The organism is uncultured Thiohalocapsa sp., assembly GCF_913062725.1.
Classification (GTDB): Bacteria; Pseudomonadota; Gammaproteobacteria; order Chromatiales; family Chromatiaceae; genus Thiohalocapsa.
In genome coordinates this window covers 56,562-112,589 of the sequence record NZ_CAJXWY010000003.1, presented here as the reverse complement: position 1 = coordinate 112,589, position 56,028 = coordinate 56,562, and the positions used below count along the sequence as shown (strand labels likewise).

53 protein-coding genes and 1 tRNA gene are annotated in these 56,028 nt (G+C 66.7%); 5 read left to right on the top strand and 49 right to left on the bottom strand.

Annotation, left to right across the window (positions count from 1 at the left end; all coding sequences use genetic code 11):
- The 26 genes from QZ588_RS01610 to tpiA all read right to left on the bottom strand — a co-directional run.
- A partial coding sequence (locus QZ588_RS01610) for a hypothetical protein (protein ID WP_295539005.1) occupies positions 1 to 816 on the bottom strand: 816 nt, incomplete at its 3' end.
- A gap of 3 nt (positions 817 to 819) precedes the next feature.
- The gene (locus QZ588_RS01605; RefSeq protein ID WP_295539003.1) at positions 820 to 1,896 is read right to left on the bottom strand and encodes a hypothetical protein; all 1,077 of its coding nucleotides are present in this window, start codon (positions 1,894 to 1,896) and stop codon (positions 820 to 822) included.
- Positions 1,897 to 1,969: 73 nt separating this feature from the next.
- A complete protein-coding gene (locus tag QZ588_RS01600) occupies positions 1,970 to 2,560 on the bottom strand; it encodes a PIN domain-containing protein (protein WP_295539000.1) in 591 nt (196 codons plus the stop codon).
- A gap of 13 nt (positions 2,561 to 2,573) precedes the next feature.
- Positions 2,574 to 3,026, bottom strand: a complete 453-nt coding sequence (locus QZ588_RS01595) for a helix-turn-helix domain-containing protein (protein WP_295538999.1) — start codon at positions 3,024 to 3,026, stop codon at positions 2,574 to 2,576.
- Between the two features lie 164 nt (positions 3,027 to 3,190).
- Complete coding sequence (locus QZ588_RS01590; RefSeq protein WP_295538996.1) at positions 3,191 to 4,141, bottom strand: hypothetical protein; 951 nt, start codon at positions 4,139 to 4,141, stop codon at positions 3,191 to 3,193.
- Between the two features lie 106 nt (positions 4,142 to 4,247).
- Positions 4,248 to 4,670, bottom strand: coding sequence for a type II toxin-antitoxin system VapC family toxin (locus QZ588_RS01585; protein ID WP_295538994.1), 423 nt, complete (start codon positions 4,668 to 4,670; stop codon positions 4,248 to 4,250).
- Positions 4,667 to 4,903: a hypothetical protein gene (locus tag QZ588_RS01580; RefSeq protein ID WP_295538992.1), complete on the bottom strand. Its 237-nt coding sequence runs from the start codon at positions 4,901 to 4,903 to the stop codon at positions 4,667 to 4,669. Before QZ588_RS01580 ends, QZ588_RS01585 begins: the two co-directional genes overlap by 4 nt.
- 92 nt (positions 4,904 to 4,995) lie before the next feature.
- Positions 4,996 to 5,694 (bottom strand): hypothetical protein, encoded by a 699-nt coding sequence (locus QZ588_RS01575; protein ID WP_295538990.1) that lies wholly within the window; start codon positions 5,692 to 5,694, stop codon positions 4,996 to 4,998.
- Positions 5,695 to 5,785: 91 nt separating this feature from the next.
- Positions 5,786 to 6,028, bottom strand: a complete 243-nt coding sequence (locus QZ588_RS01570; RefSeq protein WP_295538987.1) for a hypothetical protein — start codon at positions 6,026 to 6,028, stop codon at positions 5,786 to 5,788.
- A gap of 395 nt (positions 6,029 to 6,423) precedes the next feature.
- Positions 6,424 to 7,872, bottom strand: a complete 1,449-nt coding sequence (gene nuoN, locus QZ588_RS01565) for an NADH-quinone oxidoreductase subunit NuoN (protein WP_295538985.1) — start codon at positions 7,870 to 7,872, stop codon at positions 6,424 to 6,426.
- A 13-nt stretch (positions 7,873 to 7,885) separates the two neighbouring features.
- Complete coding sequence (locus tag QZ588_RS01560) at positions 7,886 to 9,487, bottom strand: NADH-quinone oxidoreductase subunit M (RefSeq protein ID WP_295538983.1); 1,602 nt, start codon at positions 9,485 to 9,487, stop codon at positions 7,886 to 7,888.
- Between the two features lie 27 nt (positions 9,488 to 9,514).
- The gene (nuoL, locus tag QZ588_RS01555; RefSeq protein ID WP_295538980.1) at positions 9,515 to 11,509 is read right to left on the bottom strand and encodes an NADH-quinone oxidoreductase subunit L; all 1,995 of its coding nucleotides are present in this window, start codon (positions 11,507 to 11,509) and stop codon (positions 9,515 to 9,517) included.
- A gap of 5 nt (positions 11,510 to 11,514) precedes the next feature.
- Complete coding sequence (nuoK, locus tag QZ588_RS01550; protein WP_058554643.1) at positions 11,515 to 11,820, bottom strand: NADH-quinone oxidoreductase subunit NuoK; 306 nt, start codon at positions 11,818 to 11,820, stop codon at positions 11,515 to 11,517.
- Positions 11,817 to 12,485: an NADH-quinone oxidoreductase subunit J gene (locus QZ588_RS01545; RefSeq protein WP_295538976.1), complete on the bottom strand. Its 669-nt coding sequence runs from the start codon at positions 12,483 to 12,485 to the stop codon at positions 11,817 to 11,819. The genes nuoK and QZ588_RS01545 overlap by 4 nt, the downstream gene beginning before the upstream one ends.
- Positions 12,486 to 12,693: 208 nt before the next feature.
- Entirely contained in the window at positions 12,694 to 13,185 is a 492-nt protein-coding gene (gene nuoI / locus QZ588_RS01540; protein WP_295538973.1) for an NADH-quinone oxidoreductase subunit NuoI, read from the bottom strand.
- Between the two features lie 119 nt (positions 13,186 to 13,304).
- On the bottom strand, positions 13,305 to 14,339 hold the full coding sequence (gene nuoH / locus QZ588_RS01535; protein WP_295538970.1) for an NADH-quinone oxidoreductase subunit NuoH: 1,035 nt from the start codon (positions 14,337 to 14,339) through the stop codon (positions 13,305 to 13,307).
- Complete coding sequence (gene nuoG / locus QZ588_RS01530; RefSeq protein WP_295538968.1) at positions 14,336 to 16,777, bottom strand: NADH-quinone oxidoreductase subunit NuoG; 2,442 nt, start codon at positions 16,775 to 16,777, stop codon at positions 14,336 to 14,338. The genes nuoH and nuoG overlap by 4 nt, the downstream gene beginning before the upstream one ends.
- A gap of 284 nt (positions 16,778 to 17,061) precedes the next feature.
- Complete coding sequence (nuoF, locus tag QZ588_RS01525) at positions 17,062 to 18,351, bottom strand: NADH-quinone oxidoreductase subunit NuoF (RefSeq protein ID WP_295538965.1); 1,290 nt, start codon at positions 18,349 to 18,351, stop codon at positions 17,062 to 17,064.
- A 63-nt stretch (positions 18,352 to 18,414) separates the two neighbouring features.
- Positions 18,415 to 18,942: an NADH-quinone oxidoreductase subunit NuoE gene (gene nuoE, locus QZ588_RS01520; protein WP_295538964.1), complete on the bottom strand. Its 528-nt coding sequence runs from the start codon at positions 18,940 to 18,942 to the stop codon at positions 18,415 to 18,417.
- Positions 18,942 to 20,201 (bottom strand): NADH-quinone oxidoreductase subunit D, encoded by a 1,260-nt coding sequence (locus tag QZ588_RS01515; RefSeq protein ID WP_295538961.1) that lies wholly within the window; start codon positions 20,199 to 20,201, stop codon positions 18,942 to 18,944. Before QZ588_RS01515 ends, nuoE begins: the two co-directional genes overlap by 1 nt.
- Positions 20,194 to 20,964, bottom strand: coding sequence for an NADH-quinone oxidoreductase subunit C (locus QZ588_RS01510; protein ID WP_295538960.1), 771 nt, complete (start codon positions 20,962 to 20,964; stop codon positions 20,194 to 20,196). Before QZ588_RS01510 ends, QZ588_RS01515 begins: the two co-directional genes overlap by 8 nt.
- Positions 20,965 to 20,989: 25 nt before the next feature.
- Positions 20,990 to 21,466 carry an NADH-quinone oxidoreductase subunit B family protein gene (locus QZ588_RS01505; protein ID WP_295538957.1) on the bottom strand — a complete coding sequence of 159 codons (477 nt, stop codon included), beginning with the start codon at positions 21,464 to 21,466 and terminating at the stop codon, positions 20,990 to 20,992.
- 63 nt (positions 21,467 to 21,529) lie between these two features.
- Positions 21,530 to 21,886, bottom strand: coding sequence for an NADH-quinone oxidoreductase subunit A (locus QZ588_RS01500; protein ID WP_295538954.1), 357 nt, complete (start codon positions 21,884 to 21,886; stop codon positions 21,530 to 21,532).
- Positions 21,887 to 22,262: 376 nt separating this feature from the next.
- Positions 22,263 to 22,347 (bottom strand) — tRNA-Leu (locus QZ588_RS01495).
- A gap of 45 nt (positions 22,348 to 22,392) precedes the next feature.
- A complete protein-coding gene (gene secG / locus QZ588_RS01490) occupies positions 22,393 to 22,854 on the bottom strand; it encodes a preprotein translocase subunit SecG (RefSeq protein ID WP_295538952.1) in 462 nt (153 codons plus the stop codon).
- Positions 22,855 to 22,895: 41 nt separating this feature from the next.
- Positions 22,896 to 23,657 carry a triose-phosphate isomerase gene (tpiA, locus tag QZ588_RS01485; RefSeq protein ID WP_295538950.1) on the bottom strand — a complete coding sequence of 254 codons (762 nt, stop codon included), beginning with the start codon at positions 23,655 to 23,657 and terminating at the stop codon, positions 22,896 to 22,898.
- A 113-nt stretch (positions 23,658 to 23,770) separates the two neighbouring features.
- Here tpiA and smpB point away from each other — a divergent pair, with 113 nt between their 5' ends.
- Positions 23,771 to 24,253: an SsrA-binding protein SmpB gene (gene smpB / locus QZ588_RS01480; protein ID WP_295538947.1), complete on the top strand. Its 483-nt coding sequence runs from the start codon at positions 23,771 to 23,773 to the stop codon at positions 24,251 to 24,253.
- Between the two features lie 117 nt (positions 24,254 to 24,370).
- Here the strand turns inward: smpB and QZ588_RS01475 are convergent, their stop codons facing one another.
- The 10 genes from QZ588_RS01475 to QZ588_RS01430 form a co-directional block, all read right to left on the bottom strand.
- Positions 24,371 to 24,955, bottom strand: coding sequence for a hypothetical protein (locus tag QZ588_RS01475; protein ID WP_295538946.1), 585 nt, complete (start codon positions 24,953 to 24,955; stop codon positions 24,371 to 24,373).
- 173 nt (positions 24,956 to 25,128) lie between these two features.
- Positions 25,129 to 26,952: a translational GTPase TypA gene (gene typA, locus QZ588_RS01470; protein ID WP_295538944.1), complete on the bottom strand. Its 1,824-nt coding sequence runs from the start codon at positions 26,950 to 26,952 to the stop codon at positions 25,129 to 25,131.
- 739 nt (positions 26,953 to 27,691) lie between these two features.
- Entirely contained in the window at positions 27,692 to 28,708 is a 1,017-nt protein-coding gene (locus QZ588_RS01465; protein WP_295538941.1) for a lysylphosphatidylglycerol synthase transmembrane domain-containing protein, read from the bottom strand.
- Between the two features lie 35 nt (positions 28,709 to 28,743).
- A complete protein-coding gene (locus QZ588_RS01460; RefSeq protein WP_366929524.1) occupies positions 28,744 to 29,700 on the bottom strand; it encodes a lysophospholipid acyltransferase family protein in 957 nt (318 codons plus the stop codon).
- Between the two features lie 37 nt (positions 29,701 to 29,737).
- Entirely contained in the window at positions 29,738 to 30,205 is a 468-nt protein-coding gene (locus tag QZ588_RS01455; protein WP_295538939.1) for a hypothetical protein, read from the bottom strand.
- 95 nt (positions 30,206 to 30,300) lie between these two features.
- Positions 30,301 to 34,587, bottom strand: coding sequence for a translocation/assembly module TamB domain-containing protein (locus QZ588_RS01450; protein ID WP_295538937.1), 4,287 nt, complete (start codon positions 34,585 to 34,587; stop codon positions 30,301 to 30,303).
- Positions 34,588 to 34,649: 62 nt separating this feature from the next.
- Positions 34,650 to 36,440: an autotransporter assembly complex family protein gene (locus QZ588_RS01445; protein ID WP_295538934.1), complete on the bottom strand. Its 1,791-nt coding sequence runs from the start codon at positions 36,438 to 36,440 to the stop codon at positions 34,650 to 34,652.
- A gap of 436 nt (positions 36,441 to 36,876) precedes the next feature.
- Entirely contained in the window at positions 36,877 to 37,701 is an 825-nt protein-coding gene (locus QZ588_RS01440; protein WP_295538932.1) for an ion transporter, read from the bottom strand.
- A gap of 254 nt (positions 37,702 to 37,955) precedes the next feature.
- Positions 37,956 to 38,945: a glucokinase gene (gene glk, locus QZ588_RS01435; RefSeq protein WP_295538929.1), complete on the bottom strand. Its 990-nt coding sequence runs from the start codon at positions 38,943 to 38,945 to the stop codon at positions 37,956 to 37,958.
- A 273-nt stretch (positions 38,946 to 39,218) separates the two neighbouring features.
- Positions 39,219 to 39,794: a hypothetical protein gene (locus tag QZ588_RS01430; RefSeq protein WP_295538925.1), complete on the bottom strand. Its 576-nt coding sequence runs from the start codon at positions 39,792 to 39,794 to the stop codon at positions 39,219 to 39,221.
- Positions 39,795 to 40,134: 340 nt separating this feature from the next.
- Here QZ588_RS01430 and ubiD point away from each other — a divergent pair, with 340 nt between their 5' ends.
- Positions 40,135 to 41,601 carry a 4-hydroxy-3-polyprenylbenzoate decarboxylase gene (gene ubiD, locus QZ588_RS01425; RefSeq protein ID WP_295538922.1) on the top strand — a complete coding sequence of 489 codons (1,467 nt, stop codon included), beginning with the start codon at positions 40,135 to 40,137 and terminating at the stop codon, positions 41,599 to 41,601.
- A 100-nt stretch (positions 41,602 to 41,701) separates the two neighbouring features.
- On the opposite strand, the gene QZ588_RS01420 is transcribed toward ubiD, so the two are convergent.
- The 6 genes from QZ588_RS01420 to QZ588_RS01395 form a co-directional block, all read right to left on the bottom strand.
- On the bottom strand, positions 41,702 to 41,971 hold the full coding sequence (locus tag QZ588_RS01420; protein WP_295538921.1) for an RNA-binding protein: 270 nt from the start codon (positions 41,969 to 41,971) through the stop codon (positions 41,702 to 41,704).
- A gap of 427 nt (positions 41,972 to 42,398) precedes the next feature.
- Positions 42,399 to 43,685, bottom strand: coding sequence for a permease (locus tag QZ588_RS01415; protein ID WP_295538918.1), 1,287 nt, complete (start codon positions 43,683 to 43,685; stop codon positions 42,399 to 42,401).
- Positions 43,686 to 43,826: 141 nt separating this feature from the next.
- A complete protein-coding gene (locus QZ588_RS01410; RefSeq protein ID WP_295538916.1) occupies positions 43,827 to 44,117 on the bottom strand; it encodes a glycine zipper domain-containing protein in 291 nt (96 codons plus the stop codon).
- Between the two features lie 160 nt (positions 44,118 to 44,277).
- The gene (locus QZ588_RS01405) at positions 44,278 to 44,505 is read right to left on the bottom strand and encodes a glycine zipper domain-containing protein (RefSeq protein WP_295539009.1); all 228 of its coding nucleotides are present in this window, start codon (positions 44,503 to 44,505) and stop codon (positions 44,278 to 44,280) included.
- 268 nt (positions 44,506 to 44,773) lie between these two features.
- Positions 44,774 to 45,250, bottom strand: a complete 477-nt coding sequence (locus QZ588_RS01400; protein ID WP_295538913.1) for a Rap1a/Tai family immunity protein — start codon at positions 45,248 to 45,250, stop codon at positions 44,774 to 44,776.
- 71 nt (positions 45,251 to 45,321) lie between these two features.
- Positions 45,322 to 46,185, bottom strand: coding sequence for an NAD-dependent epimerase/dehydratase family protein (locus QZ588_RS01395; RefSeq protein ID WP_366929523.1), 864 nt, complete (start codon positions 46,183 to 46,185; stop codon positions 45,322 to 45,324).
- 178 nt (positions 46,186 to 46,363) lie between these two features.
- Between QZ588_RS01395 and QZ588_RS01390 the strand changes: the two genes are divergently transcribed.
- Positions 46,364 to 47,383: a CDP-6-deoxy-delta-3,4-glucoseen reductase gene (locus QZ588_RS01390; protein WP_295538910.1), complete on the top strand. Its 1,020-nt coding sequence runs from the start codon at positions 46,364 to 46,366 to the stop codon at positions 47,381 to 47,383.
- Positions 47,384 to 47,434: 51 nt separating this feature from the next.
- On the opposite strand, the gene QZ588_RS01385 is transcribed toward QZ588_RS01390, so the two are convergent.
- From QZ588_RS01385 to QZ588_RS01365, 5 genes are all read right to left on the bottom strand, one after another.
- Positions 47,435 to 48,151: a hypothetical protein gene (locus tag QZ588_RS01385; RefSeq protein WP_295538908.1), complete on the bottom strand. Its 717-nt coding sequence runs from the start codon at positions 48,149 to 48,151 to the stop codon at positions 47,435 to 47,437.
- A complete protein-coding gene (locus tag QZ588_RS01380) occupies positions 48,148 to 48,993 on the bottom strand; it encodes a uroporphyrinogen-III synthase (protein ID WP_295538905.1) in 846 nt (281 codons plus the stop codon). Before QZ588_RS01380 ends, QZ588_RS01385 begins: the two co-directional genes overlap by 4 nt.
- Positions 48,994 to 49,003: 10 nt before the next feature.
- Positions 49,004 to 49,930 carry a hydroxymethylbilane synthase gene (hemC, locus tag QZ588_RS01375; RefSeq protein ID WP_295538903.1) on the bottom strand — a complete coding sequence of 309 codons (927 nt, stop codon included), beginning with the start codon at positions 49,928 to 49,930 and terminating at the stop codon, positions 49,004 to 49,006.
- A 174-nt stretch (positions 49,931 to 50,104) separates the two neighbouring features.
- Positions 50,105 to 50,836: a LytTR family DNA-binding domain-containing protein gene (locus QZ588_RS01370; protein WP_295538901.1), complete on the bottom strand. Its 732-nt coding sequence runs from the start codon at positions 50,834 to 50,836 to the stop codon at positions 50,105 to 50,107.
- Complete coding sequence (locus QZ588_RS01365) at positions 50,833 to 51,834, bottom strand: histidine kinase (protein WP_295538898.1); 1,002 nt, start codon at positions 51,832 to 51,834, stop codon at positions 50,833 to 50,835. Before QZ588_RS01365 ends, QZ588_RS01370 begins: the two co-directional genes overlap by 4 nt.
- Positions 51,835 to 52,032: 198 nt before the next feature.
- Here QZ588_RS01365 and argH point away from each other — a divergent pair, with 198 nt between their 5' ends.
- A complete protein-coding gene (gene argH / locus QZ588_RS01360; RefSeq protein ID WP_295538894.1) occupies positions 52,033 to 53,436 on the top strand; it encodes an argininosuccinate lyase in 1,404 nt (467 codons plus the stop codon).
- A gap of 154 nt (positions 53,437 to 53,590) precedes the next feature.
- Entirely contained in the window at positions 53,591 to 53,947 is a 357-nt protein-coding gene (locus tag QZ588_RS01355) for a nucleotide pyrophosphohydrolase (RefSeq protein WP_295538892.1), read from the top strand.
- A gap of 15 nt (positions 53,948 to 53,962) precedes the next feature.
- On the opposite strand, the gene QZ588_RS01350 is transcribed toward QZ588_RS01355, so the two are convergent.
- Positions 53,963 to 54,865 (bottom strand): LysM peptidoglycan-binding domain-containing protein, encoded by a 903-nt coding sequence (locus tag QZ588_RS01350; protein WP_295538889.1) that lies wholly within the window; start codon positions 54,863 to 54,865, stop codon positions 53,963 to 53,965.
- A gap of 140 nt (positions 54,866 to 55,005) precedes the next feature.
- Complete coding sequence (sohB, locus tag QZ588_RS01345; protein ID WP_295538887.1) at positions 55,006 to 56,028, bottom strand: protease SohB; 1,023 nt, start codon at positions 56,026 to 56,028, stop codon at positions 55,006 to 55,008.

The following is a 56,028-nucleotide window of genomic DNA, read 5'->3' as shown; positions in this document are numbered from 1 at the left end:
CCCCTTGCCGCGGTCGAAGTCACCGCCCACGGCCATCCCGGCACGGCCAACCTCGTCGCTACCTGCCATCAGCAGCATGCGCAGGGTCAACGGCTCGGTCGCGAGGAGGTCCCCCTGCACCACCAGCTTGAGCCCGAAGGTTCGGTTGGTCACCGCGACGGGGCAATCCTCGATGCGGACGCCGATCCCAGGCATCGCAGCCGATTTGCCTGAGGCCATCCGCAGGCTGATGACCGGCATCGCCAGATCCTGCAGGCTGAAGCCGCCGTGATGGAAGCTCAAGCCACCGCCGGCCTTGAGCACCCCGAGGCCGGTGGGAAAGATGAAGTCCAGATGTGTGTGATAGCCAAGCTCGGCGCCAGACACCCGGACGGTTCCTGCGGCGGTGATGGACGGCAGCGCCGAGACTGCGGCGCTCACGGTCAGGTCGGTCGCACCCTCGATCTGGTGCGCAAGCTCCACCCCCATCTCGAAGCGCATCGCATCGACGAGGAAGTAGGCGACGCGCCCGCCCATGGTCTCGACCACATCGGGATACACCTGGGTCTGATGCAGCGTGCTCGGCACCTGCCAGCCAGCCGCTTCCAGGGCATCGGAGAAACCCTCGGCCATGGCCCTCAACAACTGCTCGTGGGCATCGCGCACCACACCCAGGGCCTGCTCGGCCTCCGGCTCCTCGTCCATGTGGGCGACCCAGGTCTCCAGACGCCGTTGCAGACCATCTGCCGTGTGCCAGCCATCGTCTCTGGTGTAAGCGGCGAACCACTTGGCGGGGTCCTTACCCGTCTTGGACAGCTCCGGCCCGATGCGCTCCACCGCTTATCCCAGCTCGGCCATCAGCCGACAGGCCTCCCATTGGGGCTGGCGCCGGACATCCCGATCGACCCAGAAGCCGTGCTCCCGACCCCCGACGACATCGAGGGCCGTCGGATACCGTTTCTTGGCAACCAGGCGCGCGGCATGCTGCAACAATCGGTCTTCTTCGAAGCGAAAGGTATCCACCGCACCCAAGTACACCGGGTCCAGATTCGCACCCGCCAGACCAAGGTTCTGCTCGACCTGATCCGCCAGCGCGATGTAGGCGTCCGGATGACGTGACCTCAAACTCTGGGCGACGTCGCGAACGCGCGCGAGCTGCTCCTTGGTCTCCGCCGTCGGCACCATGCCGATCGACTGCGGCGGGTCACAGGACAGGTCATCCCGAAACTCGTTGACCAGGACATAGCGGGCCGTCTTGTTACGCGCATCGTCCAGGCTCGTGTCGCCCGGCAGCTTCAGCCCCACGCGGGCGTCGAGCAGCTTCAACAGCTCTGGAATGGCTGCCTTCTCTGCGATGGCCGCATCCTTCTCCTTCGATGCAAGCCACGTGATGATGAGCTGCTCGCCCTGAACGCCACCGAACAGGGTATGCAGCACCGACGCGACCTTGCCTGCCGAGCCCTGTTCGAGAAAGGACACGATGTCGTCGTAGGTCACCGACGCTGGGCGCAGCATCTCATCGATCTGACCGTCGGTGAAGCGCTGCCGGAGCACGTTCTGCACGAGACGACGCAGCTGGGGCTCATAACAGTCGCCCCCCATTTCCAGCTCCATCCGCACTGAGCCTGCCCGATCCCGCTGGACGCCTGGAAGGTACAGGACCACGGGCTCCGGCTTATGTGCGGACACGATGGGCTCCACCGCCACTCGCAGGGCAAACAGGCTGCCGCGGTGGCGCGCAAGGAATACCGACCGCCCGGCGATGGTCGTTCGGGGCAGCGGATCAGCGTCTTCCACCGCCAGTTCCTGCTCGAAGAACGGTCGAAACTCGTTGCGCGGATCGTAGAAGACCACGATCGAGCGCTTGCGTACCCGTTGTTCGAGGTGCTGGGCTAGATAGTCGTGGAATGGATGCATCGGCAGGTCGTGGCTCGGGTCGGCGAGGAATCTGGGACGGGCGCGAGGGCGCCCGCTCAGCGGCCGCCGGCCATCAGATCAAATCCAGTCGCGCGTTCAGGAAGTCCGCCACACCCGGCAACTCCTGACGGCGCAGCACCGAAACGAAGCCCTCCGGGTCCAGCGGCGGTCGCCGCAACGCCTGACGCTGCGCCTTAGCGACGCGCTCCAGCACCTGCGGCTCCAGGTCCGCCAGATCCAGGATGAAGTCATCCGGATGGATGGCGAGGATCTCGTACTCGCCGAGGACGGTGCTGGGGAGGTCTTTCATGTTCAGCGTGATGATCGCCGCCGCGCCGGCTCGGATCGCCGCCGCGCCGGCTCGGATCGCCGCCGCGAGCACGTGACGATCCTTCTCATCCGGCAGTTCCAGCTCCTGAACGATGTGCTCATAGCCTGTGATCAGACAATCCGGCACGGCCGCGTTGATCTGCTCCGCGACGGCCTCGAGCTTGCCGGGCTCGATGTCCGGACGCTTCGCGTACAGGCTGTTGATCCATTCCGAGTGGATCGCCTCCGTCCAGCGCGCCCGGAACCGGCGCGTTTGCGCCAGGCGTACCAGCAGGTCCCGCAGCGGCGCCGGGTAGAAGATGCAGGCGTCGTAGATGACCTTGAAGTTGGCCAATCGGCATCCCTGGTCAGTACCCGAGACCGAGCTCTTGCGCGCTCTGGGTCAGCGCATCCGCCGACGCGCGGCTCTGCGCGTCCATCTGCTCCATGTAGGCCATCAGATCCTGATACCTGATACGGCGGTGACGACCCACCTTCGTGAAAGGGATCTTGCCGGTTTCGAGCAGCTTCACCAGGAAGGGACGCGACACATTGAGCAAATCGGCCGCTTGCTGCGTCGTCAGCGTATGCCCGATGGGTACCACCGAGACCGCGTTGCCCTGGGCCATCTGGTTGAGGATGTCCGCCAGCAACGGGATCACGGACACCGGGACGACGAACTTCTCGTCGCTATCGAACACGCAGAGCTGTGCCTGATCGTCTTTGCCGATGATGGCGGCGAGCTTGCGGCTGCTCTCCGCGGCGAGGAGCGCTTCCTCGTCGCTGGGCGGGCTCGGGTGTCGGGCGTAGACGTGGGACATGGTCGATTGGGCTCCTGTGTTCACTGTTTGACGTCTTGTTGTTATCCAGCAGACAGTCCAATCATAGCTTTATTCGAAATATTCGAAATCGTTATCATGTATCATCAAAGAGATTTCGATCGATTACGAAAATGGAGACTGAACGGCTTCAGGCGCCATGCCGATCAACCCAGATCGCTCAGTCGGTACCGCGTCCCGCGGCCAGCACCACTCTTGGCGACCGACCCGTCCGCGGGCAGCGCAGCGATCGCGGCGTTCCACTGCGCATCGCTGAGACCCGTAGCGGCTCGGACGTCGGCCTTGCTCGCACCGTCGACTGTGGCTTCGATGGCTTGCTTGATGGAATCCATCACGGCGGGATCGGGGGCCGCCGATGCCCCGGAGCGCTGGCGGCCCGTTGTGCTTCGCGGGCGGCGCGCTGGCCCGCAGCCCGATCCGCGGCGTCCGCCGCCTCGGCCTGTGGCCGGCGGCGGGGCGTCGAGCAGGCTCTGGAGGGCATCCTTCACCGCGGCGGAGGTGCGCTCGGCGACGAGCTGGTCGATCTCCGCCTGCGGGACCTTCACCGGCTGCCATTTGCCGTCGTCGTCCTCTTCCCAGAAGACGTTCTCCAAGTCGTGGGCGATGGCCAGGCTGCGGTCTTTCGCGCACTTGGGGATGACCCGCTCAGGCCAAAGGTGCATGGTGAGGTGCGCCCAGTCGTACTTGCCCTCGCAGAGCGCGTCCCAGGTTTTCTTCAGCTCCTTCTGCCAGGGCTTGTGCTGCGGCACGAGTCGCCAGAGCGGGGCGAAGTTGATGATGACGCCGTCGTCCAGGTCGGGGTTCCAGAGCGGCACCACGCGCTTCACCTCGGCGAGGAAGGCGCGCAGCTCTTCGACCAGCGCCTCTTGCGCGGCAAGTTCCTTGCGTTGGGCGGCAGTCGCGCCGGCGCGCAGCTCCACGGTCAGCGCCCCGAGGCGCCGCTCCTCGTGGGCGAGCTTGGGTGCGACGAAGTCGTTCTGGACGCGGAAAAACGTGTCCTTGGTGAAGACATGGATGTAGAGCCAGGCCGAGTAATCGACCGACGCCGTCGCCAGCTGCCAGTAGATCGGCGCTTTGCGGCGGCTCTTCGAGTACATTTTGATATGAAGCGGGAAGAAGTCCCTCGCGAGCCAGTCGCGAAGGTTCTGGGGCCCTTGCCCCGCCCCCTGGGTTGCAGTAGGTCCTTCTCCACCAGGAGCCAGTTCACACATCGGGGCCGCGAGTGGTCTCGAGCACAACGACGGGGTGATCCAGCTGAAGCCGCTCCGCGAGCCGGCGAATACCTCGATCCAGGGTCACCAGCCCCTGCCCGCTGCCGGCAAGCGCCAGATGCAGGGCGTCGGCGACGTCCATGCCCGTCTCGTACCAGCGCAAGGCCACCGCAACCTGCGTCGCTTGCTCGACCCGAACATTGGGAAGGCCTGCCACGTGTCGCAGCCGTTCGGCGACCGTTGCGCGGTCCAACGCATAGCCGCGCTTGGAGCCCATGACCCAGGCGGCCTCCAGCACCACGGTCGGCAGTAGCAGGCACTCGTTGTCACGCAGGAAATCGGTCGCCAAACGGGTCTGCTCGGTGTCGTCCTTGAGGGCGTAGCGGAGGACGATATTGGTATCGAGGGCGATCACCGATGCTCCCCCGCCTCCCAATCCACCGCCTCGCGCATCGCCTCCAGGCTCAGAGGCTTGCCCTGATAGACCGATGGCGTCTCCGGGTCCTCGATACTGGTCTCTGAAAAAACCGCTGCATCGCCCCGCACCTGACCCCTGGCCAGCAGAAAATCGACAAACTCGGATAGGAGCCGTAGCCGGGCAGGATCGAGCCGTTGGGCCTTTTCGACAATCTCTTCAACGTCGGTCATTGTGACAGCCTCCGGGTCGTCGACTGTTTGCGCGCTTCGGGCTCGGGGTTCAGTCTGCCTAATCTCGCACCCTGCACCCTGCACCCTGGACCCTACTGAATCAACACCTTCTTGCCGGCGCCGATGAGCTCCAGACACTGCTCCTTCAGCCCATCTAAGGCCTGATCGAGCTGCTCCTCGGTCTCGACGCCCCCGGAAAAGTAGCTGGCGGCCGAGACCTTCACGACGCGGTTGCCGTCCAGCAGGCGCAGCAGTTCCTCGACGGCCTTGTTGCGGCGTACGGCGCTGGCATCCGCATCCGCACGCAGCTGCGGGATGGAGGGTGACTTAGCGGGCGCGGCGGTATAGTTGGCGAGGAGTTCGGCAATGCGATGACGTTGGTCGTCGTCGATCTGCTCCCAGCCCGGGGTCGCGTAGAGCTGCTCCAGTGCCGCCTCGTAGGCCCGGCTGCGGGCCTCGACGGCCGCCGTGAGCCGCGCGGCGTAGGCGTCTTCCAGCGCTTTAGTGTGCTGGTCGATCGCGGGCAGCTCGCGGAAGAAGGTCTCGCGGGCGATCAGGTCCCCGAGGGCGTTGGCGTGCTCGCGGTCGGCGTCGGTGACATCGGGCTCGCCTTCGAGGAAGGGCCAGGTTTGATCGAGCGCGGCGCGCGCGATGGTCGCGACGCGGCGCAGGGCCGACAGGCGTTCCGGCGCCAGTGTGCCCAGGGCGCGCCAAGCGCCCTTGAACTCGTCGATCTCGGCGACGAAGGCAAGTATCTCCGGGGTGATCTGCAAAGTGGATGCCTGGATCATCACCCACTTTTACACGCAAAAACAAACATTTATCAACCGACCGCACCCGATTCTGCACCCATTGACATCCAATCTCGGGAGGGCGTGAGGCTCACCGCTGCCAGTAGGCCATGTGTCCCTCGGGAAGCAGGGCCTGTTGCGCCTGGGCCGCCTCGACCGCCGCGTGACCGTGCTCGGCGCTGACGCGAAGCAGCAGCGCCCTCCCCGCCCGCCTGTCCTCGGGCGACGGACGCTTCATGGGGCGCCATGCCTCGGACACGTCTTCCAGCAACGAAGTCCGGTCTACCGCCACGTCATCACGCGCCGAGCCACCTTCTCGTTCGTGATCTCGCATGGTCATCGCTCTCCTCGGGAGGTTTTCCGGTCCCCTGGATGCCAGAGCCCGGTCCTTGATCCGTGGATCAGCGTTCTCTACCACCGGCGATCCTGGCTCGCCTCGGCGCCGGAGCCTTCCGCGCCACGTCCGGCGCTGATGGACGCTCGATCTGCGGCAGCTTCTCGACGAGTCCGCAGCGTTGCTTGTTGTGCTCGGCGAGCGAGGCGATCAGCTCATGCCCGAGGCCAACCTCGGACGTGACGCGAGGGCTCGCGGCATTGCGCAGCCAGGCCGACAGCGTGGTGCAGCCCCCGCATCAAGCTGCTCCGCCGCCTCGCCGTCATAGAATAAGGGGGTGGCGCGCAGGATCGTTTGCGGGGGCGCTGGCCATGGCCTTTGTCGCGGCGACGGTTTCAGCCGGTGAAGGCCGCCTCACAGAGTGCCAGCAGCGTCGCCGGAAACATGCCGAGCACCAGCATCGAGAGGCCATTGACGCTCACCGCAATGCGGGCGTCGCGCGCGCCGTCGACGGCGGCATCCAGCTCGGGCTTGTCGAAGTAGATCATCTTGACCACGCGCAGATAGTAGAACGCGCCGACGATGGAGAACGTCACCGCCACGATAGCGAGCCAAACGAGCCCGATGTCGATGACCGCCTGGAGCACCAGCAGCTTCGCCATGAAGCCCACCAGTGGCGGTACTCCGGCCATGGAGAACATCACCAAGGTCATCATCGCCGCCAGCCAGGCATCGCGCTCACCAAGACCCTTGAGGTCATCGAGATTCTCGGCCTCGAAGCCCTGGTGGGAGATCATCACGAGCACCCCAAAGGCCCCGGCCGACATCAGCGCATACACCACAGCGTAGAACATGGCCGCGGCATAGCCGTCCGGCGTACCGGCCAGTAGCCCCAGAAAGATGAATCCCACGTGCGAGATGGTGGAATAGCCGAGCATCCGCTTGATATTGCTCTGGGCGATGGCGACGACATTGCCGATGGCCAGGGACAACACCGACAACATCACCAGAATCTCGGACCATTCGCTGGCCAGGCCCGGCAGCCCGTCCACCAGGATGCGCACCGCCATGGCGAAGGCCGCCACCTTGGGCGCGCTGGACAGAAAGAGCGCCACAGGCGTCGGTGCCCCCTGGTAGACATCCGGAATCCACATGTGGAACGGCACGGCGCCAAACTTAAAGGCGACACCGATGATCACGAATACCAGCCCGAAGACCAGGATGCGATTCTCCATGCCCTGCGTGGCCACGGCTTCGGCCACAGCTGCAAACCCGAGCGCCCCGGTCGCGCCATACAGCATCGAGATCCCATAGAGCAGCATGCCGGAACCGAGCGCCCCGAGCACGAAATACTTCATCGCCGCCTCGGCCCCGGTGCTCGAATCCCGGTTGAAGGCGACCAGCGCATACAGACAGAGCGCCAGCAGTTCCAGGCCCAGATACATCACCAGGAAGCCGTTGGCAGAGATCATGATCAGGATACCGAGCAATGCAAACAGCATCAGCACATGGAACTCGCCAACCCACAGGCTGCGCTCGCGCATGTAGCGCGCCGAGTACGCGAAGGCGAGCGCGGTCACCACCAACACCACACCCTTGAGCAGATCGCTCATCGGGTCGCGCACGAAGGCTTCGCCAAACGCATGGGTTGGCGTCGGCCCCCAAGCAAAGCCGACGATGCCGACGACGGCGATGGCGACGCCCAGGCCGGCAAAACTGATGAGCTGATTGACGTCCTTACGCGCCTCCGGCAAGTAGAGGTCCGCGATCAGCACCGCGCAGGCCGTGATCAGCACCACCAGCTCCGGCAGGAGGGTAAAGAGGTCGATGGCTTGAAAGTTCATCGGCGATTTCCTGTCAGTCGGTCCGTGGCAGCAACTGCGCCAGATTCGCCGGCTCGCCGACGGCTTGGGGCACGGCCTGTACGCGAATGGCAGCCCTCTCGGGCAGCTTGCTCACCTGTATGTGGTCTACCAAATGCTGGATGGACGGCTCCATTACATCCACCAGCGGCTTGGGCCAGAGACCAATGGCGAGTGTCGCAACGGCAAGCGCACCCAGATTCAGCGTCTCGCGACGATCCAGATCTTTCAGGACCGCCACCTGTGCGTTGCCCACGGGTCCAAATACGACACGCTTCACCATCCAGAGGGTGAAGGCGGCCGCCAGAATCAGCGTCGTCGCCGCCAGCAGCGCGTACCAGAAGTCGGCCCGGAAGCTCGCGAGAATGACCATGAACTCCCCGACAAACCCCGAGGTGCCCGGTAGCCCGGCGTTGGCCATGGCGAAAAAGACCATAAAGGCCCCAAACCAGGGCATGGTATTGATGACACCGCCGTAGTCTGCGATCTTCCGGGAATGCATGCGGTCATACAGCACGCCGACGCAGAGGAACAGGGCGCCCGAGATAAAGCCGTGGGAAATCATCTGCACCATGCCGCCGGCAATGCCCATGGCGGCACCATCGGCGCTGCCGGTGTGGCGAACGATGCTGAATACGACAAAGAAGCCCAGGGTCACGAAGCCCATGTGCGCAATGGACGAGTAGGCGATGAGCTTTTTCATATCGTCCTGCACCAGCGCCACGAAGCCAATGTAGACCACGGCGATGAGGGATAAGGCGATGATCAGCCAGTCCAGTGATGCACTCGCGTCCGGCGTGACCGGCAAGCTGAAGCGCAGAAATCCATAGCCGCCGATCTTGAGCATGATCGCCGCCAGGATCACCGAGCCACCGGTGGGCGCCTCCACGTGCGCATCCGGCAGCCAGGTGTGCACGGGAAACATGGGTACCTTCACCGCAAAGGCGATGAGGAAGGCCAGGAAGATGAGCACCTGCGCCGTCATGCCGAGCTGCAGGCCGTGGAAGTCCGGGATGCTGAAGCTATCGGCCTGGAAGTACATGTAGATGAGCGCCACCAGCATGAACACCGAGCCGAAGAAGGTGTAAAGAAAGAACTTGATGGTGGCATAGACCCGGTTCGGCCCACCCCAGACCCCGATGATGATGAACATCGGGATCAGCATCGCCTCCCAGAAGAAATAGAACAGGATCGCATCCAGCGCGGAGAAGACACCCACCATGATCCCCGTCATGATCAGGAAGGCGCCCATGTAGTAGGAGGGCCGATAGGTGATCACCTCCCAACCGGCGATGATCACAAAAATGGTCACGAACGTGGTAAGCAGAATCAGCGGCATGGAAATACCGTCGACACCGAGGTAGTACTCGACGCTGATTGCCGGAATCCACTGTCCACGCTCGACGAATTGCATCGCCGCGGTGCCCGGCTCGAACAGCAGCCACAGCGGCAGGCTCGCGACGAAGGTCGCCACGGCGACGGCGAGGGCCATCCGCTTCGTCAGCTCAGCGTTCTTGTCGCCATTGGCGATCACCGCGAGGCCGCCGATGATGGGCAGCCAAATGACCAGTGACAGCCAGGGGAATTGGGGCAACATCCGGGTGTAACTCCTTGCTCGTTATGCTCAGAAGGCGACGAAGAGTGTCAGCAGCGCTACCAGGCCCACGATCATTGCGATGGCGTAGTGATACAGATAGCCGGTCTGGAGGTGGCGCATGACATCCGCCAGGTAGCCGACGACACGGGCCGAGCCATTGACCACGGCGCCGTCGATGAAGGTCCGGTCGCCGGCTTGCCACAGGAAACGGCCGAGATCGAGACCACCGCCGGCGAAGATTTTCTGATTGAAATCGTCGAAGCCGTATTTGTCCTGGAGCAACCGGGTTACCCAGCCGCCCTTGGCTTGCAGTTCGGTGTCGATGTTCGGATTGCTCTTGTGCATCACGAGCCACACCGCCGTCGCCAGCACCAGCCCGCCCATGGACAGCCAGAACGGCAGCGCACCCATGCCGTGCAGAATGAAAGCGATCTGGCCGTGCCAGTGCTCCGCGAGGTGGTGGAGGGAATCGTGCTCGGGCTTGACATAGATGGCATCGCCGAGCCAGTTGTTGACCAGCAGCGGCTCGACGGTCATCCAGCCGAGGGCGACGGATGGCACGGCGAGTGCGATCAGGGGGATGGTGACCACCCAGGGCGTTTCGTGCAGGTGCGAGCGGGTGTGCTCATCCATGCGCGGCGCGCCGTGGAAGACCAGGTAGTACATGCGGAAGCTGTAGAGCACGGTGATGAAAGCGCCGACGGTGAGCAGCAGCCAGGCGAGCCCGGCGCCGAAGATGTGGGCATCGCCGACGGCCTCGATGATGGCGTCCTTGGAGAAGAAGCCGGAAAAGCCCGGAAAGGCGATCAGCGCCAGGGAGCCGATCAGTGCCGTGGCCCAGGTGATGGGCATGTACTTGCGCAGCCCGCCCATGTTGCGCATGTCCTGGTCGTGGTGCATGGCAATGATCACCGAGCCCGCCGCCAGGAACAATAACGCCTTGAAAAAGGCGTGGGTCATGAGATGGAAGATGCCGGCGGCGTAGGCGGATGCGCCGAGCGCCGCGGTCATGTAGCCCAACTGCGATAGCGTCGAGTAGGCTACCACCCGCTTGATGTCGTTCTGCACCAGGCCGATGAGCCCCATGAAGAACGCGGTGGCGGCCCCCACCAGCAACACGAAGGAAAGCGCCGTGGCGGAGAGCTCGAACAGTGGCGACATCCGCGCCACCATGAAGATGCCGGCGGTCACCATGGTGGCGGCATGGATGAGCGCTGAGATCGGCGTCGGACCCTCCATGCTGTCGGGCAGCCAGACATGCAGCGGCACCTGCGCCGACTTGCCCATTGCGCCGATGAATAGCAGGATGCAGACCAGCGTCATCAAAGAAACGCCGCCGAAGACGGCCACTTCCGCGTCCGCCAGCGCCGGTGCCTTCGCGAACACCTCGGCGTAGTCCATGGAGCCGAAGTACATGCCAATGGCGGCGATGCCAAGGATGAAGCCGAAATCGCCGACCCGGTTCACCAGGAAGGCCTTGAGGTTGGCGAAAATGGCCGACTCGCGGACCGACCAGAAGCCGATCAGCAGGTAGGAGACGAGCCCGACCGCCTCCCAGCCGAAGAACAACTGCATGAAGTTGTTCGACATCACCAGCATCAGCATGGAGAAGGTGAACAGCGAGATGTATGCGAAGAAGCGCTGGTAGCTGTTACGGCCGGTGAGCGCGCCCTCAGGCCAGTTGTGCGCATCGTCCGCCATGTAGCCGATGGTGTAGACATGCACCATCAGCGATACGAAGGTCACCGTGGCCATCATCAGCGCCGTGAGCCGGTCCACCAGGAAACCGACCTCGAAGCGCATGCCATCGGACACCAGCCAGGTGTAGACGGCGCCGTTGAAGGTCTGGGCGTCCCCCCAGATGAAGCGCGCCAGCACCCACAACGACAGTACGGCTGAGACGCCGACGCCGGCGATGGTCGCCCGATGCGACCAAACCCGGCCGATGCGGCCGCCGAAGAAGCCGGCGACGATGGCGCCCGCGAGGGGCGCCAGCACGATCATGAGGTAAATGAGCTTCATCGCCGTCAGCCCTTCAGCAGGTCGAGGTCATCGACGTTGATGGTGCCACGGGCACGGAACAGCACCACCAGGATCGCGAGACCAATGGCGGCCTCGGCGGCGGCGACGGTGAGAATGAAGAAGACGAAGATCTGGCCAGCGCCGTCCTGCAGGAAATGCGAGAAGGCGACGAAGTTCATGTTCACCGCCAGCAGCATCAGCTCGATGCACATGAGCAGCACGATCACATTCTTGCGGTTCAAGAAGATGCCGGCCACCGAGATGGAGAAGAGCACGGCGCCGAGCAGCAAATAATCCGAGAGTGCGATCATGTGGCCATCTCCTTGTCCTCGTCGTTGTTGGTCTTGGGATCATCGCCGACTGACGGTCGCGGGATCTGCTCCGCCGGCATCGACACCATGCGAATGCGATCGGGCCCCTTGCGCACCTTCACCTGCACGCCCGGATCCAGATACTTGGTATCCGGACGTCGCCGCAGCGTCAGCCGGATGGCCGCCACGATGGCCACCAACAGGATGATCGCAGCGATCTCGAACTGATACAGGTAAACGGTGTACAGGTTCAGGCCCAGTTCTTCGGTGTTACTGAAGCCCGCCGGCTTCGGTGCCGGCTTGGGGAATACGTCGGGACCGAAGCTCGACGGCCCCAGCACCATGAAAAGGTTGAACACCATGAGTGCGGCGATGACCAGCCCCAACGGCAAGTGCTTGATGAATTGGGCGCGCATCGCCGCGATGTCGACGTCCAGCATCATGACAACGAACAGGAAGAGCACCATGACGGCGCCCACGTAGACCAGGACCAGTGCGATCCCAAGGAACTCGGCCTCGATGAGCAGCCACAACGCCGCGCTGCTGGCGAAGGCGAGCACCAGATAGAGCACCGCATGCACTGGATTACGCCGGGTCACGACCATCCCCGCTGCGAATACGGTTATGGCCGCGAACACGTAGAAGAGGAATTTCTCGAAACCCATGGGATATCCATTGCTGGGCCCGGGCGATCATCCATGATCACATCCGGACGGAGATAACGCTCGACAGCGACGTCGCTGACAATGGGGCTGTCGTGAGTGCGCGCCGGGCTAATCTGTGCTGCATTGGTGCGCAGCGTCAGCGGCTGCGCACCGGGGGATGTGCTGTGATCCGCGCCGCTGCGCCCCGGATCACCGCCCGCAATCGCGCTCAGCGATAGGGCGCATCGGCGGCGCGTGCCGCGGCGATCTCAGCCTCGTAGGTGTCCCCGACGGCGAGGAGCTTGTCCTTGGTCATAATATTCTCGCCGCGATTTTCGAAGTGATATTCGTAGATACCGGTCTCGACGATGGAGTCCACAGGACACGACTCCTCGCAGAAGCCACAGTAGATACACTTGAATAGATCGATATCATACCGCGTCGTACGGCGCGAGCCGTCGGCGCGTGGCTCCGCTTCGATGGTGATGGCGAGCGCTGGGCAAGTGGCCTCGCAGAGCTTGCAGGCGATGCACCGCTCCTCACCGTTGGGATAGCGGCGCAGCGCATGCAGACCGCGAAATCGCGGTGACATGGGCGCCTTTTCCTCCGGATACTGGACGGTAAACTTGCGCTTGAAGAGATAACGACCCGTAAGCCCCATGCCACGGAGCAGTTCCGTCAGCAGCAGGCTATCGACGTATCGGCGTGCGGTGTCGAGCATTGTGTTGCGTTATGAGTATCGGGTGACGGGGGCCGGGCGACGTCAGCGTCGGTCGAGGGGGCAGTGTTCCTGGCAGCAAGCATCGATTGCTGCCCGGCAGCCTGCCCCCTCGCGCCGCCTTAGCCCCACCACGGCGGCAGGCCCACCAGAACTGCCAGGGCGACCACCAGAATCCAGACGATCGTGATGGGGATGAATACCTTCCAGCCGAGGCGCATGATCTGATCGTAGCGGTAGCGCGGAAAGGTCGCCCGCAGCCACAAGAAGACGAACATGAAAAAGAAGGTCTTCAGCACCAGCCAGACGATACCGGGCACCCAGTCTGTGGCCGGGCCGAGCACCGGAATACCCTGCAGCGGCGATAGCCAGCCGCCGAAGAACAGCAGCGTCGTCAGCATGGCGATCAGCACCATGTTGGCGTACTCGGCGAGGAAGAAGATCGCGAAGGCCATGCCGGAGTACTCGACATGGAAACCGGCGACGATTTCGGACTCACCCTCGGCGACGTCGAAGGGGGCGCGGTTGGTCTCGGCGACCCCTGAAATGAAGTAGACGCCGAACAGCGGCAGCAGCGGCAGCCAAAACCAGGTCAGGAAGCTACCGGATTGGGCCTCGACGATGGCGCTCAGATTCAGACTGCCGGCCGCCACCAGAACGCCCACCAGCGCAAAGCCCATGGCGATCTCGTAGGCGACGATCTGCGCCGCCGCACGCATCGCCCCGAGCAAGGCGTACTTGGAGTTGGATGCCCAGCCGGCGATGATCACCCCGTAGACGCCCAGCGAAGTCAGCGCCAGCACGTACAGCAGCCCGGCGTTGATATCCGCCAGCACCACGCCGGCGTCGAAGGGCACGACGGCCCAGGCCGCCAGCGCCGGCACGATGGAGATCAGGGGCGCCAGCAGGAACAGGCCCTTGTTGGCCTTGCTCGGGACGATGATCTCCTTCACCAGTAGTTTCAGTGCGTCGGCGATGGGCTGCAGCAGTCCGCGCCAACCGACGCGGTTCGGGCCGATGCGCACCTGGATGTAGCCGATGACCTTGCGCTCGGCGTAGGTGTAGTAGGCCACCACACCGAGCAGTGGCAGGACGATTACGAGCGTTGCGACGATGCTCTGCAGCGGTAGTGGCAGCGCGTTCCACAGATCCGTCATGCCGGTTGCTCCCCGAGTGTCTGAGTGGCGGCGAGGCGCGACGACTCCGCTTTGGTCACCGCCAGCGGACCTGTTGCGGGACCGAGCACTTCGCTGCCGGGCACCGCCGACGGGAGCCGGGCCGCCCCCGGCGCCAGGGCATCGTCGATGACCACCGGCACCATCGTGCGACACTCACCCTGTGACACTTCGGCGGTGTCACCATCGGCGAGGCCGAGACGGGCGGCGGCCTCGGGGTGCAGATGCAGGGCCAACGGCTCGGCGAGCGGCGTATGCTGCAGCGCCGGCGCCGCCCGCACCATCTGATCCACGGCGTAAATGGGCACATTGCCCACCCGCATCAGACCCTCGGGCGCCGGTAGCGGTTGCTGCAGACCGTAGTCACCGCGGCGGGCGTTGTCCAGCAGGAGGCCACCACCCTGATCGCGGGCGCACAGCGCGGCCAGCTCGTCGTGTATCTGCTTGCCGCTGTTATAGGTAAAGCCGTCCAGTTCCAGGATGTTGCCCAGCACCCGCAGCACTTTCCAGCCGGGGCGGGCGTCACCCGCCGGCGCCACCGCACCCTGGAAACGCTGCCAGCGCCCTTCGGCGTTGACGAAGGTGCCCGAGGTCTCGGCGAAGGCGGCGATGGGCAGCAGGATGTCGCAGGCTGCTTCCAGGTCCGGCGTGCGGAAGGCCGTGCAGCCGATGACGTGCTCGGCCGCCGCCAGCGCGTCGCGGGCGCGCGACGGATCCACCAGGTCATGCGCCGGTGACAAGCCCCAGAGCACATAGGTCTGACGCGGCTCGGTGAGCATCGCAAGCGCATCGAGCCCGGACGCTTCCAGCGCCTGCGCGCCGGGCCCCAGGTGCGGCGCGGCACCGGCGATGGCGGTGCCGACGCTGTTGGCCGCCACCGGCAGGAAGCCGATACGGCAACCGGTGGCGTCGGCCACCAGGTAGGCGAGCGCCTTCACGAGTGTGTAGTCGGGATCCGCTTCGGCCAGGGCGCCCAGCAGCACCAGGCCGCGACCCTGCTGACCGGCGCTCCGGAGCTCGTCGGCGAGTTGCGCTTCGGCTTGACCCGGCTGCGCGGCGGCGATCAGCGCAGCCGCCGCGCCGTCGGCGCTGATGGACAGCGCACGGGCCACGGCGGCCAAGCGGGCGCTCAGACGGCCGGGCGCCGCCGTTAGTTGCCGCGCCGGGTGAGTCAGCTGTAGCTCATAGGGGTTCAGCACGGTGACGGCCGCATTATCAAGGGCCGCCTTGCGCAGGCGGTGCGCCAGCAGTGGCTGCTCTTGACGAATATCGCTGCCCACCAGGAGAACGGTTTGTTGCTGCTCCAGCTCGGCGATGGGCAGACCGAGCCAGGGTACAACGGGATCGGTGCGGTCGCCGCGGAAGTCCTGCCGGCGCAATCTGGTGTCGATGTGGCGCCCGCCGAGGCCACGCAACAGGCGCTGTGCCAGGTAGGCCTCCTCCAGGGTGGCACTGGGCGCCATCAACCAGCCGATCTGGTCGGGGTCGGACCCGCGCAGCGCGGCCGCCACCAAGTGCAGGGCTTCCTGCCAGTCCAGCGCTTCCCAGGTACCATCGGGACGTTTACGCCGTGGCTCGGTCAGGCGGCTGTCGCTGGCCAAAGCCTCGTAACTGAATCGGTCCCGGTCGGAAATCCAGGTCTCATTGACCGCTTCGTTGTCCCTGGGATGCACGCGCATCACCTGTCCATCGCGGATGTGCAGGACCACGTTGGCACCCACGGCGTCGTGCGGCGCGATACTCGCCTCGGACGTCAGCTCCCAGGCGCGGGCGGTGAACCGATAGGGCTTGGAGGTCAGGGCCCCCACCGGGCAGAGGTCGATGATGTTGCCGGAGAGCTCATGCGCCACCGTGTGTCCCACGAAGGTGCCGATGCGCATGTCCTCGCCGCGGCCCGTGGCCCCCAGCTCACGGACACCGGCGATCTCCGCGCCGAAACGCACGCAACGGGTGCAATGAATGCAGCGGGTCATTTCGGTGGCGATCAGGGGACCCAGGTCTTCGTCCTTGACCACGCGCTTGCGCTCGGAGAAGCGTGACACATCTTCGCCGTAGCCCATGGAGACGTCCTGCAGCTCGCACTCGCCGCCCTGATCGCAGATGGGGCAGTCGAGCGGATGATTGATGAGCAGGAATTCCATGGTGCCGCGCTGGGCGTCCAGGGCCTTCGGCGAGCGCGTCTGCACTTTCATGCCGGCGGTCACCGGCGTGGCGCAGGCGGGCACGGGCTTGGGGAAGGGTCGGCCGCCGGCCTCCGCCTCCACCAGGCACATGCGGCAGTTGGCGGCGATGGAGAGCTTCTCGTGGTAGCAGAAGCGCGGAATCGGGATGCCCTCGCGATCGGCCACCGCGATGATCATCTCGCCGGCGGCCGCCTCGCAGGTCCGGCCGTCGATGTCGATGCTGATCTGCTCCGCCATGATGGTCTGCTTCCGCTCCGTTGCCCGCGGGGGGCTGCTGTTGGTGGTCCCCCGTCCCGCGGGATTCGTCTGTGGGGCCGCTCGGGGGATCTGCCCCATCGTCATCGATCGGTGCCGATTGCGCCACCGCCGCGTCCGATCCACTCCCGAGGCTGATGTCGCAAGCCATGCCCGGACGATGCTGAGCGCGGGGCGGCCTTTTGATGACTCATATCGTTATTGTGACCGAAACCCTGTCAACGCTTGCTCGCGGCACCGCCGGGCGCGTGTGTCCAGGCGCCGTGCTAGGCCGCCTGCACCAGCGGCTTGCCGTGCTCGATGAGGTGCTCGAACTCGTGCCGGTAGTGCTTGAGGAAGCTCTGCACCGGCATGGCCGCCGCGTCGCCCAGGGCACAGATGGTGCGCCCGCCGATGCGTCCGGCGACGTTGTCCAGTAGATCCAGGTCGGACGGCCGACCCTGACCGTGCAGGATGCGCTCGAGCACCCGCTCGAGCCAGCCCGTGCCCTCGCGACAGGGCGTGCACTGCCCACAGGACTCGTGTGCATAGAAATGTGCCAGATTCGCAAGCACCTTCACCATACAGGTGCCCTCGGCGATGATGATGACAGCCCCCGAGCCCAGCATGGAGCCGGCCTTGGCGATGGAGTCGTAGTCCATGTCGGTCTCCATCATGACGTCGCCGGGCACCACGGGCACCGACGAGCCGCCCGGAATCACCGCTTTCAGTTTGCGTCCGCCGCTGACGCCACCGGCGAGCGCCAGCAGGTCCCGGAAGGGTGTACCCAGCGGCACCTCCGCATTGCAGGGCTTGTTGACGTGTCCGGTCACCGAGAACAGCTTCGGGCCGCCGTTGTTGGGTCGGCCCTGCTCCAGGAACCACTGACCGCCCTTCTCGAGGATCACGGGCACGGAGGCCAGAGACTCGGTGTTGTTGATGGTGGTGGGCTTGCCGTAGAGACCTGCCTGGGCCGGAAACGGCGGCTTGAACCGTGGCTGGCCCTTTTTGCCCTCCAGGGATTCCAGCAGTGCCGTCTCCTCGCCGCAGATGTAGGCGCCGGAGCCGAGGTGGGTGTAGAGGTCGAAGTCGATGCCGGAGCCCCGCAGATCCTTGCCGAGCAAGCCGGCCTGGTAAGCCTCCAGCAGGGCTTCGTCGAAACGGTCGATGGGCTCGTAGAACTCGCCACGGATGTAGTTGTAGCCGACGGTGGCGCCGATGCAATAGCCGGCGATGGCCATGCCTTCGATGAGCTGGTGCGGGTTGTAGCGCATGATGTCGCGGTCCTTGCAGGTACCGGGCTCGCCTTCGTCGGAGTTGCAGACGATGTATTTCTGCCCCGGCTCGTTACGGGGCATGAAGCTCCACTTCAGACCCGTTGGGAAGCCGGCGCCACCGCGCCCGCGCAGCCCTGAGTGCTTGATCTCTTCGATCAGCGACTCGGGCGAGGGCTTCTCGCGCAGGATGCGCTCCCACTGCACATAGCCGCCGATGCTGCGATAGGCCTTCAGCGTGTGGCGGATCTTGGGCCGCAAGCGCATGGTGCGGAAGCAGACGGTGTCTTGGTTGTCGACCATGGCAAATCTTGACTGTGCGTTTGTTCAGTGTCGACCGCGACGGCACAGATGTGCGTATGGCGATCAGTCCAGTTTCGAGATGATCTTGTCGATGCCGTCACGCGTCACGCACTCGTGGTATTCCTGGTCCACCATGATCACGGGCGCATGGCGGCAGGCACCGAGGCACTCGAACTCCTTGAGCGTGAAGCGACCGTCTTTAGAGGTCTCGCCCGGCGCGACGCCGTGGCGCTTCTCAACGTGCTCGAGCAAAGCCTCGGCGCCGCCGAGCATGCACGAGATGCTGTTACAAACACAGATCTTGTGACGCCCCACCGGCTCCAGGTCATACATGGCATAGAAGGTGGCCACCTCGTAGACGGCTACCTCCGGCATGTCCAGGTAGGCAGCCACCTGGTCCATCAGGTCCCGGGTGAGCCAACCCCCATGATGCTCCTGCACCAGGGTCAATGCAGGCATCACCGCGGATTGTTTCCATTCCGACGGATACTTCGCGACATGCCTGTCGATTTCGTCCCGCAGCTCACGGGTCAGCAGCGTGCTCTTGTCCACGTCGTGGACGACGGCCAGCGGTGCGGTGCGAAAGCTCATCAGCGGTCGATCTCCCCGAAAACGATGTCCATGGTGCCAATGATGGCCACGACGTCCGCCAGCATGTGCCCCTTCGACATCTCGTCCATGGCGGCGAGATGCGGGAAGCCGGGCGCACGGACCTTCAGGCGATAGGGTTTGTTGGCGCCATCGGAGACGATGTAACAACCGAACTCCCCTTTCGGCGCCTCCACCGCGGCATAGGCCTCGCCCGGCGGCGGGCAGTAGCCCTCGGTGAAGAGCTTGAAGTGGTGGATCAGGGCTTCCATGTCATCCTTCATATCCACCCGGCTCGGCGGCGTGACCTTATGGTCGTCCACCATCACCGGGCCGGGGTTGGCGCGCAGCCAGTCGATGCACTGCTTGATGATTCGGTTCGATTGACGCATCTCTTCGATGCGCACCAAGTAGCGGTCGTAGCAGTCACCGTTCTGTCCCACCGGGATGTCGAAATCCACATCGGCATAGGCCGCATAGGGTTGCTTTTTACGCAGGTCCCAGGCAATGCCCGAGCCGCGTAGCATGGGACCAGTGAACCCCAGGTTGAGTGCCCGCTCCGGGCTGACGACACCGATCCCAACGGTGCGCTGCTTCCAGATGCGGTTGTCGGTCAGCAGGGTCTCATACTCGTCCACCAGCGCCGGGAAACGCTCGCTGAAGTCCTCGACGAAGTTCAACAGCGAGCCGCTGCGGGGCGCGTTCAGCTTGCGCACGGCATGCTTGCCATGCCACTTGGTGCTGGAATCGGGGAAGCGCGGCATCTGCGCCGGCAGATCACGATAGACGCCACCGGGACGGTAGTAAGTGGCATGCATCCGCGCCCCTGAGACCGCTTCATAGCAGTCCATCAGGTCTTCACGCTCGCGGAAGCAATACAGAAAGACACTCATGGCACCAACGTCGAGCGCGTGCGCCCCGAGCCACATCAGGTGGTTCAGGATGCGCGTGATCTCATCGAACATGGTGCGGATGTATTGGGCCCGGATCGGCGCCTCGATACCAAGCAGCTTTTCGATGGCACGCACGTATCCGTGCTCGTTGCACATCATGGACACGTAGTCCAGCCGATCCATGTAGCCGATGCTCTGGTTGAACGGCTTGGACTCGGCGAGTTTCTCGGTACCGCGGTGCAGCAGCCCGATGTGTGGGTCGGCGCGGTCGATCACCTCGCCGTCCATCTCGAGCACGAGGCGCAGCACGCCGTGGGCCGCGGGATGCTGAGGCCCGAAATTCAGTGTGTAGTTGCGAATCTCAGGCATCGGCGGTGCCTCCAGTCTCCGGCTTCACCGCCGCGTTGGTCGCGGCCTTGGCCTCGCGCGCAGCGCGTGCCTGCTCTTCGGTGAGGTAGCGACTGTCGTTGCGGATCACCTTTGGCACCAGCACCCGGGGTGGGATCTCCACCGGCTCATAGATCACCCGTGTCTGCTCTGGGTCGTACCGCATGGCCACGTGCCCGCTGAGCGGGAAGTCCTTGCGAAAGGGGTAGCCGACGAAGCCATAGTCGGTCAGGATCCGGCGCAAATCCGGGTGGCCGCGGAACAGGATTCCGAAGAGGTCGAACGCCTCACGCTCGAACCAGTCGGCAACGCGCCAAACCTCGACCACCGAATCCACCATTGGCAACTGACCGCCTGCGTAGATCTTGAGTCGCAACCGGCGGTTGTACGCCAGCGAAAGCAAATGGTAAACCACAGCAAAGCGCTTCGGGTCGTCGTCATCGAGCTCAAGGTCCCGATCGACGCCGCGCCCGAATCCCGTGGTGCTCGCCTCTTCGGTGGCCCACTCGGACTTGCCATAGGCGGCGTAATCGATGCCGCAAAGATCGATGAGCTGCTCGAAGCGCAGCGCCGTGTCATCCCGAAGCTCGGTGCACACGCGCTTGCTCTCGGATGCGGGGACGGTGAGGGTCAGCTCGCCGTGGGCAGAGCAGAGCTCGAAACCGTCGCTCTGCCAGCGGCTTTGCAGCACGTGCGCAAGGGCGTCGAGACGCGCGTCACCGGTGGAAGCGATGGTGTCAGACATAGCAGTGGAATCGCCGATGCACGCGTCAGCGCGCAATGGTGTTGGTGCGTCGAATCTTGTTCTGAAGCTGCAGCACGCCGTAGAGCAGGGCCTCCGCCGTCGGCGGGCAACCGGGGACATAGACATCGACGGGCACGATCCGATCGCAGCCGCGGACGACTGCATACGAGTAATGGTAATACCCGCCGCCGTTGGCACATGAGCCCATCGAGATCACCCACCGAGGCTCGGCCATCTGATCGTAGACACGGCGAAGGGCGGGTGCCATTTTGTTGACCAACGTCCCGGCGACGATCATCACGTCGCTCTGCCGCGGGCTGGGCCGGAAGAGGATCCCGAAGCGGTCCAGGTCGTAGCGCGCGGCGCCGGCGTGCATCATCTCGACCGCACAACAGGCGAGGCCGAATGTCATGGGCCACAGCGAGCCGGTGCGGGCCCAGTTGATCAGCTTGTCGGCGGTTGTGGTGACGACGCCCTCGTCGAGCACGCCTTCAATGCCCATGGTGACCTCCTCCGCGTCGAGGCAAGGTTTGCGGCCGGGAAACCGGGCGACGCCGTAAGCGGGTTACTCCCATTCCAAAGCACCCTTTTGCCACTCGTAGATGAAGCCGACCACTAGTATCCCCAGAAAGACGGACATGGCGACGAAGCCGGCCATGCCAAGGTCTTGGAGCACAACCGCCCAAGGAAAAAGGAACGCGATCTCCAGGTCGAAGATGATGAAAAGGATGGCGACCAGGTAGTATCGGACGTCGAACTTCATGCGAGCATGCTCGAAGGCGTCGAAACCACACTCGTAGGGTGAATCCTTGGCCTGATCCGGGCGACGCGGTCCTAGCATCGCACCCAGCACCCGCGGCACGAAGCCGACCAGGAGTGCGATGAGAATGAAAATCAGGATATGGAGATAGTCGTCCAGCACGCGCCGCTTACTCGGTGGTTAGTTGTCGTGTTGGCGCCGGGCTGCACAACACCCGGGGCGATGGCGCAGCACCGCCGCTCACCTGCTCTGGACAAAGCCATCCCCTCCGGGCATCCGTGGGGCGGATTGCCTGTGGTAGGCAGGATCGGGTGCTGCCCGTGGACCGTCGTCGGTCAGGATACGATCGATGTCGAAACGGCGCCAACCATCGAGCGATCTTAGCCGCCGTGCGCGCCTGAGTCTAGTGCAGAGGCCACTGGGTGTCAAGCTGGCCACACGCCTAGAAGTTATTGTCTTTCAAGGGGTTGGCAAGATACCCCCGGAGTGCGGTCCATGCTGTCGAATGCTGTGGGTCTCCAGTGGAGACCCAATAAAATGGTGCCGACGGCCGGACTCGAACCGGCACGGCTTGCGCCACTGCCCCCTCAAGACAGCGTGTCTACCAATTCCACCACGTCGGCAATGTTTAGGACGCGGAGCTGTGGATGCCCCGTCGTCGGTTCGTCTCAATTGTCGCCCGCCCCCGAGCCCGCACCGGCGGCGGGAACCGGCGGCAAGTCCGCGGCGTCGTCTTGCGGCGCGAGCGCCGGTGATTGCGGCACATCGACAGGCGGCAGATCGCTCTGCGCAGATGTTGCGGCAGGTGCGACCGTCGTCGGCTCATCCGTCGCGACCGGCGCACCCGTGGTCATTGGCACGGGCACTTCGACGCCGTCCATGAGTCCCCGGGGCTCCCCAACCTGTGCTGCGAAGTAGGCGAGCGCCATACTGGTCAGGAAAAACGCAGTGGCCATCACCGCCGTCGTTCGCGTCAGAAACGACGCGGAGCCCTGGGAGCCGAACACCGTGGCCGAGGCACCGCTACCAAATGCCGCTCCGGCATCCGCACCCTTGCCGTGCTGGATCAGGATCAACCCGATCAGCCCGAGGGCGAGCACCAGATGCAATACGGTCAGGATCAGCTGCATGGTCTTGGGCGACTCGTGTCGGTTGATCAGACGGCGAGCACTCAGGCGCTGTCTTCGCCGGCCTGGCAAATCGCGACGAAGTCTGCGGCCTTGAGCGATGCTCCGCCAATGAGGCCACCGTCGATGTCGGGCTGCGCGATCAGCTCGACGGCGTTTCCGGGCTTCATGCTGCCGCCGTACAGCAGTCTCAAGCCTGCGGCGATCTCTTGATTCTTGCTGGCGATCCGCCCACGCACGAAGGCATGCACTTCTTGTGCTTGATCTGGCGTTGCCGTAACGCCGGTCCCGATTGCCCACACCGGCTCATAGGCCACGATGCCGGCACCAAAGGCCTCGACCCCGGAGCTGTTCAGCACCGCATCGATGTGCCGGGCGACCACCTCCTCGGTTCGTCCGCTCTCACGCTCTTCCAGGGTCTCCCCGATGCAGAGGATCGGCACGATCCCGCCGGCCACCGCGCGTGCGTATTTGCTGGCCACCAGCGCGTCGTCCTCGCCGTTGAGCTGGCGCCGCTCGGAATGGCCGACGATGGCATACCGGCAGGCAAAATCCTTCAGCATGGCGGCGGACACCTGACCGGTGTAAGCGCCGCCGGCCTGCGCCGAGACATCCTGGGCGCCCCAGGCGATGGCACTGTCGGCGAGTAGTTCCTCCGCCAGATACAAGTAAGGGAACGACGGGCACACGGCGACGTCGACCCGCTGCATACCGGCTACGCCGGCTTTGATGCCGTTCAGCAGCTGCGTGGCCTCAGCCTTGCTGCCGTTCATCTTCCAGTTGCCAGCAATCAGGGGCCGTCGCATCGGTAAACTCCTGCCGAAAAGCCGCTAAGTATAGCCGGGTGAGAAGCACCACGCAATCATGAGGCGGCGCGTCGCGCTTCCCCACCCCCGGTCGCATAGCTTACACTGCCAGTATGGCTAAGGGAAAAAAGAAACGATCCGCCGCCGGCGGCAACACCATCGCCCTCAACAAGAAGGCCGGCCACGAATACCACATCGAGCAGCGGCTCGAATGTGGCCTCGCCCTGGAGGGGTGGGAGGTCAAGGGGATGCGCGCCGGCCGTGTCCAGCTCAAAGAAAGCTATGTCAAGATCCTGCACGGCGAGGCCTTCCTCATCGGCACCCACATCTCGCCCCTCGCCTCCGCCTCCACGCATGTGACGCCGGATCCCACGCGCACCCGCAAGCTGCTGCTGCACAAGGGCGAGCTGAACCGCCTCATCGGCCAGACCGAGCGCGCCGGCTACACGCTGGTGCCCACGGCGCTGTACTGGAAGCGCGGTCGCGCCAAGCTCGAGATCGGCCTCGCCAAAGGCAAGAAGCTCCACGACAAGCGCGCCACGGAGAAAGACCGCGACTGGCAGCGGGAGAAGGAGCGGCTCTTCAAGCAGGGCTGAGCCGGGGCGGTTTGCCGCCGCAGCACACGCCAACCGCCGGGACGTCCCGCCGACGCCGCCTCGGCACTGGATGGCGCCCGACGGCCTTCAACAGCATCGACCTCGGCGCGGGGGCAACTAGGCGGCATCACCCCGGAGGCGATGACGCATCATGAGCCAGAACGTCACCGCGCCGGCCGTAATGCCCACCAGGTCCGCCGCCAACGGCAGGGTCTTGTCCACCGCAACGGCACCGCCGCCCCGGAATTCCCAGTACAACGCGCCGACCACCGCCAGCGCGACGCCCAGGATCGCACTGCGCGCGGGCGTGAGCCCTCGCCGCCACGCCGACGGCATGGTGTGCAGCGAGAAGTGCAGGAACACCAGCAGCAGCACCGCCACGATGGCAGCGTTGATCCACAGCGACTCTGCGACGCCCCAGGCGGCGCGCTCGGTGGCCGCGAGCGGGGCCACGCAGAGCAGTGCCAGCATGGGCAGTGCGACGCTCATGTAGACACGGATGCAGCGCGAGCGAAAGGCATCGGCGTAGGCGAGGGCGAGGATACCGCCGCCGGCGAAGATCAGCGCCCGGGACCAGTGCGCCCCGTCCAGCCCGAACAGGCCCCGCGGCGGCGAAGACACCCCGATGCCGAGGAGCACGAGCGCCAACAGCAGGGTGAGGAGGAAGGGTAGGCGTCGGCAGTCGGCCTGGGTTTCACTCATCGCGGATGCTCTGTCTCCGACTAAACGCGTCGCATCTGGGTTTTCGGTTGCCGCGGGCCTGTGCGATGGGCTCGCGGATGTTCTGCGGTGCCGCCATCGTCTTGGCCCCCGGGCGCGGGCATCCTACGGCGCCGTCGCAGAGCCATGATCGCCTGCGCGCGACGGACCGGACCCTAGCCCCGCCCCGCCCGCTTGCGCTCGTGCTCTTTGAGAAAGCGTTTTCTGATGCGGATCGCCGTCGGCGTCACCTCCACCAGCTCGTCGTCCTCGATGAACTCCAGGGCCTGCTCCAGACTGAACTTGATGGGCGGGGTCAGCAGGATGTTCTCGTCGGAGCCCGCGGCGCGGATATTGGTGAGCTGCTTGGCCTTGAGCGGATTGACCACGAGATCATTGTCGCGGGAGTGGATACCCACCACCTGCCCCTCGTAGACCGCGTCGCCCGGCGAGACCAGCATGCGCCCGCGCTCCTGCAGATTGAACAGGGCATAGCCCAGCACCTTGCCCTGGGCGTTGGAGATCATGGCGCCGTTTCGGCGCGGCGCGATGCCGCCCTGATTGGCCGGGCCGTAGTGGTCGAAAATATGGTGCTTGAGTCCGGTGCCGGAGGTGAGCGTCATGAACTCGGTCTGAAAGCCGATGAGTCCCCGCGACGGAATCTGATAGTCGAGCCGCACCCGGCCCCGGCCGTCCGGCACCATGTCCTTCAGCTCAGCCTTGCGCTCCCCCAGCGCCTGCATGATGGCGCCCTGGCTGGTTTCCTCCACGTCCACCGTCAGCTGCTCGTAGGGCTCACAGATCCGCCCGTCCATCTCGCGGAAGATAACCTCCGGGCGCGACACGGCGAGCTCGTAGCCCTCCCGGCGCATGTTTTCGATCAGAATGGACAGGTGCAGCTCGCCACGGCCCGACACCCGGAATTTCTCCGGATCGGTGCCCTCCTCCACCCGCAGGGCCACGTTGGAGATCAGCTCACGCTCGAGGCGGTCCTTGAGCTGGCGGGAGGTCAGGTATTTGCCCTCGCGGCCGGCGAAGGGCGAGGTGTTCACCTGGAAGGTCATGCTCACCGTCGGCTCATCCACCGACAGCGCCGGCAGGGCCTCCACCGCCTCCGGGTCGCACAGGGTATCGGAGACGTTCGGGGCCTCGATGCCGGTGATGGCGACGATATCCCCGGCGGCGGCTTCCTTCACCTCATACCGCTCCAGGCCGAGATAACCGTAGACGAGCCCCACCTTGGCACGCTGGCGGTCGCCGTCGCGCTTGACCACCACCACCTGCTGGTTCGGCTTGACCCTGCCGCGCTGGATGCGGCCGATGGCAATGGCACCGACGAAGGCGCTGTAGTCCAGGGTCGAGACCTGCATCTGAAACGGCCCCGCCGGGTCCACGGCGGGCGGCGGACAGTGCCGCACGATGGCCTCCAGCAGCGGCGTCATATCGCCGCCGGACACCGTGTCCTCGAGCCCGGCATAGCCGTTGATGGCGGAGGCGTAGACGATGGGGAAGTCCAGCTGCTCATCGCTGGCGCCGAGCTGATCGAACAGATCGAACACCTGATCGATGACCCAATCGGGGCGCGCGCCCGGCTTGTCGATCTTGTTGACGACGACGATGGGCCTGAGCCCGTGCTGGAAGGCCTTGCCGGTGACAAAGCGCGTCTGCGGCATCGGCCCCTCCTGGGCGTCGACCAGCAACAAAACGGAGTCCACCATGGAGAGCACCCGCTCCACTTCGCCGCCGAAGTCCGCATGCCCCGGCGTGTCGACGATGTTGATGCGGTAATCCGTGCCGCCGAGGGAGACATCGAGCGCCGTGTTCTTCGACAGGATGGTGATGCCGCGCTCCTTCTCGAGGTCGTTGGAGTCCATGACCCGCTCCACGGGCCCGAACCGCTCGCCGAGTGTGCCGGACTGCTGCAACAGCTTGTCCACCAACGTGGTCTTGCCATGATCCACATGGGCGATGATGGCGATGTTACGTAAGTTATCGATCACGTCGGTGTGAGTCCGGGGCTCGGTTCAGGTGGCTGCGGCGACGGCTGGCGCGCCGCCGGATCGAGGCGTGGTACCGCTGGCCTCTGGAAACAGCAGTGGTACCGATGGCCTGTGGATTTTCGGTTGCGGGGCGCCGGGTGGCGCCGGGCGGACTGCGTCAGGACGGCGGTGGCCCAATCGCGGGTGTGCAGCCGTTTGCGGGTGCGCAGTCTGCGCCGGCGCGAAGCCGCCGGGGGGCCTTCGGGTCATCGCTTGGCGTTGCTGCCATCGCGCAGGCGCAGGACGAGCGGCGCCCGGGCAACGACTGAGCCGCAGCCTGCCCCGCCAAAGCACGCCGGAGTATAGCCGGAACCCGGCGACTGCGGGCGTCCGCGGTGCACAAGCGCGCCGAAACGCAAGGCGCTGCGGTCCCAGAAATGTAAAAACAGCGTCTTGGGAGTCAAACCTGAGACCTATTCTGCCTTATTACGAGCAAGGCATTTGACTGTCATATAATCTTCGCAATCGCCAACATCTCCTGTGGATAAACCTGTGGAGAATCGCTGGGGGAGCGTGCTAAGCCCGCGAAAACAAGGGCGGCTCTTCGGATTGGATCATTGCTGACCAAGCTACTAAGTAACTGATTCTGCAGGTATCGGCGTCCTTGCCGACGGCTGTGCGGCGGCGCTGCGAGCAAGTGGCAACGATAAAGCCTGCTTGTGAACAAGCCAGACTGCGGGGACAAGACAAGCAGGCCTTGTCAACCGCCCTGCGGCCGCCGCGGAGCGCTGCCACCTTGCGCCGCCATCTCGGCGCTGACGTTGTGCTCTGCGCCAAGCCGGGCGCGCCCCACCGGCAGCAGCAAGGCCGAAGCCCCGAGCACCAGGGTGCTGCCGAGCAGGAACAGGTGCAGATTCACGCTCCCGGCCAGCGCCGCATCCACGGCGACGCCGAGGGGTACCATCGCCGCCATACCCGTGAACTCATAGGAGCCTGCGCCGGCGACGCCGTGAAAGGGCAGCACACTGGAGAGCTCCGCCCCCAGCACACCGGCGAGGCGTTGCCAGAGCGCCGCATCTACGAAGTGCCCCAGGATCAGCGCAAAGGCCAACAGCTTGCTACCCCAGCTGAGCAGGGTCCAGAGGTAGAGACGGGACAGTTGGCGCGTGTCCCGCGGCGCCGCCGCCAGCAGGAATAGCAACCCATGGCGCAGCCGCCCGGCGGGCAGCAGCGCCGCCCAACCACGTCGACGCAACGCCAGCCCGAGGGGCACGAGCGCCATCCACAGCAGCCCCAGCGCAGGCCACCACCAGCCCGACAGCCGCAGCCAGAGCACGAGGATCACAGCCAGTGCCAGGCAGTGGAGATCCATGAGTCGAATCCAGAGCAGCGATGCCCCGGACGCCAGGAAGCTGTGGCCGAAATAGCGGCGCATGAGCCAGGGAAACGTGACCTCGCCGAGGCGCATGGGCAGCAGATTGTTGGCGGTGTTGTGCAGCATCGACAGTCGCAGCACCGCCGTGAAGCGTCCGGCCACCAATGGGCCGAAATAGTCGTACACCCGCAGCCCACGCATGAGGTAGCTCACCGCAGTGAGGGCAAACGCCACCGTCAAGAGCCCGGGCGAAAGCGAGCGCCAGGGCGCGAGCAGCGCCTGCAATCCCACCCGATGGTCGACGGCGATCACGAGCCCGATCAGCAGGGTGAGGCCGATGAGCCAGTCACGTGCGCGCCCCACGCCCGCCCGCCGGGAGCGCTGCCCAACGGTACGGGGCACGTCGTCTGGAGCGCTGGGGGGTGAATGGGCGCCGCTCACGGACCGACCTCGTCCGCCGGCGCCCGGGGACGCCGCCGACGCGCGCGGCGGCGGGATGCCGGATAGACGGACGGCGCTCCTGCTGGGCGTGTCTTGAAGCGCCGATGGACCCAAAAATACTGCGCCGGCATGCTGGCCAACTGCGCTTCGATGACCTGATTCATGCGCGCGGCGTCGGCGGCGTCATCGCCGCTCGGAAAATCCGCCAGGGGTGGCCCGAAGCGCAGTTCCAGTCCTTGCCCGCCGGGCAGGAAGCGTGCGAACGCAGGCACCACCGCCGCCCGGGAAAGCCGCGCGATGCGCCCGAGTGTCGGCACCGTCGCCGCCGCCACACCGCAAAACGGCACGAAGATGCCCCGCCGCGGTCCCGGATCCTGGTCCGGCAGATAGAAAAACGGCGTGCCGCCGCGAATGCGTCGCAGCAGCCCGCGCAGATCATCGCTGCGCTCCACCGGCACGCTGCCGAAGCGCGTGCGCCCGTGGCGCACCTGGGCATCGAGCACCGGTGCACGGATGCGCTGGTACATGTACATACCCGGATGCACCAGCGCCGTGAAAGCCGTGCCGCCGAGCTCCAGCCCCACGAAATGCGGCACCAGCACGATCACCGGTCGGTTGGCGGCGAGACAGGCGTCGATGTACTCGCGCTGGACGATGCGCACGATGCGCGCCAGACGTCGCCGCCCGGCATGCCAGCTGAGCCCCTGGCAGAGGGCGGCGACCCCGAGCCAGCCAAAGTGTGCGCGGACCAGACGTGCCCGCGCGCGACGATCCAGCTGCGGCTGGCATAAAGCGAGATTCGCCCGGGCCACCGCACGCCGGCCCGGCAGCACCAGCCAGCCGACCCGTCCCAATCCGTGACCCAGCGCCCAGAGGACACGAAACGGCAACAGCGCGAGCAGTGAAAAAAGCCCCACCGCGATCCAGGCGGGCCAATGCTGCGGTGCGGCCAGGCGCCAGTCCCGCAGCGCGGACGCGGGCCGGTCGCCGCTACTCGAACCAGGCCCGCTCGATGCGCTCGACATAGGGCAGATCCGCAAGGCGCCGCAGCACGACGGCAAAGTCCGGGCCCCGGGTATTGCCCAGCACCAGGACCTCCTCGGGCCCGCAACCGATACGCCCGGGCGTACGCGGGTGGAAACGAGCGCTATCGTCGATGGCCCGCACTTCGGCCGCGAAGCCCTCGCCAGCGGGGATACAGAACTCGTAGTCCAACGCCCGCTGACCGCCGGGTGGGCCGACGAGGCCGTCGGCGTCCATGTCGCGCATATCAACGCCGATCATGCCCACGATAGGCACGTGCAGCTGCACGGCCAGCGCATCCGTCACGGGCAGCATCAGCAGGACCACCACCACCGCGGCGTAGCCGCCCAGCGCCTGAGCGGCGCGGGCGGTGAGGCCTGCGTGGGCGCACTCGCGGCGAGCTGAGCCGGTGTTGGTACCTGTCGCAACTGACATGGACGCTTCGGGAGGGGGCGAGTGAGCGGGCCTGTGATCTTCAACCCAATGACGACCCAGATCAAGCCCACAACCGCGAGAGGTCCACGTCACCGTCAGTTCTCGAACTTGAAGAAGATGTCCGCGCCCTGGCTGTCGCCGGTCTCGGTCTGCAGCTCGATGTTCTTGGATAGGTCGTAGCGCATCTTGACGCTGTCCTTCGTGTCGCTGGTGGCGCCCTCGTATTCCATATACAGCTTGGGGGCGACATAGGTGCCAACGGCGACGGCGCGCTTGTCCGCCGCGGCATCGCGCTTCGGCGGGATGCCGGTGACCAGGTACTGGGTCACCTCCGCCTGTGTCAGATTCGGATCCGACTCCGAGAAGAAGGCGAGCTTCGGGTTGCGGATGGTGCCGAGCACCTGTACGCCGGCGCTGATGTCGCCGCCCACGCGCTGCGCATTGAGAATGAGCCCCGGATTGCCGATGGGCGTCTTGGCGAAGACCAGGAAGCCCTGCTCGATGGTGAGGGGCTTGCCGATGGCGGTCATCACCCCGAGTGCCGGCAAGGTCACGCGATAGCTGCCGTCGACGATCTCGAGCTGGCCGTCGCCGAGGAGCTCGCCTTGGGGTGACTTCAACACCCGCAGCTCGCCCTGCAGGCGCCCGCGCAGCCCGAAGGCGTCGATACTCACCTCGTCGCCGAGCCTGGTGAGCACATTGATGCTCAGGGGTGCGGCGCCGTCGCCCGCCGCCGGCGCCTCCATGACCACATCCGGCGAGGGCTGCACGGCGCCGGTGGGTATCGTGCGCGGCTTGATCCGCGCCTCGGGCACTTTGATTGTTCCCTGCACGGCGGTGCCCGCGGCGCCCACGCCGACGCTCATGTCCAACGAGACCAGCGCGAAATACTCGCTGCTGTCCGCCACCCTGAGATTCTGACCGCTGACGCTGATCTGTGCAGCCGGCGGGTCGGCGCCGAGATCCACCTCGCCGGCGAGCGTCACACGACCACCGCCGATGTCCGCACCGCCGCTCAGCACCCAGTCATCGGCACTGCGGCTCGCGAGTGTCAGGTCCGTGTTCGAGAGACCGAAACCGTACAGCGGCATCTGCAGTCCAAGCCCCCGCACCCGCAGCTCGCCGCGCAGATCCGGCTGCCCCAGCGTGCCCGCCAGGCGCAGATCGCCGTCGATATCGCCGCTGACGTTGGTGATGTCCGGCAGCAGATTCGACACCCGCGCCAGGCCGTCCAGCGAGATCTGCGCATCGCCGCGTAACGCCTGTGCCGCACCGGTGTCGAGCCGGAACCCGGGCAGCGACACGTCCGCGCGAAGACCGCCCAGATCGGTCACCGGCAGATCCAGGCGCGCCTCGAGCCCGCCGGCGCCCGCATTCAGGTCCAGCCGGGTGCTGGAAAACACCAGGCGCTCGTCAGCCTGCGCCTCGCCCTCACCCAACGCCATGCTGAGCTCGCCGGTCGGGACCTCCACCCGGGCGCTGCCGGTGAGTCGGTTGCCCTCACCGGTGAAGCGCGCGTTGGCGCGCACATGGCCCGTCGCGACCATCAGCGGCGGCAGCAGCGCATTGAACACGTCGAGCTCGAGCCGTTCCACATCCAGCGCTGCGGTGAAGGTTCCCGGTTGACGCTGCTCGAGCTCGGCACAGCCCGCCGACCCTTCGCCATCGCCCAGGCAGAGCGGCCCGAGCGCGATTGCCCCCCCGGCCAGGGACACGTCCGCGGGCCGCTGCAAGGTCCAGGTGCCGAACTCCTCCGTCGCCAGCGCCAGCGTCGCGAGCCGCGCGGCATACGCACCGTCCGCACCGAGCCCGCCGCCGGCCGCAAGCTCCAGCGCCAGCAGATCACCGCTGACGGCGGCGCGCAGCTGATGCTGCGCCATGCGCCCGCCACCCGTCACGGCGAGCGTCTCGAAGCGCTGGCCGCCAATGATGAGGTTCTTGCCCTGGATGTCGACCTCGAAGTCGTCATCCGGCCCGAGGCCGACATCGGCGCGGGCGGTCACCTCGGCGATGCCCTGCGCGTTCAGCTCCGCATCCCGGCCTTGCAGGTTCACGCGCACCCTGGGGGCGGCGGTCGTGCCCGCGACCTCGCCGGCGATATCCAGGCTGCCTGCGGCCCCCGGCAGCAGCGCGGCGAGGTCCGGCGAAGCCAGATCGAAGCGCAGGCTCACATTGTCATCGCTGACGCCTCCCGCCGCGGTGAGCCGCGTCGTGCCGGAGCCGGCGCTCAGGCTTCGCAGCGTCACGTCATGGCCCGCCATGCCGAGCTCGGCGGCGAGCCGCACCGGATAGCCGCGCAGGGTGCCCGCAACGTCGCTGATGCGCGCGCTCAGGTCGGGTCCCTGCGCCGTGAGCCGCCCGCTGCTCTCCAGGACACCGTCGATGCGCCCCGGCCAGTCCGCGAGCACGCTGCCGGGATTCAGCGCCGCCAGCCGCAGCGCCGCCTCCCATTGCACCGCCGGTGACCAGGTCAGGCGCCCCTCGCCGCTGATGCGTCCATCCAGCACTTGGATGTCGAGGGTTTGGAGCGCCGTCGCTTGGCCGGTGCCCGTACCGCGCAGGTCGACGACGGCGGGCGGATAGCGGGCGAGCTCGGCACTGCCCTGGAGACTGTACTCGAACCCCGCCTCGAGCCCCCCGGCGCTGTTCAGCGCAAAACCCAACCGACCGGCCAGGTCCGGATACCGACGGCCGGGATCGAGGTCTTCGGCCCGCAGCGCCAGCTTCCAGGTCAGCGTTGGCGCCCAGGCGACCTCGCCGCCGCCGTCGATGCGCCCGCCCAGGGTCTCCACCGTCAGGGTCCGCAGGTGCACCTGCTTGCGGTCGCCGCCGCCGGCGAGGTTGACCACCGCCTCGGGGTAGGCGATCAGTCCCGCGCTCAGGTTGGCTCCAAAGCTGTAGCCATCCTCCAGCCCCCCCTGGGCGTTGGCCTTCATCGAGAGGGTGCCGTCCAGGCCTGGAAGCTGGCGCCCCGGGTCCAGATCGGCGGCCGTCACGGCGAGGTCCCAGGTGACTGCGGGTGCCCAGGCGACGGTGCCCTTGGCCTCGATGCGCCCGCCCAGGGTGTCGATGGACAGGGCGTCGATGCGGGTATCCCGCGCGCCGGCGCGACCGGCCAGTGCGAGCGTCGCCGGCGGGATATCCGCACCTTGGACTTCGCCGTCCAAGCGGTAGTCGAAGGCGTCGAGGTCGCCGCTCACGGACAGGGTCCCCGCGGGCGCTGTCACCCGGGCATCGCCGATGAGCGGCCAGCGCAGCTGCTGCCACCGGCCGCTGACGCTGAAAGCCGGCACGTCACCCGCCAGGTCCGCATGGCCGCCGAGATCCAGCATGGCCCCGGATGCGCGCTCTTGCAGCTTCACGGCGTTCAGCGTCAGGCGCTGCTCGGCCCAGATCAGGTCCAGTGCGGCATCGAGCTGGCCGAGCGCGCCGATGTCCGGTGCCTGGCCCTGGAGCGTGCCGGTCAGGGTGGCGCGCTCGAGGTCGCCCCGGGTCTCGAGCCGCGCGCTGAGATCCACCGCCGGTGCATCGCCGACGACGGCGGGGAGGTCCAGGCGGCTCAGCGCCAGCTCGCCCGTCCAGGACGGTGCCTTTAGCACATCACGCACCGTCGCCGTGAGGGTCAGATCCGCCGCGCCCTGCACCTGATGGGCGATACGCAGTGCGGCGAGATCGCCTTCGAGGCTGCCGGCGCCGGTGAGCGTCAGCGCCGGCGGACGCCGGAAGCGCCAGTCGAGCGCGAGCGACACGGGATAGTCGCCGGTGAGACGGATTTCACCCGTGGCACTGGCGCTGGCCTCGGGCTGCGCGAGGTCGGTGCGCAATCGACGCAGCGCGACCCGGTCGCCGTCGGCGCTGGCGGACAGCTCGGCGCGGGTCACATGAATGGCCGCCGCGGGCGACGCGTCCTGGCTGCGAATACGCACGTCCTCGATGAGCACGCGCCCGACGTCCACGGCGACGGGCAGGCGGATCTGCGGCAACGTGAAGGGCTCGGCGGGGGGCTTGTCCTGTGCCGGCGGCTTGGTGACCACGTCGATGTCGCTGGCGCTCAGGTCGACGACGCGCAGCTGCCCCCGCAGCAGTGCAGTGGGCTGCCAATCCAGGTGCAGCCGACCGAGGCCGAGCGCGAGGCCGGGCAGGTCCAGCGACAACTGGGTGACGGTCAGCTCGCCGAGCACGCGACCGTCCACGCCGCCGACCTGCACCTGCTCGGGCGCCAGTTCCTCGGCGACGGCGACCGCCAGACGCAATCCGGTCTGCGTACCGAGCACAAAGCCCAGCCCAAGCAGGAGCACCAGCATCAACAGACCAATCAGCCGCAACAGCAGCCCGAGGAGCGGAAAGCTGATGAGGGAGCGACTGGCGGTGCGCTTGGCCATGCGTGAGCTATTCGTGTCGCGGCCGCTCGGCCGGCGGGTGGCAGGAGAGCATCGGTGCGCCATTACAAGTCCGGGCCGAGCCCGAGATGGAGTCGAAAGCCCGCGGGCTCCTTGGTGATGGCGTAGGCCACATCGACCCGCACCGGACCGATGGGCGTGCCGAAGCGCAGCCCCAAGCCGGCGCTTTGCTCCCAGTCGGCGTTGTAATCAGGGTCGAAAGCATTGCCGAAATCCGTGAAGACCACGCCGCTCCAAGGCCCCTTGATGGTGCGTTGGTACTCCAGGCTGCCGACGGCGAGGAAGCGCCCGCCGACCACCTGCCCGGTCTGCGGGTCACGCGGCCCCAGGGCGTCGAGTCCCCAACCGCGGATGCTGGTGTCGCCGCCGGCGAAGAAGCGCTGACTCGCGGGCACATCGCGGATGCTGGTGGCCCAGGTCGCACCGAGATTCATGCGGCCGATGAAACGGTTGTCCACGCCGAGAGAGCGGATGGCCTTGTAGTTCGCACTGCCGCTCAAGTAGCTGGTCTCGGACAAGACATTCCGCGCGGTGCCCTGGAGGAGCATTTTCAGGCGGTAGCCGTCTTTGGTGTTGATGGGGTCGTCCGCCACCACCCGTGACCAGGACGCATGTGGCACCAGACCGGTGAAGCTGTCGCTGTCGGCCTCGGCCACCCGGTAGTCTTCGTAGCGATACTCGAGTCCGAGGTTGCGGCGCCAGCCGCCGGGGGTAACCACCGATTGGAGCGCCCCCACCTTGAACAGCGTCCCCTGGCGGCTCGCCGTGTCGAAGGCGTAGATCTCGGGCCGCAGCTGCACGTAGTCCGCCACCGGATTGCGAAAGGGAATGCGGTACTCGGCGACCAGGGACTGGGTGACCGGCGCGATCTCGAGCTCCGCCTTCAGCTTGTGCCCGCGCGGACCGATGTAGCGGCGGCGGTAATCCAGACTGAATCGCGGCCCCTGGTCAGTGGCGAAGCCGACGCCGACGCGGTACTTGTTGGCCTTGTTGCGCTCGGCCACCACCCGGATGGGCACCCGGCGGTCGGCTCCGGCTTCGTCCTTGAGCGGCACGATTTCGATGTTGCGGTAATACTCCATGCCGATGAGTCGCCCCTGCAGCCCGAGCAGCACGTCCGGGTCGTAGACATCGCCCGGCGCGAAGTCCACGAACTTCTCCAGATACTCGTCGGCGAGCAAGTCCTGCCGGAAGCTCACCGGGCCAAAATACCAGCGCGGGCCGGTCTCGAGATGAAACTCGATGTGCGCCTCGTAAGCCACCGGATCGATGAGCACCACGTGGCGCACCAGCGCCGCATCCAGATAACCCTGTTCCGAGGCGATGGTCGTGATCTCGCCCTTGGCCCGGTCATAATCCGCGTGCAGCAGCACGTCGCCCGTCTGCATGGGGAAGACTGGCGGGAAGGCCGGATTCTCGGCCCCGGGGCCCGTGATCCGGTAGTCCACGGAGCCGATTGTCACCGGCTCACCGGGGTCGATGCGGAAGCGCGCCACCCAGCGTCCATTCGGATCATCCGGGCGCTCGAGACGGTCGTCGACCTGCACGCGGTAGAGCCCGAATGGCGCCAACGCATCGCGGATCTGCTCCGGCGCCCGGCGATAGAGCGCAAGCAGACGCGCCACCGTCAGCGTGCTGGATTGCTGTTCCTGGTGGATGGCGAGCAGCGCCAGCACGTTGCTCCTGTGCTGCCCTGCGACACCCGAAACCTCGACCTTGAGCGACAGTGCATGCGCCGCCGGCGGCAACAGGAGCCCGCAGAGCCACAGCAGCGCCAGTATCCGCCAGCGCCCGCGGCGAGACACACACCAGCGCTTTCGGGCGGTTGCATCCATGGGGAAGATACTCGTACGCTCGATGGAGCATGCAACACTCGTGTCCAACTGTCTGTCGTCCGCTCACATGCATTATCGGCCGCCAACCGACACACGGTTGTGTGGTGGCTCGCAGCGGTTTCGATACCAGCAACGCCGTGGCACATCCGGCAGGAAGGCATCCACGGCGTTACCACCAGTCGGCGCCCAACCCGTCAATCCGGCGTCCACCACTCTCCGGCGTGAGCAGTAACGGGCTGGTTGGTGACCGGCGGAGGCGTCGACGGCGGGGATGTCGTCATCGCGCCTACGGGGTTGGTCCCACGGCGTCCTCCGCTGGCCGCCAACCGGCTGGCAACCACCAAAAGCCCGGCTATGGCGGGCACAAATACAGGACACTCAGCGACGACGGTTGTGACGCAAGCGTCCAGGCTGACCACCGCATCCCATGGCCGCCTCATGGCCGCCGCTGCGCGCTGTTCAGCGCCTCCTGCAGGGCGGCGACCGCCTGCTGCAGACTACGAAGCTCCGCCAGCAAGCGGTCGGTGTCCGCGTGCATGGCGCCCTCCATCTCGCGGCGCTCGGCGGCATGATCCGCGTCGTGCATGGTCTGCATGGTATCCACGATGATGCCAATGAACAGGTTCAACATGGTGAAGGTCGCGATCAGGATGAAGGGCACGAAGAAGGCCCAAGCCGCCGGATAGGCCTCCATCACCGGGCGCACGATGCCCATGGACCAGCTCTCGAGCGTCATGATCTGAAACAAAGTGTACATGGACGCGCCGAGACTGCCGAACCATTCAGGAAAGCGATCGCCGAACAGACTCGTGGACATCACCGCAAAGACATAGAACAGCAGCAGCATCAGCCCGGCGATGGAGGTGATGCCGGGCACCGCGGCCAGCAGCGCCTCCACCACGAACCGCAATCGCGGCACCGTGGAGATCAGCCGTAACACCCGCAGCACCCGCAACGCCCTCAGCACCGCCAGCGGGCCGCTGGCCGGCACCAAAGCAATGAGCACCACAGTGAAATCGAAGACATTCCAAGCACCGCGGAAAAAGCGGGGCCCGAAGGCAAAGAGCTTGAGACCAATCTCCACGACGAAGACTGCCAACGCTGCCCGGTCCAGCGCCTTCAGCAGCCCACCCCAGTGCGCCGTCAGCGCATCCGAGGTCTCCAATCCCAGCGTGATCGCATTGACGATGATCACGATGATGATGACACGCTGCACCGGCGCGGACTCGATCCAAGCGCCGATACGCTCGCGGGATGGCATACGGGAACCCCTTATCATGCAGGACTTTGTTCGAATGACGGGTGCAGCATCGGCGTGGCGCCCGCTGCGCCCCGCGTGCCGGGGAGACAGTGCCATTGACCGTGCAAGACAGTGCACACGCGGCACGGCGCCGGGGCGGTCGCTGTCGGGAAGCGATGCCGGTGCTTGCGGCCTACATCCCAGGTCACGCACCTACGGTGCGCCAGCCGTCCCGCACAGCGCCACAGCGGCGGGCGTGCGGCCCGCCGGGCACCTCACTCGCGGGCAGCAAACCGGGCTGCGCCGAGCAACGGTGCCTGCTGGTTCATGATGACACGCACGGGCATCCGTTCCATCAGCCCGTGCATGCGACCCTTGTCCAGAAAGCCTGCCAGGAAGTCGCCCGCCTGCAACAACGCCAGATTCTTCGGCGCGATGCCGCCGCCGAGATAAACGCCTCCCAGGGCCATCAGTTTAAGCGCCGTATTGCCCGCCTCCCGGCCGTAGAGAAGCGCGAACAGGTCCATCGCCTCGGTGCATGGATGTATGCCCTCTGCGGCGCACAGCGCCACGGCTGCGGGCAGGTCGCCGTTGTTTGCCATGGCCTCGGCCACCGCCGGCGGATGCTCGGCCTGGTGCCAGGCCGCCAGAAACTGGTAGATGTTGCCGATACCCATACCAGAGACCAGCCGCTCCCAGCTGACACGCCCGTAGCGCTGCTTGAGGTGCTCGAAGAGGGCGAGCTCGCGTGCGTCTGCGGGGGCAAAATCGGTGTGGCCGCCCTCGGTGGCGAAGGCGTGATGGCGCGTCCCGTCCCAGTAAAGCCCGGCTTCGCCGAGACCGGTGCCGGCGGCGACTACACAGGCATTCCCGACGCTGTCGGGCTCACCCGCCTGGAGCGTGGCGAGATCCTCTGCCGCGAGCGCGGCGACCCCCCAGGCCACCGCCTCGAGGTCGTTCAGGAGATGGACGCGGCGAAAGCCCAGCGCCTGCGCCAGTGCGGCGGCGTCCAAACGCCAGGGCAGATTCGTCGTCTTGCTGCGGCCCTGCACCACCGGACCCGCCACCGCGAAGCTGGCATGGTGACAGGCGTGGTGCCGACTCTGGTCCGTATCGGCCAGGTAGCGACGCACCAGGGCCGCAAGATCCGGAAAATCCTGGCTCGGATAGCGTGCCGGTTGCGCCAGGGTCACCGCATCGCCCACCACATCTGCCAGCGCGAGGCCGGTCTTGGTGCCACCGATGTCCCCTACCAATACACGCATGTCTCGCTCCAGTTGCCAACGGTTGCCCGACTCGGATCATAACAGGGTGACAGCAGCCTTGGCCCCAGAGGTGGCCATCGCCGCCGAAGCCCCCGCCGGCCGCCATCCCGATGGATCGCATGGGGACAAGGCCGGGCGAGGACGACAAAACGCCGCGGCGCATCCGCCCCGGACGGCGTCGGTGGTCGCGCTCAGCAGACTCCAGTCGCCCATCGTCGTACCCGCGTCCCTGGGGGCGCGATCACCGTTTTCGAGGGCCTCAGCCCAGTGCGGCTAGGGCGCCGCACCAGGTCGGTTGGTCACGAACCGAAAGGGCGCGGCCAGGATGGCGTTGGGCAGATGCAGCAGTACCCGCGCCTCCCAGCGCATGCGCTCGCGCACGCAGACCGGGAGCATGGCGGTGGCGGCGTAACGGCTGGGGTCGCCGGCCACTGGCATGAGGGTCACCCGGTTGTAACCCATGTCCATATCGACACCCGTGAAGTCCAGTTCCATACGCTCGGGTACGGGCAGACCCTGGAGGCGAACATTGACGTCGAGTGGCCGGGCGGTGGGCATGCCTCTGGGACGGATATCGAGCCGGACACTGCCGCCGTCGGCGAAGCGGACAGTGCAAGCCGCAGCCCTGATGTCGCAGGCCGCGTCCAGCGGCGCGCGCTCGGCGATGGCGGGAAAGAGCACCGGCCAGGCCTTATGGACGGCGACGCCGATCACCAGGGCGGCGAGCAGGGCTGCGGCGCCCCAAAGCCAAGCGCCCCAACATCGGGCGCCGCGAGGATCATCGCGGTTTGTTGGGGAGGGCGCCGGACCAGGCACCATGGATGCGTCGGGCTCGGAATCGGTGGACAAGGATCACCACGATCATGGGTCAGCACTGCCGCCGAGGTTACCGCAATGACTTCGGATATACCCGTCACATCCGGATGTTCGGAGGTCGTTGCCGCCTGGTTCGTTGAAGCTTTCACCGGCCGTTGACGCCCGCCGGGTACGACCTGTGGGTGCGGCGCGCCGGGGCAGACCCACGCCCACGCCGGCGGAGGTCTACGGTCAGCGCCGCCGGATGGTCCATCGTGTCCGCAGCCCAGCAACTGCTCGAAGCCACCCGATTCGGCCACCACATCCCCGGCTCAGCGCGCAGGCCACCGCATCGCCCCGCGCCATGTCATCACGTCGAAGGAGAGCTACCACCATGAAATACCGGGACCTGCGCGACTTCATCGAGCAACTGGAAGCGCGCGGGGAGCTGAAGCGCATCCGCGTGCCCGTGGATCCGTATCTGGAAGTCACCGAGATCTGCGACCGCACCCTGCGCGCGGGCGGTCCGGCGCTATTGTTCGAGCAGCCGAAGGGCTCGAGTGTGCCGCTGCTGGGCAATCTGTTCGGCACCCCGCGCCGGGTTGCGCTCGGCATGGGCGAAGAGTCGGTGGAGGCGCTGCGCGAGATCGGCAGGCTGCTGGCCTTTCTCAAGCAGCCGGAGCCGCCGAAGGGCATGAAAGCCGCCTTCGAGAGCCTGCCCATCTTCCGCAAGGTGCTGGACATGGCACCCAAGGTCCGTCGCAGCCCGCCCTGCCAGGAACAAGTGCTCGAGGGCCAGGACGTGGATCTGGGACGCCTGCCGGTGCAGCATTGCTGGCCCGGCGACGCCGCCCCCCTCATCACCTGGGGGCTGGTGGTGACACGCGGCCCCGAGAAGACGCGGCAGAATCTCGGCATCTACCGGATGCAGGTGCTGGGCCGCAATCGGGCGATCATGCGCTGGCTCGCCCACCGCGGCGGCGCACTCGACTACCGGGATTGGCAACGCCACCGTCCGGGCGAGCCCTTCCCCATCGCCGTCGCCCTGGGTGCGGACCCGGCGACCATCCTCGGCGCGGTCACACCGGTGCCCGACACGCTGTCGGAATACGCCTTCGCCGGACTGCTGCGGGGCAGCCGCACGGAGCTTGCGAAATGCCTGGGCAGTGATCTACAGGTGCCGGCGAGCGCCGAGATCGTGCTGGAAGGCCATCTCCATCCCGGTGACACGGCGCCCGAGGGCCCCTTCGGCGATCACACCGGCTATTACAACGAAGTCGACGACTTTCCGGTGTTCACCATCGAGCGCCTGACCCAGCGCCCGGCGCCCATCTACCACAGCACCTACACCGGCCGCCCGCCGGACGAGCCGGCCATCCTGGGCGTGGCCCTGAACGAGGTCTTCGTCCCGATTTTGCAGAAGCAGTTTCCGGAGATCGTCGACTTCTATCTGCCGCCGGAGGGCTGCTCCTACCGCCTTGCGGTGGTGAGCATGCAAAAACAGTATCCGGGTCATGCCAAGCGGGTGATGATGGGGGTCTGGTCCTTTCTGCGGCAGTTCATGTACACCAAGTTCGTCATCGTCGTGGACGCCGATGTGAATACCCGAGATTGGCGTGATGTGATCTGGGCCATGACCACGCGCATGGACCCGGCACGGGACACGGTGATGGTGGAGAACACGCCCATCGATTATCTCGACTTCGCCTCACCCGTTTCCGGACTGGGCTCAAAAGCGGGCTTCGATGCCACCAATAAATGGCCGGGCGAGACCACACGTGAATGGGGCCAGCCCATTTGCATGGACGAGGCCGTCAAGGCCCGGGTGGACAGCCTGTGGCCCGAGCTCGGACTCGATTGAGTCGGACGCGCCGGGCAGCGTCACCGCCGCCGCCACGATGACCGGCGCAGACCCACCGTGTGCCACGGTGGGCTCCGCCGGGCAAGCGGCACCGCTATGCTCAGAATCGCCGGTTATTGGGCCGCTCGGTGCGCGGCCGGGCTTCGTTGACGGTGAGCTTTCGTCCATCATGCATGGAGTCGTTCAGGGCCTGGATGGCATCGCCAGCTTCAGTATCACTGGGCATATCCACGAAACCGAATCCCTTGGACTGACCCGAGAACTTGTCTTTGATCACATCCGCGCTCGCCACGTGACCGAATTCGCTGAACATCTCGCGCAGCTGGTCATCGGTGACCCCGTATTTCAGATTACCTACATAAATCCGCATCGCACTCTCTCGACAGCACCCGTGCATTGCCTGCGCTGAGGCGACCGTCGACCAACGCACAAATCGACGACCGACAAACGAGTACGGGGTGGCGGCGCGGCCTGCACGCGCGACGCAATGACGCTTGGCGACATGCGAGCTCAGCGGGCGGCGGCGGGGGATCGGGAGCGGCTTCCATCGATAGGCTCTCACCGTGGTTGCGACAATGCGGGGCGGGAGGGCGGCGGAACGGACATCCCGTTCGACTGCAGCCGCTCAGCGCTATGGCGACACGCGATCGTCGCAGGCTTGGGTCCGAATCTGGCGTTTGAGTCCGGAGCCCGAATCAGCGCTCGTATCCGCCGCACGCGGCGCAAATGGCCTGGTTGGAGTATCGATGGTTGCGCTTCAGCCCGAACCCTGTGCGCGCTGCGACCTAGCCTGCAATCTAGTGCAAGGAGTCAGGAGCGTCAACGCGACCTGGGATCTTTTCGACACCGCTGACCGTGAAACCGGCGTCTTCGACGGCCCGCACCAGTGCCGGCACCACAACGCCGCCGCCATGGATGCGAACACGTCCGCTCGCCAGATCGGGTGTGGCTCGATCCACCCGCGCCACGGACTCGAGGGCGCGCTTGACGCTGCCCACGCAGTGCTGGCAGCTCATGCCCTGCACGTGCAACACCAGGTCGTCGTCCCGCGGCCCGTGAGCAGCCCCGGCGTCCGTCGCCGCCAGCCGCGCCTGCCAACGTCGCCACTGCAGTAAGGCGAGCAGTGCGAGCAATGCCAGCGCGGACAGTGTCGCGAGCCAGTCGCCGCCATGGTCATGGGGTGCATCAAGGGTCGGTGCGGCGCTCAGCACCTGGTCGAACAGCAGCCCGAAGCCGAGGCTCATGACCACCACGGTCCCCAGATAAAGGCCCAGCACCGTGGCACCGAGCGTACGGTAGACGGCGCCGATGGTGGCCACGTTCGTGGCCGGACCCGCCATCAGAAACACCAGTGCCGATCCGGCCGGCATGCCGGCGGCGATGAGGGAGGCGGCGATGGGCACCGAGGCGGTGGTGCACACATAGAGGGGTAACGCGATGGCGAGAACCACCAGCATGCCCAGCACACCGTGGGCCCAAGCCTGCCCCGCGAAGAAGTCCGCCGGCACCGATGCCGTAATGAGGGCCGCCGCCAGAACGCCGGCGATGAGCCAGAGGTCGATGGCCGCAAGCAGGTCGAAGAGGGCATATCGCACGGCGCCGATCATGCCGCGGTCACCGGTGGCGGCGCTCAGCGTCATCTCACCCTCGGTGTCGGCGCTCCCGGGTGACGGGGTGTAGCGGTTCACCAGCATGCCGCCGATGACGCCCGTCACGAAGGCCGCCACCAGCTTGAACAGCGCAAAGGGCCAGCCGAGAAAGGCGGCGCTCACCAAAATGGAGTCGACCCCGGTTTGCGGGGTGCTGATCATGAAGGACGTCGTCGCCCCCGGCGACGCGCCCGCCTTGCGCAGTCCCAGCGCCGTCGGGATGACACCGCAGGAGCACAGCGGCAGGGGCACCCCGAGCAGGGATGCCCGTACGGTACTGGCGAAATCCGGGCGACTGAGGCGTCTGTGAATCGCCGCCGCCGGTACGTAGACATGCACGAGGCCGGCGATGAAGAGTCCGAGCAGCAGCGACGGCGCCAGCTCGAGCAGGATTTGCCACAGCGCGCCGGGGAATTGTCTCAGGGCATCGAGCATCGCAGTCGCCATCGTCGGGAGGGTGCCGAAGCCAGCGCGCGGGCGCGGATGGGGGACTGGGCGAGGCATCGGTGCCCGGCCACGCCGCGCACCCAGACATCAGGGCCGCCGGCCGCGCACGCGGCTGGCGTGCCGAGGCGCTTACTGAGCGCTGCGGGCCTCATAGCGCTCCCGGGCTTCGCGCGCTTTGCGCTTCTCGTTCTGATCGTAGACATAGCCGCCGAGGGCGCCGGCGGCGGCACCGATGAGCGCGCCTTTGCCCGCGTCGGCACTGGCCGAGCCGATGGCGGCACCGGCGGCGGCGCCGGCCGCAGCACCGCTGGCCGTGCGCGAGGTGGTGGTGGTGCCGCAGCCGCTGACGAGCACGATGGTCAGGACAAGCGTCGTGATGGTCAGCGTCCTGGATGGAACGATAGTGTTGGACATAGACATGATGGCGACATGCTCTACTCGGGGTAGCGGTGGCGTCCGGCGCGGCGATCCGCCGCGCCAGGCGACAAGTTGGGCGACAAGTTGGGCGACAAGTTGGGCGACAAGTTCGGCGGGCGCTCCGGCAATGGGGTCGATGGCGCCCCCGGCGCAGTCGTCCGCGTTAGTCGATGTTGCCTTTTTGGTGCTGGTCGAGCAAGTAACCACCGAGGGCACCTGCGCCTGCGCCGATGAGCGCACCCTTACCGGCATTGGCGCTCAGCGAGCCGATGGCGGCGCCCGTTGCGGCACCCAAGAGCGCCCCGGAACCGGCCCGCTCGCCCGTGGTGGTGCCGCAGCCGACCAGGAGAACGGTCAGTGCGCATGCGGCGAAAGTTGCTTTTTTGGTCATCTCGATCAACTCCGATGGCTGCACGGACGGTGAGCATGCATGCGCCGAAAGCTCGGGCTGCCCTTTTCGAAGACATGCCCCGCACCGGCGTCAGAGACGTGTTGCAACCGTCCACGGGAATGCGGCCCCGAGGGCTGGCGCCGAGCGGGGCCCGGATATTGAAGCAGCGCACGCCAGCTGCGCTTCAGCACAGTGGTGATGACGGTCCGGTCACCGGCTGGGCGCCGATCAGGCGCCGGCAACGGATGCTGTTATTGGGCACCGCACGCTAACGGCAGGGATAGCGCGTCGCCAGCGCACGCACCAATCCCACGACCGGTATGTCCTGCATCCGCTCGGCATTCTGCTCGTTGGCCTCCACCCAGCTCAGGAAAGCGCGGCGGCCATCACCGATGGTGGCCTTGTCCGGGTAACAGATGAGGCGTTTCATCGATTTTCTGTCACTCACTGCGTCGTGGTATTGCACGGTTGCCTCGATGAAGGCGCGGCAAGCGAGTGTGGCCGCTGTGTGCTCCAACTGCTCTGGGGTGGTCGCACACACGGCATACAGGTCTTCGGTGGTATCGAAGTTGAAATCGGCGTCTTCTACGGCGTGGACCGGCGCACCGGCAATGCCGAGCGTGCAGCAGATGACTGCGGCGCGATATCGATGGCGGGCCTGCATGGCATGATTCCCAATTGATGTCGTGAAGTGCGTAGTCTGCGCCCATGGGGATGCGCCCGGCAACCTGTCGGCGACCTGCATGGTCCCCCCGATGGCACCGGCGGTGCAACGATGGCGGCAGGCGTCCCGTCGCGCACCGGGCCGCCGGGTCCTCAGCCGGCGCCGAAGCAATCCGCCAAACCCGCCTCCAGGTTCGGATAGCGCAGGCGGATGTGCAGTTCAGCGAGCAGCTTATGGTTGCTGAGACGCCGCGATTCGCGCAGATACGACAGCATGCCCGCCGAGACGCGACCCGGCGCTTGCGCCAGCGGGATCTGCGGCGGCGGCGCCACGCCGGCGGCGGCGGCCACCCGCAGAAAATAGTCCGTCATGGTGCTGGGCTCGCCATCGCAAACATTGTAGAGACCACCGTCCGGTGCGCGCTCCATTGCTGCCACACAGATCTCGACCAAGTCCTGGGCATGGATCCGATTCGACCACGGCGCCTCGGCGACGCTCACCACCGGCTGGCCGCTTTCGATGCGCGCCAGCGGCAGCCGGTCGCAGGCGTAGATGCCCGCCACCCGCAGGATCACCAGCTCGGCACCGCTCGTCGCCTGCCAGGCGCGCAGGCGCTCTTCGGCATCCCAGCGGCGCAGCGCCCGCTCGGCGACGGGGTTGGGTGTGCGGCGCTCGTCCACCCAGTCGCCGCCGCAATCGCCGTAGACGCCGGTGGTGCCCACATAAACCAGCCGCCGGGGCTCACCGCGGTCTGCGAACAGTTCGATCAGACGCGCGGTCAGCGGATCCTCGCGGCCCTCGGCGGGCGGCGGTGCCAGATGGAAAACGTCGGCACCTGCGGTTTCGAGCGCGTCCGGCGTCTCCCGCAGCAGGTCGCATTGCAGCGGCCGTATGCCGAGCGCAGGCAGTTGTGCCGCGCTCTCGGCGCTGCGCACGACACCGATGACGGCGCCGCCGCCGGCGGCGAGGCGGGCGCCGAGCAGACGGCCGATGTAGCCGCAGCCGATGATGATCACGATACCTGTTACTCCTAGCGTTGTGGGGGATGAGCGAACGGCGGCCGGTGCGCCCCGCCGCCGGCGGCGGTCGCGGGGCTTGCGCGGGCGCTCGTGCATCGCGACATGGTAAGGTCGGAGACCGTCGACACAATCCTTGCAGAGCGCGCCCTGCCGGCGCGACCGGGAGTTTCTGGCCATGAGTTACACCGTCAGCACCGAGCCCGCCGGCCACGCATTCAGCGTCGAGCCCGGGCAGACCGTGCTCGAGGCCGCCATCGCCCAGCGCATCGGGCTGCCCTACGGCTGCCGCGACGGCAAATGCGGCAGCTGCACCGCCCAGCTCATCGCTGGCCGTGTCGGCTATCCCAGCGGCAAGACCGAAGCCCTGTCGGGGCAGCCGCAAGACGCCTGTCTGACCTGCCAGGCGGTGCCGGAGACAGACATTCGGCTGCGCGTGGCCGAGCTCGAGACCGTCGCCGACATCGAGGTTCGCACCCTGCCCTGCCGCATCGCCGAGAAAACCCGGCTCAACCACGACGTGATGCGCCTGCGGCTCAAGCTGCCCGAGACGCAGCGGCTGCAATTCCTGGCGGGGCAATATCTGGAGTTCATCCTGCCCGACGGGCGCAAGCGCGCCTTCTCCATCGCCAACGCACCCCACGATGACGCCCTCATCGAGCTCCATGTGCGCCGGGTGCCCGGCGGCGAGTTCACGGACTTCATCTTCGACACGCTGCAGGAGCGCTCCGTGCTGCGCATCCAGGGGCCGCTCGGCAGCTTCGTGCTGCGCGAGCAGTCCGAGCGGCCCATGCTCTTCATCGGCGGCGGCACCGGTTTTGCGCCCATCAAGGGGCTGTTGGAGCATGCCTTCCACATGGGCATCAGCCGACCCATGACCCTCTACTGGGGGGTACGCGCCGAGCGCGATCTCTACCTGCCGGAGCTGCCCGAGCGCTGGGCCGACGCACATCCGGGCTTCCGCTATGTGCCGGTGCTCTCACAGCCCGATGCCGACTGGACGGGCCGCCGGGGCTATGTGCACGAAGCTGTGCTGGCGGACCATCCAGACATCGCCGACTATGATGTCTATATGAGCGGTCCACCGGTCATGGTCGAGGCCGGCCGCGCCGCCTTCGAGAGCCGCGGCTTGTCGCCGGATCACATTTTCTCGGATGCCTTCGAGTACGCCGCCGACAGCCCGACCTTCAAGGGCTGAGGCGACGTGACACGCACGGGACGTCGCGCCCCATCTGTGTGATGGAGCCCGTCAGCGCGGCGGCCCGGCGCGTGGCGCTTGCGCCGGCTCGGGCGCAACGCGCGCCGGGGGCGGCCGAGCCACCGTGCGCAGGCGCGCGCGCAGCGCCGCCAACTCGGCGGCGATGATGGCGCCGCGCCGATCCGCGACACGGTATGGCAGACCCGTCAAACGCTGCGCCGCCAGTAGCGCCGCATCCAGCAGCACCGGATCGTCCGCCGTCACCGCAGCTGCGGCCACGGCGAGCTGGTCGCGTAGGAGTTGCTTGCTGGTCGCCGCCACCGGCCGCCGCGGCGTCCATCCCGGTGGCAGGCGGGCCGCCTCCCGTGCCAGGGCCTCGATCTGAGTCGCGAGCGCAGCACGCTCAGCGGCCGAAAGACGGTCGCGCAGGCTAGCGGTGGCGTGCCGCCGGGGGGCAGCGGCGGCGCCCGCCGCAACGCCGTCCGACATCGTCTCCTGTCGTTCCCTACGGGCATCGTCCGCGGCGGCGTCCATCGCCGCGGCCTGCTTGGCGAGCGCCGCCTCCGCCGTCTGCAAACGCGCCACCAAGCGGCGCTGCTCCTGCTGGGCGGTGGCGACGGATGTGCGCATTTGCGCCACACCGGTGCGCAGCCCGCTCCAGTAGAGCTGGGCGGTCACCACGGCGGCGAGGGTCAGCAGCACCAACGATACGGCGATCAGCAATGGCGACCAGCGCCGGCGACGCGCTGGCCCGGCCGCAGCAGTCACGGTGACCCTGCCTCGGGGGGCGCCGCGGGCACCTGCGCCGCGAGTGCGCACAGCGCCGCCAGCATGCCGGCGTCACCGGGCTGCGGGGCGACGGCCACATGGGCGAAGCCGAGTCCCCGGGCGGTGTCGGCGTTGCGGGCGCTCAGCACGGCGAGCGGCAGCCCCTTCAGCCAGGCATGCGCCGCCGCCGGCACCAGCGCCAGCAGGTTATGCAGCACCTCGTCACTGGTGGCGGTGAGAAAGCCCAGCGTGCGCCGCCAGTGCGTCAGCTCGGCGGTGGCGTCCGCGGTTGGCAGCCCCCGCCGATAGACCTCGGCGTAGCGCACCTGCGCACCCCGCTCGCTCAGGGCGGTGCCGAGCAAGGCCCGGCCGCCTTCGCCACGCACGATGAGCACACGGCGACCGGCCACCTGCCGCAGCGCCGGTAATGCCAGCAGGGCCTCGCTGTCGAAGCCGGCCGCGGGCACCAGCGACGGCGTGAGTCCCGCGCGCTCCATGGCCTCGGCCGTGGCACGGCCCACGGCGGCGAGCTGTGCCCGCTGTGAGCGCAGCGCCGTCGGGGCGAGCTGTAATGCCTGCTCCACGGCGTTGCGGCTGATGAAAACGATGATGTCCCACCCGGCCGTCAGCAGCGCGGCGGCGCCATCCGGGTCGGCCGTCGGCTGGATGTCGATGGTGGGGAAAGGCACCGGCTCGCCGCCGGCGGCGGCGACGAGTCGACACAACGCCTCGGCCTGGGCGGCCGGGCGGGTCACCAGCACGCCGCGGCCGCCGAGGTCGCAGTCCGGCGGCGACGATGGGTCGGGCCGGCGCTGGTTCGCTGGCGCAGCACGCTCGCTCATGACCGCGCGCTCAGGCTTCGCGCAGATCCGCCAGGATCGCGTCCGCCCCTTGCGCGATGAGCGCGTCGGCGAGGCGCTCGCCGAGGGCCTCGGCCTCGCCCGCGGGGGCCCACCCCTCGGCGCGGAGCACCTGCTTGCCATCCGGTGTTCCCACCAGGCCGCGCATGAACAGCTGGTCGCCTTCATGCACCGCATGACCGGCGATGGGCACTTGGCAGCCGCCTTGCAGTTTGGCGTTCATGGCGCGCTCGGCGCGCACCCGCTCGGCGGTGGCCTGATGGTGCAGCGGGACGATCAGCGCATGGACGCGGGTGTCATCGCTGCGGCACTCGATGCCAATGGCGCCTTGGCCGATGGCGGGGAGGCTGTCGGCGGCGGAGATCTGCGCACGAATGCGCTCGGCGAAGCCGAGCCGCTTCAGGCCGGCGGCGGCGAGGATGATGGCATCGTACTCGCCGTCATCGAGCTTACGCAGGCGGGTGTTGACATTGCCGCGCAGGGGCTCGATGCGCAGATCCGGGCGGCGGGCGGCGAGCTGGCATTGCCGCCGCAGGCTGGAGGTGCCAACACAGGCACCCACCGGCAGTTCGTCCAGTGACGCATAGCGATTGGACACGAAGGCGTCGAGCGGGTCTTCGCGGTCCATGATCACCGCCAGGTGCAGCCCGGGCGGGAAGTCCACCGGCACATCCTTCATCGAATGCACGGCGATGTCGGCGCTGCCCTCCAGCATGCCCTGCTCCAGCTCTTTGACGAACAGGCCCTTGCCGCCCACTTTAGCCAGGGGGGCATCCAGAATCTTGTCGCCGCGCGTGGTCATGCCGACGATCTCGATGGCGAGCCCCGGGTGCAACCGCTTCAGCAACTCCGCGGCGTGCTCGGCCTGCCACATGGCGAGGGGCGATTTGCGGGTGGCAATCTTCAGGATGTCTGGCATGAGTGGTTTCCGGCAGTCGGTGGTTGGTGGCAAGTCCCGGGGGATGACAGACCGCCCCCGGGCGCTCGGAAGCATGGCGGCCGCGGGCCCGGTGATTCTTGGCATCAACCATCATGGCGATCGGGACAGAGAAGATCGGGCAGCGGGCACGCCCGATACGACAGTCCGGCGGCTTCAGCCATGGCGCAGGAAGCGCCGGACCTCCGGCAGATGACGGCGGCTGACGGGCAGGCGCTCATCGCAGCCGGCGAGCACCGCCAGACTGGCGCCGTCTGCGGCCTTCTCCAAGCCTACCAGCTGTTCGATGGCCACCAGCGCGTTACGGTGGATACGCACGAAGCGCTCCGGGAACTCGTGCTCGAGGGACTTGAGCGACTCATCGATGAGCATGCGCCCACCGGCATGACGGACGGTTACATACTTCTGCTCCGCCAGCAAGTACAGCACTTCGTCGATATGCACCGTTTGCACGCCACCGCGGTAGTGGGCGCTGAGGTGACGGCGGCCGTTCGGCTCCTCTTGGGTCGTGGCGACGCGCTGCAGTCGCGTGGTGCGTGGCAGCCGCTCCAGGGTCGCCTGCAAGCGCTCGCGACGGACGGGCTTGACCAGGTAGTCGGCGACATTGTGCTCGAAGGCGTCCAGGGCATACTCCGGGTAGGCGGTGACCAGCACCACGGCCGGCGGCGGGTCCAGATCCGCCAGCGCGGCGGCCGCCTCCAAGCCGGACATACCGGGCATTTTCTGGTCCAGCAAGACGAGGTCCGCATCGGTGTCCCGAGCGGCCACGACCGCGTCCGAACCGTTCGCCGCCTCGCCGACCACCGCGTAGCCGTCGTCGAGCTCATCGATCAGGCGCCGCAACCGCTCCCGCGCCGGTGCCTCGTCGTCCACGAGCAGGATCTTCATGACTGCCTCCATGGGTAAGGGAAGACCAGCCGCACCAGATAATCGCCGTCCACCAGCGCGCGCGTGACCCGCGCCGCGCCGGGAAACATGGCCTCCATCCGCTGCGAAACGTTTTGCAGTGCCATGCCGTTGCCGCGGTGCCGGCGCATCGTGTCCGCCGAACGGGGCAGCGTGTTGCGGATGCTCAGGGTGACGGTGCCGCGGCGATAGCGGCCAACGATATGAATCGAGCCCGGCTCCGAGGAGGGTTGGATACCGTGGTTGACCGCATTCTCCACCAAGGGCTGCAGGATCAACGGCGGCACCAGCGCATCGCCCGGCAAGTCCTCGACATCCCAGACCACCTGCATGCGCTCGCCGAGGCGCTGAGCCTCGATGTTCAGGTAGCGCCGGGAGAGATCCAGTTCCTCCGCCAGGGTGGTGCGGTCGCCCTCGTTGGCGAGCGATGCCCGAAACAGGTCCGCCAAGTCCTCCACCACCTCTTCGGCGAGGCGCGGATCGGTTTGCGTCAGACTGGCGATGGTGTTCATGCTGTTGAACAGAAAATGCGGACGAATACGCGCCTGCAGCGTCTCGAACCGGGCGTTGGCCACCGCCTCCACCTGGGAGCGCCACTGTTGGTGCAGATAAAGGTACCGCAACATCAATGCGCCGACGATGGCAGAAATCAGCCCCGCGCGTATCAGGAGTCCTCGTACACCGTCATCGGGGAATAGCCCTGCGCCTTCAGCCCAAGGCACCAGAATGGTACACAACCAGGCCACCGCCACGGCGCTGGCGACGATCACCGCCAACGCTGTCGTCAACGCCGCCAGCACGGGCAGACGTCGCAGGGGCCGGCGCAGCATGCACAGCAGACTCGCGCCGAGCATGACGATGCCAAGCACCAGCAGCGACAACGGGCCGAGCCGGACCCAGAAGCCTGCGAGGGGACTGCTGGAGGCGAGCGTCAGCAAAATGGCCAGCAGCTCGCCGTACAGCACAACGCCGAGCGCCATGGGCAGGCTGCAAAAATCGGGCAGCAGGGCAGGAGGCTGCGTCGCCGGCGCGGTAGCGGATGATGAGTCGCGCCGCGCGCGCGGCGACAAGCTGACAGCCATGAGTTGCGTGTAGACTCCGTGCGGCGGTGCCCTGTAACCTCACGGGCATGACCGTTCCGCTGTTTCAATCAGCCAATTTACCAGCTCACGAGCGCAATGATCGATTCCGCAGCAAAGCCCTGGGCCGGGCGCTTCGAGCAACCGACCGATGCCTTCGTCGAGGCCTTCACCGCCTCTGTCGGCTTCGACCACCGTCTCTATCGCCAGGACATTGCGGGCTCCATCGCCCACGCACGCATGCTGGCCCGGCAAGGCATCCTCGATGCGGACGAATGCGCCGCCATCGTCGCAGGCTTGACGCGCATCGGCGAGCGCATCGCAGCCGGCACCTTCGAGTGGTCCGAGGCCCTGGAAGACGTGCACATGAACATCGAAGCGGCGCTCACCGCCGAGATTGGAGACGCCGGCAAGCGCCTGCACACGGGCCGCTCGCGCAACGATCAGGTGGCCACCGACATCCGCCTCTGGCTGCGCGAGGAGATCGACACACTGCTCACGGGCATCGATACGCTGGTGGGCGCGCTGCTGGATCTCGCCGAGCGCGAGGCCGGCAGCATCATGCCGGGATTCACCCATCTGCAGGTGGCCCAGCCCATCACCTTCGGCCACCACATGATGGCCTGGGTGGAGATGCTCGAGCGCGATGCAGAGCGCTTTCGCGACTGCCGCCGGCGCGTCAACGTCATGCCGCTCGGCGCCGCCGCGCTGGCGGGCACCAGCTATGCCATCGACCGCGCCTTCACCGCCGCCGCCCTCGGCTTCGCGCGCCCGGCCGAGAACTCCCTCGACGCCGTCTCGGACCGTGACTTCGCCATCGAATTCGCCGCCGCCGCCGCCATCGCGATGATGCACCTCTCGCGCTGCTCCGAAGAGCTGATTCTCTGGTCCTCAGCGCAATTCGGCTTCATCGAGCTCGCCGATGCCTACTGCACCGGCTCGTCCATCATGCCGCAGAAAAAGAATCCCGACGTCCCTGAGCTGGTGCGGGGCAAAACCGGACGCATCTTCGGGCACCTGATGGGCCTGCTCACGCTCATGAAAGGCCAGCCACTGGCGTACAACAAGGACAATCAAGAAGACAAAGAGCCCCTGTTCGACACCGTCGACAACCTGCGCGGGGCGCTCAAGGTCTTCGCGGACATGATGCGCCATATCACCTGTCACCGGGAACGCATGCGTGCGGCCGCCACCGCAGGCTTCGCAACGGCCACCGATCTGGCAGACTACCTGGTACACCGGGGAGTGGCCTTTCGTGACGCGCACGCAATCGTCGGCAAGGCGGTCGCCTATGGCATTCGCAGCGGCCGGGATCTCGCCGAGCTCAGTCTCGAGGAACTGCGCCGCTTCTCGCCTGCCATCGGCGAGGACGTCTACGGCGTTTTGACCCTGGAGGGGGCCGTGGCCGCGCGCAATCACCTCGGCGGCACGGCGCCTGAGCAGGTGCGCGCGGCCATCGCCCGCAAGCGCCGGGCCCGCGCCGAGGGGGCGCAGACCGACTGACTGCAGCAGGTGCACCGGCCCCACGGCCGCCGAGCGGCCATCCAACTGCCCGTCGCGCGCCGGGCGGATCAGTGCCGCGACGCGCCACGGCCCCTTTTGACCCCCTGGGCCGGGATGCCGACGGATCGAATCCTGACTTCGCAGCGAGGACCCCATGGCCGACAGCCTCGACGACCTGAGCGCGCGTCTGCTCGCCTTTGCCCGCGCCCGCGACTGGGAGCAGTTCCAATCGCCGAAGAACCTGGCCATGGCGCTGGCCGGCGAGGCCGGCGAGCTGCTCGAGCACTTCCAATGGCTCACCGAAGCCCAAAGTGCCAGCCTGAGCCCAGAGAAGCAGCGTGCCGTCGCCCATGAGCTCGCCGATATCCTAAGCTACTTGCTGCGGATCGCTGAGCGGCTCGACATCGATCTCATCGCCGCCACGCACGAGAAGATCGCCATCAACGAGACCCGCTATCCCGCAGCGCGCGTGCGCGGCGACGCCAGGCGCGCCAGTGACTACCAGGACTGAGGACAGAGGCGCCTGTCAGGGGATGATGAGTCGCAGGCCAAGCCGCAGGTCGTCGGGGCCGTCGAGCACGTCGCGGTTGGCCTCGAAAATGCGCCGCCAAGCGCTGGCATCGCCGTAGACCTTGTCGGCGATGCGCGAGAGGGTGTCCTCGGCGCGAACCTCATACACCGCCGGCATCACGCCGTCCGCCGTTGCACCGGCCCCTGCCTCCGCGGCGCCGACCCGTATGCGCTCCGGGTGGCCGTCGGCGGCGGACTGCGCCGCGGGCGCCGGCCGTGGCGCGGCGCCTGCGGCCCGCGCGCCGAGCGCTTCGAGCCGGGCGTCCAGCTCCAGCACCCGCCGCATGGCCTCGGACTGGCGCGCTTTGGCGGTCGTCAGCTCGAGCGACAGACGCTCGTTCTCGGTACGCACGCGCTCGTGCGCTTCCTCCAGGGCGGCGTGCAGCTTCTCGGCCTTATCCGCACGCAGCAGCGCCTCCTCCACGGTGAGTTGCTGTTGCTGCAGGCGCGCCTCGAGCTCGGCGACGCGGGCCTCGAGCGTTTTCACCTGTGCCGCGGCATCCTGGCGCGCATGCTCCGATGTGGCCAGCTGCTGCTCCAGGGCCTGCGTATGCGTAGCCGTTGCCGCGCCGACGCTCGCCAGCCCCGTTGCCGCTGGGTCGAGCTCGGCCAGGCGCGCCTCGAGCCGCTCGATCAGGGCGGTGAGTCGCGCTGTCTGTGCCTCCAGGCGCTGTGCGACGGCCAGCTGACCCTCCAGTGCCTGCAGGCGCTCGGCGAGGGTCGCATTCTCCTGCTGGAGCCGATCACGCTCGGCCCGCAGCGCACGCGCGACGTCCGCCGCCATTGCCGGGTCGGTGTCGGCAGCCGTCGCCGGTGCCGACGGCGCCACCAGAGTCAGCATCAAGAACGCGACGAGCACGCCCAACCACGCAAGCGGTGGGCGGAACGGCGCCGGGTGCGGGTCCGTGGAGAGCATAGTGCATGGCCAAGCGGTACTGACGCCTCACCGACGCCTCGGATTGGATGACGGCCAGCCACCGACACCCCGGCAACCCGCCATCAGCGGCGGGCAACGGTGCCGGCGACCACAGCAGGCAGACGCGCCAAGAGCGCGGCGACCCCGCCGGCGAGACGCTGCCAGGGGCGTTTTTTAGACTGCCAGCGCAGCCGGTACAGGTCGCGGCTGGCGCGAGCCGCGAGCAGGTAGTCATCACTGGTGCTGAGCTCATCCACCAATCCCAGACCCAGGGCCTGCTCGCCGTACCAATACTCGCCGGTGGCGACCTTTTCGAGGTCGACCCCCTGACGGTACTCCCGAATGAAGTCCTTGAACAGTTGGTGTGTCTCCTCCAGGTGCTCACGGAGCTTGGCGCGGCCGACATCGGTATTTTCGCCGAACAACGTCAAAGTGCGCTTGTAGTCGCCGGCGGTGTGGAGCTCGAAGTCGATCCCCTGGTGCTCCAGCCAGCGGTGGAAATTCGGCAGCTGGGCGATCACGCCGATGGAGCCGATGATGGCGAAAGGCGCGGCGACGATGCGCTCTGCGACACAGGCCATCAGGTAGCCGCCGCTGGCGGCTACCCGGTCCACCGCCACCGTCAGCGCAATGCCGCGGCGGCGGATGCGCAGCAGCTGTGACGCGGCGAGGCCGTGCTCGTGCACCGCACCGCCGGCGTTGTCCAGGCGGACCAGCACCTCGTCGCCCTCGCCGACCTCTTGCAGAAGGGCGGAGATGGTCTCACGCAGGCCGCCCACCTCGGTGGCGAGGAGGTCGCCATGGAAGTCGAGCACAAACAGCCGCGGGCGCACGGCGCTGTCCGCCTTGGCCAGGGCCTTGTGCGCCTTGTGCTCGGCCTTCGCCCAGCGTTTGTACGCCTTGGGTGGCTGGGTGGCGCGCTTCAGCCCATCCGCCATGTCCTCGTAACGATCGTTGAGATTGGTGATCTCGAGCCGACCGCCATCCACCTCGTACCCGCCCTGGTGGCGCGCACGCAGCAGCAGCAGTACGAAGAGGCCGAGCAGCAGCAGCACGGTCAGCGTCTTGGCGGTAAACAAACCGTAATCGATCAGGGCATCCAGCAA

What these genes read in the sequence shown, in the direction of transcription:
- QZ588_RS01605 (WP_295539003.1), bottom strand. Translation starts at nt 1,896, where the DNA reads ATGCATCCATTCCACGACTATCTAGCCCAGCACCTCGAACAACGGGTA.
- QZ588_RS01595 (WP_295538999.1), bottom strand. Translation starts at nt 3,026, where the DNA reads ATGTCCCACGTCTACGCCCGACACCCGAGCCCGCCCAGCGACGAGGAA.
- QZ588_RS01590 (WP_295538996.1), bottom strand. Translation starts at nt 4,141, where the DNA reads ATGTACTCGAAGAGCCGCCGCAAAGCGCCGATCTACTGGCAGCTGGCG.
- QZ588_RS01580 (WP_295538992.1), bottom strand. Translation starts at nt 4,903, where the DNA reads ATGACCGACGTTGAAGAGATTGTCGAAAAGGCCCAACGGCTCGATCCT.
- QZ588_RS01575 (WP_295538990.1), bottom strand. Translation starts at nt 5,694, where the DNA reads ATGATCCAGGCATCCACTTTGCAGATCACCCCGGAGATACTTGCCTTC.
- QZ588_RS01570 (WP_295538987.1), bottom strand. Translation starts at nt 6,028, where the DNA reads ATGCGAGATCACGAACGAGAAGGTGGCTCGGCGCGTGATGACGTGGCG.
- nuoN (WP_295538985.1), bottom strand. Translation starts at nt 7,872, where the DNA reads ATGAACTTTCAAGCCATCGACCTCTTTACCCTCCTGCCGGAGCTGGTG.
- QZ588_RS01560 (WP_295538983.1), bottom strand. Translation starts at nt 9,487, where the DNA reads ATGTTGCCCCAATTCCCCTGGCTGTCACTGGTCATTTGGCTGCCCATC.
- nuoL (WP_295538980.1), bottom strand. Translation starts at nt 11,509, where the DNA reads ATGAAGCTCATTTACCTCATGATCGTGCTGGCGCCCCTCGCGGGCGCC.
- nuoK (WP_058554643.1), bottom strand. Translation starts at nt 11,820, where the DNA reads ATGATCGCACTCTCGGATTATTTGCTGCTCGGCGCCGTGCTCTTCTCC.
- QZ588_RS01545 (WP_295538976.1), bottom strand. Translation starts at nt 12,485, where the DNA reads ATGGGTTTCGAGAAATTCCTCTTCTACGTGTTCGCGGCCATAACCGTA.
- nuoI (WP_295538973.1), bottom strand. Translation starts at nt 13,185, where the DNA reads ATGCTCGACACCGCACGCCGATACGTCGATAGCCTGCTGCTGACGGAA.
- nuoH (WP_295538970.1), bottom strand. Translation starts at nt 14,339, where the DNA reads ATGACGGATCTGTGGAACGCGCTGCCACTACCGCTGCAGAGCATCGTC.
- nuoG (WP_295538968.1), bottom strand. Translation starts at nt 16,777, where the DNA reads ATGGCGGAGCAGATCAGCATCGACATCGACGGCCGGACCTGCGAGGCG.
- nuoF (WP_295538965.1), bottom strand. Translation starts at nt 18,351, where the DNA reads ATGGTCGACAACCAAGACACCGTCTGCTTCCGCACCATGCGCTTGCGG.
- nuoE (WP_295538964.1), bottom strand. Translation starts at nt 18,942, where the DNA reads ATGAGCTTTCGCACCGCACCGCTGGCCGTCGTCCACGACGTGGACAAG.
- QZ588_RS01515 (WP_295538961.1), bottom strand. Translation starts at nt 20,201, where the DNA reads ATGCCTGAGATTCGCAACTACACACTGAATTTCGGGCCTCAGCATCCC.
- QZ588_RS01510 (WP_295538960.1), bottom strand. Translation starts at nt 20,964, where the DNA reads ATGTCTGACACCATCGCTTCCACCGGTGACGCGCGTCTCGACGCCCTT.
- QZ588_RS01505 (WP_295538957.1), bottom strand. Translation starts at nt 21,466, where the DNA reads ATGGGCATTGAAGGCGTGCTCGACGAGGGCGTCGTCACCACAACCGCC.
- secG (WP_295538952.1), bottom strand. Translation starts at nt 22,854, where the DNA reads ATGCAGCTGATCCTGACCGTATTGCATCTGGTGCTCGCCCTCGGGCTG.
- tpiA (WP_295538950.1), bottom strand. Translation starts at nt 23,657, where the DNA reads ATGCGACGGCCCCTGATTGCTGGCAACTGGAAGATGAACGGCAGCAAG.
- smpB (WP_295538947.1), top strand. Translation starts at nt 23,771, where the DNA reads ATGGCTAAGGGAAAAAAGAAACGATCCGCCGCCGGCGGCAACACCATC.
- QZ588_RS01475 (WP_295538946.1), bottom strand. Translation starts at nt 24,955, where the DNA reads ATGAGTGAAACCCAGGCCGACTGCCGACGCCTACCCTTCCTCCTCACC.
- QZ588_RS01455 (WP_295538939.1), bottom strand. Translation starts at nt 30,205, where the DNA reads ATGTCAGTTGCGACAGGTACCAACACCGGCTCAGCTCGCCGCGAGTGC.
- QZ588_RS01450 (WP_295538937.1), bottom strand. Translation starts at nt 34,587, where the DNA reads ATGGCCAAGCGCACCGCCAGTCGCTCCCTCATCAGCTTTCCGCTCCTC.
- QZ588_RS01445 (WP_295538934.1), bottom strand. Translation starts at nt 36,440, where the DNA reads ATGGATGCAACCGCCCGAAAGCGCTGGTGTGTGTCTCGCCGCGGGCGC.
- QZ588_RS01440 (WP_295538932.1), bottom strand. Translation starts at nt 37,701, where the DNA reads ATGCCATCCCGCGAGCGTATCGGCGCTTGGATCGAGTCCGCGCCGGTG.
- glk (WP_295538929.1), bottom strand. Translation starts at nt 38,945, where the DNA reads ATGCGTGTATTGGTAGGGGACATCGGTGGCACCAAGACCGGCCTCGCG.
- ubiD (WP_295538922.1), top strand. Translation starts at nt 40,135, where the DNA reads ATGAAATACCGGGACCTGCGCGACTTCATCGAGCAACTGGAAGCGCGC.
- QZ588_RS01420 (WP_295538921.1), bottom strand. Translation starts at nt 41,971, where the DNA reads ATGCGGATTTATGTAGGTAATCTGAAATACGGGGTCACCGATGACCAG.
- QZ588_RS01415 (WP_295538918.1), bottom strand. Translation starts at nt 43,685, where the DNA reads ATGCTCGATGCCCTGAGACAATTCCCCGGCGCGCTGTGGCAAATCCTG.
- QZ588_RS01410 (WP_295538916.1), bottom strand. Translation starts at nt 44,117, where the DNA reads ATGTCTATGTCCAACACTATCGTTCCATCCAGGACGCTGACCATCACG.
- QZ588_RS01405 (WP_295539009.1), bottom strand. Translation starts at nt 44,505, where the DNA reads ATGACCAAAAAAGCAACTTTCGCCGCATGCGCACTGACCGTTCTCCTG.
- QZ588_RS01400 (WP_295538913.1), bottom strand. Translation starts at nt 45,250, where the DNA reads ATGCAGGTCGCCGACAGGTTGCCGGGCGCATCCCCATGGGCGCAGACT.
- QZ588_RS01390 (WP_295538910.1), top strand. Translation starts at nt 46,364, where the DNA reads ATGAGTTACACCGTCAGCACCGAGCCCGCCGGCCACGCATTCAGCGTC.
- QZ588_RS01380 (WP_295538905.1), bottom strand. Translation starts at nt 48,993, where the DNA reads ATGAGCGAGCGTGCTGCGCCAGCGAACCAGCGCCGGCCCGACCCATCG.
- hemC (WP_295538903.1), bottom strand. Translation starts at nt 49,930, where the DNA reads ATGCCAGACATCCTGAAGATTGCCACCCGCAAATCGCCCCTCGCCATG.
- QZ588_RS01370 (WP_295538901.1), bottom strand. Translation starts at nt 50,836, where the DNA reads ATGAAGATCCTGCTCGTGGACGACGAGGCACCGGCGCGGGAGCGGTTG.
- QZ588_RS01365 (WP_295538898.1), bottom strand. Translation starts at nt 51,834, where the DNA reads ATGGCGCTCGGCGTTGTGCTGTACGGCGAGCTGCTGGCCATTTTGCTG.
- argH (WP_295538894.1), top strand. Translation starts at nt 52,033, where the DNA reads ATGATCGATTCCGCAGCAAAGCCCTGGGCCGGGCGCTTCGAGCAACCG.
- QZ588_RS01355 (WP_295538892.1), top strand. Translation starts at nt 53,591, where the DNA reads ATGGCCGACAGCCTCGACGACCTGAGCGCGCGTCTGCTCGCCTTTGCC.